At 72.1% G+C, this 44,397-nt stretch carries 37 protein-coding genes and 1 pseudogene; 16 read left to right on the forward strand and 22 right to left on the reverse strand.

The window, feature by feature from the left end:
* Positions 1–511, forward strand: a pseudogene (locus tag WDW90_RS20465) (DNA topoisomerase IB); the annotation flags it as partial.
* Between the two features lie 103 nt (positions 512–614).
* Positions 615–2,030 carry a cytochrome ubiquinol oxidase subunit I gene (locus WDW90_RS20470; protein WP_336489312.1) on the forward strand — a complete coding sequence of 472 codons (1,416 nt, stop codon included), beginning with the start codon at positions 615–617 and terminating at the stop codon, positions 2,028–2,030.
* A gap of 15 nt (positions 2,031–2,045) precedes the next feature.
* On the opposite strand, the gene WDW90_RS20475 is transcribed toward WDW90_RS20470, so the two are convergent.
* On the reverse strand, positions 2,046–2,732 hold the full coding sequence (locus tag WDW90_RS20475) for a LuxR C-terminal-related transcriptional regulator (protein ID WP_336489313.1): 687 nt from the start codon (positions 2,730–2,732) through the stop codon (positions 2,046–2,048).
* Positions 2,733–2,951: 219 nt separating this feature from the next.
* On the reverse strand, positions 2,952–3,848 hold the full coding sequence (locus tag WDW90_RS20480) for a GGDEF domain-containing response regulator (RefSeq protein WP_336489314.1): 897 nt from the start codon (positions 3,846–3,848) through the stop codon (positions 2,952–2,954).
* 105 nt (positions 3,849–3,953) lie between these two features.
* Between WDW90_RS20480 and WDW90_RS20485 the strand changes: the two genes are divergently transcribed.
* A complete protein-coding gene (locus WDW90_RS20485) occupies positions 3,954–4,367 on the forward strand; it encodes a hypothetical protein (RefSeq protein ID WP_336489315.1) in 414 nt (137 codons plus the stop codon).
* On the opposite strand, the gene WDW90_RS20490 is transcribed toward WDW90_RS20485, so the two are convergent.
* Together WDW90_RS20490 and WDW90_RS20495 are read right to left on the reverse strand one after the other, a co-directional pair.
* Positions 4,348–4,791 carry a hypothetical protein gene (locus tag WDW90_RS20490; RefSeq protein ID WP_336489316.1) on the reverse strand — a complete coding sequence of 148 codons (444 nt, stop codon included), beginning with the start codon at positions 4,789–4,791 and terminating at the stop codon, positions 4,348–4,350. The genes WDW90_RS20485 and WDW90_RS20490 overlap by 20 nt on opposite strands.
* A 178-nt stretch (positions 4,792–4,969) precedes the next feature.
* Complete coding sequence (locus WDW90_RS20495) at positions 4,970–5,221, reverse strand: hypothetical protein (protein ID WP_336489317.1); 252 nt, start codon at positions 5,219–5,221, stop codon at positions 4,970–4,972.
* Between the two features lie 388 nt (positions 5,222–5,609).
* Between WDW90_RS20495 and WDW90_RS20500 the strand changes: the two genes are divergently transcribed.
* Positions 5,610–6,461: an FTR1 family protein gene (locus WDW90_RS20500; RefSeq protein WP_336489318.1), complete on the forward strand. Its 852-nt coding sequence runs from the start codon at positions 5,610–5,612 to the stop codon at positions 6,459–6,461.
* A gap of 55 nt (positions 6,462–6,516) precedes the next feature.
* Here WDW90_RS20500 and WDW90_RS20505 read toward each other — a convergent pair whose 3' ends face one another.
* From WDW90_RS20505 to crcB, 4 genes are all read right to left on the reverse strand, one after another.
* Positions 6,517–6,705, reverse strand: coding sequence for a hypothetical protein (locus tag WDW90_RS20505; protein WP_336489319.1), 189 nt, complete (start codon positions 6,703–6,705; stop codon positions 6,517–6,519).
* A 96-nt stretch (positions 6,706–6,801) separates the two neighbouring features.
* A complete protein-coding gene (locus WDW90_RS20510; protein WP_336489320.1) occupies positions 6,802–7,131 on the reverse strand; it encodes a hypothetical protein in 330 nt (109 codons plus the stop codon).
* A 553-nt stretch (positions 7,132–7,684) separates the two neighbouring features.
* Entirely contained in the window at positions 7,685–8,122 is a 438-nt protein-coding gene (locus tag WDW90_RS20515; RefSeq protein WP_336489321.1) for an EamA family transporter, read from the reverse strand.
* A gap of 10 nt (positions 8,123–8,132) precedes the next feature.
* Positions 8,133–8,504, reverse strand: a complete 372-nt coding sequence (gene crcB, locus WDW90_RS20520) for a fluoride efflux transporter CrcB (protein ID WP_336489322.1) — start codon at positions 8,502–8,504, stop codon at positions 8,133–8,135.
* Between the two features lie 369 nt (positions 8,505–8,873).
* Between crcB and trpA the strand changes: the two genes are divergently transcribed.
* The 4 genes from trpA (at position 8,874) to WDW90_RS20540 (ending at position 13,156) form a co-directional block, all read left to right on the forward strand.
* Complete coding sequence (gene trpA / locus WDW90_RS20525) at positions 8,874–9,716, forward strand: tryptophan synthase subunit alpha (protein WP_336489323.1); 843 nt, start codon at positions 8,874–8,876, stop codon at positions 9,714–9,716.
* A gap of 74 nt (positions 9,717–9,790) precedes the next feature.
* On the forward strand, positions 9,791–10,717 hold the full coding sequence (accD, locus tag WDW90_RS20530) for an acetyl-CoA carboxylase, carboxyltransferase subunit beta (RefSeq protein WP_336489324.1): 927 nt from the start codon (positions 9,791–9,793) through the stop codon (positions 10,715–10,717).
* Positions 10,718–10,725: 8 nt separating this feature from the next.
* On the forward strand, positions 10,726–12,051 hold the full coding sequence (locus WDW90_RS20535) for a bifunctional folylpolyglutamate synthase/dihydrofolate synthase (protein WP_336489325.1): 1,326 nt from the start codon (positions 10,726–10,728) through the stop codon (positions 12,049–12,051).
* 241 nt (positions 12,052–12,292) lie between these two features.
* The gene (locus tag WDW90_RS20540; RefSeq protein ID WP_336489326.1) at positions 12,293–13,156 is read left to right on the forward strand and encodes an outer membrane protein; all 864 of its coding nucleotides are present in this window, start codon (positions 12,293–12,295) and stop codon (positions 13,154–13,156) included.
* Between the two features lie 163 nt (positions 13,157–13,319).
* Here WDW90_RS20540 and trxA read toward each other — a convergent pair whose 3' ends face one another.
* Positions 13,320–13,649 carry a thioredoxin gene (gene trxA / locus WDW90_RS20545; RefSeq protein WP_336489327.1) on the reverse strand — a complete coding sequence of 110 codons (330 nt, stop codon included), beginning with the start codon at positions 13,647–13,649 and terminating at the stop codon, positions 13,320–13,322.
* A 325-nt stretch (positions 13,650–13,974) separates the two neighbouring features.
* Between trxA and WDW90_RS20550 the strand changes: the two genes are divergently transcribed.
* Positions 13,975–15,276, forward strand: a complete 1,302-nt coding sequence (locus tag WDW90_RS20550; RefSeq protein WP_336489328.1) for a PQQ-dependent sugar dehydrogenase — start codon at positions 13,975–13,977, stop codon at positions 15,274–15,276.
* A gap of 196 nt (positions 15,277–15,472) precedes the next feature.
* Here the strand turns inward: WDW90_RS20550 and addA are convergent, their stop codons facing one another.
* The 9 genes from addA to WDW90_RS20595 form a co-directional block, all read right to left on the reverse strand.
* On the reverse strand, positions 15,473–18,931 hold the full coding sequence (gene addA, locus WDW90_RS20555) for a double-strand break repair helicase AddA (protein ID WP_336489329.1): 3,459 nt from the start codon (positions 18,929–18,931) through the stop codon (positions 15,473–15,475).
* Positions 18,931–22,062 carry a double-strand break repair protein AddB gene (addB, locus tag WDW90_RS20560; protein ID WP_336489346.1) on the reverse strand — a complete coding sequence of 1,044 codons (3,132 nt, stop codon included), beginning with the start codon at positions 22,060–22,062 and terminating at the stop codon, positions 18,931–18,933. Before addB ends, addA begins: the two co-directional genes overlap by 1 nt.
* A gap of 22 nt (positions 22,063–22,084) precedes the next feature.
* Positions 22,085–22,516, reverse strand: coding sequence for a PIN domain-containing protein (locus WDW90_RS20565; RefSeq protein WP_336489330.1), 432 nt, complete (start codon positions 22,514–22,516; stop codon positions 22,085–22,087).
* 30 nt (positions 22,517–22,546) lie between these two features.
* On the reverse strand, positions 22,547–22,825 hold the full coding sequence (locus tag WDW90_RS20570; protein WP_336489331.1) for a hypothetical protein: 279 nt from the start codon (positions 22,823–22,825) through the stop codon (positions 22,547–22,549).
* A 95-nt stretch (positions 22,826–22,920) separates the two neighbouring features.
* Positions 22,921–23,670 (reverse strand): nucleotidyltransferase family protein, encoded by a 750-nt coding sequence (locus WDW90_RS20575; RefSeq protein WP_336489332.1) that lies wholly within the window; start codon positions 23,668–23,670, stop codon positions 22,921–22,923.
* Between the two features lie 63 nt (positions 23,671–23,733).
* A complete protein-coding gene (tsaE, locus tag WDW90_RS20580; protein WP_336489347.1) occupies positions 23,734–25,245 on the reverse strand; it encodes a tRNA (adenosine(37)-N6)-threonylcarbamoyltransferase complex ATPase subunit type 1 TsaE in 1,512 nt (503 codons plus the stop codon).
* Positions 25,246–25,461: 216 nt separating this feature from the next.
* Positions 25,462–26,103 carry a FecR family protein gene (locus WDW90_RS20585; RefSeq protein WP_336489333.1) on the reverse strand — a complete coding sequence of 214 codons (642 nt, stop codon included), beginning with the start codon at positions 26,101–26,103 and terminating at the stop codon, positions 25,462–25,464.
* Between the two features lie 36 nt (positions 26,104–26,139).
* On the reverse strand, positions 26,140–27,405 hold the full coding sequence (locus WDW90_RS20590) for an EAL domain-containing protein (protein WP_336489334.1): 1,266 nt from the start codon (positions 27,403–27,405) through the stop codon (positions 26,140–26,142).
* Positions 27,406–27,647: 242 nt separating this feature from the next.
* On the reverse strand, positions 27,648–28,031 hold the full coding sequence (locus tag WDW90_RS20595; RefSeq protein WP_336489335.1) for a DUF3307 domain-containing protein: 384 nt from the start codon (positions 28,029–28,031) through the stop codon (positions 27,648–27,650).
* A gap of 195 nt (positions 28,032–28,226) precedes the next feature.
* Between WDW90_RS20595 and WDW90_RS20600 the strand changes: the two genes are divergently transcribed.
* On the forward strand, positions 28,227–28,628 hold the full coding sequence (locus WDW90_RS20600; RefSeq protein ID WP_336489336.1) for a DoxX family protein: 402 nt from the start codon (positions 28,227–28,229) through the stop codon (positions 28,626–28,628).
* 86 nt (positions 28,629–28,714) lie between these two features.
* On the opposite strand, the gene WDW90_RS20605 is transcribed toward WDW90_RS20600, so the two are convergent.
* From WDW90_RS20605 to WDW90_RS20615, 3 genes are read right to left on the reverse strand one after another with little or no spacing between them, the layout of a single operon-like run.
* Positions 28,715–30,559 carry an HAD family hydrolase gene (locus WDW90_RS20605; RefSeq protein ID WP_336489337.1) on the reverse strand — a complete coding sequence of 615 codons (1,845 nt, stop codon included), beginning with the start codon at positions 30,557–30,559 and terminating at the stop codon, positions 28,715–28,717.
* A gap of 2 nt (positions 30,560–30,561) precedes the next feature.
* Entirely contained in the window at positions 30,562–32,334 is a 1,773-nt protein-coding gene (locus WDW90_RS20610) for a glycosyltransferase family 2 protein (protein WP_336489338.1), read from the reverse strand.
* A 13-nt stretch (positions 32,335–32,347) separates the two neighbouring features.
* A complete protein-coding gene (locus WDW90_RS20615) occupies positions 32,348–33,733 on the reverse strand; it encodes a M20/M25/M40 family metallo-hydrolase (protein ID WP_336489339.1) in 1,386 nt (461 codons plus the stop codon).
* Between the two features lie 280 nt (positions 33,734–34,013).
* Here WDW90_RS20615 and WDW90_RS20620 point away from each other — a divergent pair, with 280 nt between their 5' ends.
* The 6 genes from WDW90_RS20620 to gluQRS all read left to right on the forward strand — a co-directional run bounded on the left by WDW90_RS20620 (position 34,014) and on the right by gluQRS (position 41,894).
* On the forward strand, positions 34,014–34,535 hold the full coding sequence (locus WDW90_RS20620; RefSeq protein WP_336489340.1) for a (2Fe-2S)-binding protein: 522 nt from the start codon (positions 34,014–34,016) through the stop codon (positions 34,533–34,535).
* Positions 34,532–35,545, forward strand: coding sequence for an FAD binding domain-containing protein (locus WDW90_RS20625; RefSeq protein ID WP_336489341.1), 1,014 nt, complete (start codon positions 34,532–34,534; stop codon positions 35,543–35,545). The genes WDW90_RS20620 and WDW90_RS20625 overlap by 4 nt, the downstream gene beginning before the upstream one ends.
* A gap of 11 nt (positions 35,546–35,556) precedes the next feature.
* Positions 35,557–37,812, forward strand: coding sequence for a xanthine dehydrogenase family protein molybdopterin-binding subunit (locus tag WDW90_RS20630; protein WP_336489342.1), 2,256 nt, complete (start codon positions 35,557–35,559; stop codon positions 37,810–37,812).
* 838 nt (positions 37,813–38,650) lie between these two features.
* On the forward strand, positions 38,651–40,705 hold the full coding sequence (locus tag WDW90_RS20635) for an ATP-binding protein (RefSeq protein WP_336489343.1): 2,055 nt from the start codon (positions 38,651–38,653) through the stop codon (positions 40,703–40,705).
* A 50-nt stretch (positions 40,706–40,755) separates the two neighbouring features.
* Positions 40,756–41,037 (forward strand): hypothetical protein, encoded by a 282-nt coding sequence (locus tag WDW90_RS20640; RefSeq protein WP_336489344.1) that lies wholly within the window; start codon positions 40,756–40,758, stop codon positions 41,035–41,037.
* On the forward strand, positions 41,034–41,894 hold the full coding sequence (gene gluQRS / locus WDW90_RS20645; protein ID WP_336489345.1) for a tRNA glutamyl-Q(34) synthetase GluQRS: 861 nt from the start codon (positions 41,034–41,036) through the stop codon (positions 41,892–41,894). The genes WDW90_RS20640 and gluQRS overlap by 4 nt, the downstream gene beginning before the upstream one ends.
* Positions 41,895–41,901: 7 nt before the next feature.
* On the opposite strand, the gene WDW90_RS20650 is transcribed toward gluQRS, so the two are convergent.
* On the reverse strand, positions 41,902–43,959 hold the full coding sequence (locus tag WDW90_RS20650) for a peptidoglycan DD-metalloendopeptidase family protein (protein ID WP_431311086.1): 2,058 nt from the start codon (positions 43,957–43,959) through the stop codon (positions 41,902–41,904).
* Positions 43,960–44,397: the final 438 nt, after the last annotated feature.

Genomic DNA, 44,397 nt, shown 5'->3' on the forward strand with positions numbered 1-44,397 from the left:
CGTCACCTCGGCCGACGTGAATGCCTACCTGCGCGAGATCACGGGCCAGGACATCACCGCCAAGGATTTTCGGACCTGGGCCGGCACGGTGCTGGCCGCTCTCGCCCTGCGGGAATTCGAGGCCTTCGACAGCGAGGCCAAGGCCAAGAAGAACATCCGGGCGGCGATCGAGGGGGTGGCGAGCCGGCTCGGGAACACGCCAACCATCTGCCGCAAGTGCTACATCCACCCGCAGATCCTCGACGGGTACCTCGAGGGAGATCTCCTGTCGAACCTCAAGGATGCCGTCGAGACGGAGCTCTGCGCGGATCTGAGCCGGCTCCGCCCCGAGGAGGCCGCCGTGCTGAGCCTGCTGCAGAAGCGCCTGGAGGCGGCGGAATCCGCCCCGAAGCCGGCGCGCAGGGGCCGGACGGGAGGACGGGCGCCCGGTTCCGCGCGCCCCAGGCCGTCGCCCCGCAAGGGCGCGCAAGGCCGGCCCGACCGTGGCGGGGCCTCCGCCTCGGCTCCGTGAGGTGTCGGCACGCGACCTTCCCGGGCCTTGAGTTTGGAACGGAGTTAAGAGTTAAATTCCGTCCTGACGGCCGGCAAACGGCGCAGGCTGAGGGATACGGACCATGGAAGTCGACGCGCTCCTGCTCTCGCGCATCCAGTTCGGCTTCACGATGGCCTTCCACATCATCTTCCCGGCCTTCACGATCGGGCTCGCGAGCTTCCTGGCGCGCCTTGAGGCGCAGTGGCTCTGGACCGGCGATCCGATGTACCGGAACCTGTACCGGTTCTGGGTGAAGGTCTTCGCGGTGTCCTTCGGGCTCGGCGTCGTCTCGGGCATCGTGATGAGCTACCAGCTCGGCACGAACTGGTCGCGCTACTCCGACTTCACCGGCAACGTGCTCGGGCCGCTGATCCAGTACGAGGTCATCACGGCCTTCTTCCTGGAGGCGGGCTTCCTCGGGATCATGCTGTTCGGCTGGGAGCGGGTCGGGGACCGGCTCCACTTCGTCTCGACCTGCATGGTGGCGCTGGGCACCCTGGTCTCTGCCTTCTGGATTCTGTCGGCGAATTCCTGGATGCAGACGCCCGCGGGCTTCGTGGTCGAGAACGGCCGCGCCATCGCCACCGACTGGCTGAAGGTGATCTTCAACCCGTCCTTCCCGATCCGCTACGCTCACATGGTGCTGGGCTGCTACCTCACGACCGCCTTCGCGGTGGCCGGCATGTCGGCCTGGATGATCCTGCGCGCCCGCAAGGAGCCGCCCGAGAAGGTGGCGGGCGCCCGGCTCTCCCTGTCGATGGCCCTGTGGTTCGCGGTGATCTGCACGCCGATCCAGATCTTCATCGGCGACGCGCACGGGCTCGCCGTGCTGAAGCTGCAGCCGACCAAACTCGCGGCGATCGAGGCGAACTGGGAGACACAGAAGGACATGCCGCTCCTCCTGTTCGCGATCCCGAACGAGAAGGAGGAGCGCAACGACTTCGAGATCGGCATCCCGAGGCTCGGCAGCTTCATCCTCACGCACGACTTCTCGGGCGTCGTGCCGGGGCTGAAGGACGTGAAGCCCGACGAGCGGCCCCCGGTCTGGCCGGTCTTCTACGCGTTCCGCATCATGGTGGCGATCGGCGTCGCCATGCTGGGCCTGAGCCTGTGGAGCGTTGTGCTGCGATGGCGCGGCACGCTCTTCACGAACCGCCTCTTCCTCACCTGCGCCATGCTGATGACGCCTTCCGGCTTCGGCGCCGTCCTGTTCGGCTGGTTCACGGCCGAGATCGGTCGCCAGCCCTACATCGTCTACGGGCAGCTGCGCACGGCGGACGCGCATTCACCGCTCACCGCCCAGGCCGTGACAACCTCGCTCGTCGCCTTCCTGATCGCCTACGCGATCATCTTCGGCTTCGGCAGCTACTACCTCGCCAAGCTCCTGCGCAAAGGTCCCGAACCGCTGGAGGAGGCGCTGCGGGGCGACGACATCGCCCGCAAGCCCAAGCGTCCGCTCTCGGCCGTCAACGAGGATCTCAAGCCGAATCCGGCTTGAGCCGGGGCCGGCGCCTCAATGGTGCGCGGCCCCGCTCTGCGTAGGGCGGCGGACACCCGCCTCGCTCCGGCGCGTCGGCTCGGATTCGAGGACCGGGGCGAGGCCGAGCTGGCGGGCGAGGGAGACGAGATCCTTGAGACGGCCCGTCTGGGTCTTGCGCCGCAGGTTGAGTCGGTGGGTCTCGACCGTGCGCACGCTGAGGGAGAGCCGGCGCGCGACCTCCTTGTTGCTGAAGCCGGCGCTGAGGAAGCGCAGGACCTCGGCCTCGCGCGGGGTCAGGCCGAGGCCGTCGCCGGTCTCGGTCGCCGCCGGGCCCGGATCCGGCGCGCCCGTGAGGTGGCCGGTGCCCTCCGCGAGCGCCAGGATCGCCGTGCAGATGTCGCGGGGCGCGGCCTGGCGGCCCACGAACGCATCGGCGCCGGCCGCGATGAGGCGGCGCAGGTCCGCGGCCGTCAGGGCGCCGAACGGCACGAGGATGCGCAGCGAGGGCCAGCGCTCCTTGAGCCCGGCCAGGCGCGCGACCCCGTCCTCGAGGCGCCTCTCGTCGACGAAGACCAGCGCGATCGCGCCGGCGGCCGCCTCCTGCGTCAGGCCGGTCTCGCCGATCGTCTGCAGGGCCGGCAGGTGCTCCAGCGTTGCGCGAAATGTCGGACAGAAACCCTGCGGCTCGTCCAGAACAAGTACTCCCACGGCTCGACTCATGCCGAAACACCCCTCTTGTTCTCGGCACGGAACAGACCGACCGAGCTTGCGAGAGAAGTTTCAAGAGTCGTTCCAAGGATTTAGTCGGCGTTCGGTAAGGTAAATCGCCTGAAAGCCGCCGTTGAGGCGATCTTCACCACGCCGATTGTCCCGGCCGGGGACAGGCCCGTTAACGATCGCTGTACCGATTCGCGCCAGATCGCTGCCGGCGCCCCCGGTTCAGGCGGTCCGTGCCAGGATCAGGTCGGTGGCGGCGGAGACGACGCGGTCGCGCCCCGTGGTCTTGGCCTCGTAGAGGGCGATGTCGGCGCGCTTCAGGAGGCCCTCGATCGTCTCGCCCTCCGACCACTCGCTCACGCCGAAGCTGCAGGTGAGGCGCACGGGCCCCCGCGTGCCCCGGATGCGCAGGTCCCGGGCGAGCAGGCGCAGGCGGCCGGCATGGGCCTCGGCCTCGTCGAGCGACCGGCTGGGCAGCAGGACCGCGAATTCCTCGCCGCCGAGGCGCCCGACCACGCCCTCCTGCCCCAGCATGCGCGCGACCGCCTGGATCGCCGAATCGCCGACATCGTGGCCGTGCTCGTCGTTGATGCGCTTGAAGTGATCGATGTCGACGAGGATCGCGCCCATCCGGCCGTGATTGCCGACGCGCTCCGCGGCATCCCGGGCCCGGGCGAAGAAGGCGCGGCGATTGAGGAGACCGGTGAGCGGGTCGGTCTCGGCGAGGCGGATCAGCTCCTCCTGCATGGTGGTCAGGCGCTCGGCGGCGCGCAGCCGCGCGTGCAGCTCCTCGGCGCCCGGCGGCTTCTCGATGAAGTCGTCGGCGCCGCTGTCGAGGGCCTCGGCGAGGTTGCGGGCATTGCGGGCCGAGGACATCGTGACGACGTAGAGCGGGCGGCGCGCCTCCGCGAGCAGCCGGGCCGACCAGCACAGTTCGAGCCCGCTGATCGGCCGCACCTCGAGGCTCGTGATCAGGACCCGCACCGAGGGCGTGTTGTTCAGGAAATCCAGCGCTTCCGCCGAATCCGTGAAGGCATTGATCGTGTGGCCGCGCGGTTCGAGCAGGGCCGCGATGATCTTCAGCACCACCCGGCTCGAATCGACGATCATGATATGCATGGGTCAGGCTTCCGCGCGGTCCGAACGAGTCGCGGGATGATGCGTGCGAAACCTTAATGTGTCGCGAAAGCCGGGCGGGCCGCGCCAGCAGGACAGGGTGTCGACTTGGCGGATGCTGAGAAGCCGGCCGGCCGCACGAGGGCGTCGTCGCGCGGCGGACTCTATCCGGTCACGCCGGACTGCCGCTACTTCGTGGTGCGCGGCCGGCTCTGGCGCCGGGCCGATCCCGGCCTGCCCGAGGAGCGGCGTGCCTGCTTGGTCGCCGAACTGATGGGCGCCCGCCGGGCCGTCAGGGCCGCCAAGGCGGCCGGGCGCGCGGGCCTGCCTGGGGCGGCGGCCTCGCTCGCCGCGGCGCGCGGTGTCGTCGACGCGGCCAAGGTCGCGCTCGGAGAGCGCGGGCCGGTCTGGTGGAACGACGGGGCGCCCGACTACAACCGGCGCCTCGCGCGCAGCACGCCGTACGCGGCGTGGTTCGCGAGCCTCGCCGGGGCCGATCCGGTCAGCGGCGCGGCACCGTGACCGGGATGACGCGGGCGCCGCCCGCGTAGGCGGGCCCGGAATCGAGCTGCGACCAGCGTCCGGAGGCGTCGCGCGAGAGGATGCGCGCCTTCCCGGGCTTGCGGGGGCGGGCGGCCGGGCTGTCGATCACGTAGACGGTCGGCTCGCCGATCGGCGCGCGCTGGACGCCCGAGATCGTCGGCACGCCGTAGGTGCCGTAGCCCCAGGCCGGCGGGACGATCTCGCGCGGGGAGGGGAACCGCGTCAGCGGCGCGCCGATATAGGCGCCGCTGACCGCCGCGTCGGCGAAGCCGTATCCGTAGGCCGGCCCCGGGCCGCCCGTGTAGGCGAGATCCCGGGCGAGGGTCTGCGCCCCGGCCGGCCCGGCGGCGCACAGGGTGAGCGCTATGAGGGAACTCGCGAGACGTCCGAGGCCTGGGGACATGTTGCAACGCTCCGACACGAACCGACGATCCGGTTGAACCCCGCGCGCCGCAGACTCGTTCCGCGTGCGGGGCCGCCGCCAGCCGCGCAGAGTGCGTAAGCCGCCCCGATCCGGGCTCATTCACATGAAAACCCCGCGGCGGGCGCGGGGGTGGGGCCGGGTCGGCGGCGGCCGCCGGTCAGCGGCAGGTCGTGACCCGGCGCACGATCCAGCCCTCGCCCTCCACCCAGAGGCGTCGGCGCGAGCGGCTGCAGGTGCTGGCCTCGTCCTCCCCGTCCGAGACGCCGGCGACGGCGGGCATGGCCTGCCCCGCATCGGCGACCCGGGTCGGCGCGTGCTCCGTCGCGGGTGCGGCCGAGGCGCCGGAGAGCAGGCCGATCGACAGAGAGGTCGCGACCGTGAGCGTGGCCGCAGCGGTTTTCAGCAGCATGTCAACCTGCCCGCACGCCCATCACGGACGCGTCATCGGAGTCTTGGGGATCGTACAGGGGCGTACGGCTTCGTATCTGGGTGTGTAATTCACGACACCGTGATTCGGTTGCAGGACTTTCCGGTGCTCGTTCACGCCGGTGTGATCGGGGTCGGCGGGCGCCGTGCCGGGCGGAGCGGCTCGCCGCTCCGCGTCGCGGCGCCGCGCCGCGCGCCAGGGACTTGCCGGCGGCCGGACATGATAATAGGCAGGGTCCGCAAAGCAGATCCGAGGGTCACCCCAGATCTTGCTCGGGAAAGAACCTTCTTAAGAACATTTCTAAGCTTCAATCGGACGGCGTTGATCATGCCCGCGCCTGATTTGAACGCTTCCAAACTGGAGAACCTCGATGGCGGACGGGTCGACGTTCGTCCAGGCCTTCACGATCCTGTTTCGTGAGGGCCTGGAAGCGCTTCTGGTGATCGCGGCGCTCGCCGCCTTCCTGCGCCGGGCCGGCGCGTCCGAGAAGATCACGCCGCTCTACGCGGGCGCCGCGGCCGCGGCGCTGGCGAGCCTCGGCATGGCTTGGGTGTTCGAGACCTATTTCGACGGCAACCACAACGACCTCGTGGAGGCCGCCGTGATGCTGCTCGCCGCCGCGCTGATGTTCTACATGAGCGGCTGGCTGTTCATGAAGCAGGATCCGCGGGCCTGGCAGGCCGACCTGAACCGGATGGCCGAGCGGGCGCTCGGGGCCGGAACGGTACTGTCGCTCGCGGGCATCGCCTTCCTGGCGGTCTTCCGGGAGGGCGCCGAGACGATCCTGTTCCTGCACGCGCTGGCCAAGACCGGCAACGGCTTCGACGGCTCGCTCTTCGCCGGGCTCGGCGTCGCCGTGGCGGTGTTGGCGGCGGTCTTCGTCGCGATGCAGTGGCTCGCGCTGCGCCTGCCGCTGCGGCCGATGTTCCTGATCACCTCCGCCTTCCTGTTCGTGATGGGATTGCGGCTCGTTGGCCAGGCGCTCCAGGAATTCCAGGAGCAGACGATCGTCCCCGTGCACAATGACGGCGTGCCCGACTTCGTGACCGACCTCGGCTTCAACGGCAGCTGGGAGGCGCTCGGGGTGCAGGGCGTGCTGGCGCTCGTGGCGATCGCCTGCCTCGGCCTCTACTGGCTGCGCCGCGACGACCGGAAGGCGGCCGGCGCCACCCCCAAGCCGGCCGGCACGCAGGCGGCCCGCGCCAAGGCGGCGCAGGCCTGATCCGGGCTCCGTTCCGGGATCCGGGGCGGGCTCGACCCCGGCCCGGATCGGCCCCTCAGCGCAGATGAGCGGGCAGGGCGGGGACGGGCGGCCCGTCCGCCGTCACCGACAGCATCGGCAGCGTCACGGCGACCTGCGTGACGGGCCGGTCCCGCGGCAGCGCGGAGGCCGCGAAGGCCCCGATGCCGAGCGCGAGGCCGAGGGCGAGCAGCGACGTCTCGACGCCGCGATAGAAGCCGTCCATCGCAAGAAGTCTCCCGCATGAGCGGCGCCGGGATGCGGCGCGCCGCCGATGATGGCCGGGAGACGTGAGGGAAGCGTAACCGGCGCCTGGACGGGCTCAGGCCTGGCCCGCCACCCGCATCCGGGCGAGGCGCGGCGGCACCGGCTGCAGCAGGGCGGCGGCGAGGTTCGCCTCCAGCATGATCAGGTCGCGATCCGGGTCCGGGACCCAGCCGCAGCGGCAGCCGCCCGGCCCCGCATGCGCCTGCGAGACCTGCCCGTAGAGCAGACCCACCGCCCGCGCGGCCGCCTCCAGAGCCGTCATCACGGGAAGCGGATGTCCCCCGAGGCTCTGCCAGAAGGCCCGGATCAGGGCCTGTTCCAGGGCGGCCTGGCGCCGCTCGTCCTCCAGGCCGCAATCCGGGACGTGGTCGAGCCTGTCGCTCATGCCCGGCCTCGCCGGCGGTCGGGCGCGAACTCGGGGCTCGCCGCCATGAAATCGATGAGGTCGCCGAGTCGGTGCAACCGCAGATCGAGGCAAGACCCGTCCCACCACGCGATCCGCGCGCATCCGCGGATCAGGTCGAGTGCCCGTACCATTCCGGCCTCCATCGCTTGCGGGCGGCGCATCGGCCAGGAGGCTTCATGCGCCCGCTTCCTCCAAGTGATGATCATGTTTTTATGTGTAATCAAGCTCTGCGGTAAATATTGGAAGTACTATAAATCGCGAACAATCCCCGAAATTTCGGTTCTTTTATTTCGAATGACTCCACGCATGCGTGAAAAGGCATTCCCGCGAGACGATTACCGGCTGGCGGGGCGCGCGGCTCGGCGCACGACAGGCCGGGAACCGTGTCGGGCGAACGCCGAGATCTCGGGGTGAAGCTGCCTCGTTCGTGCCGTGGGTGACGAAGCCCGCCGCCCGCGTCGCGTCCCGCCTCCCGTCGCGATTCGCCCGCTGCGCCGGGGCCAGCACGCGAGGGCGGACGCGCCCGGCATCCTCAGCCCCTGTAGGCCACCAGTACCGCGCCCGCCGCGATGAGGCCGACGCCGAGCCAGTTCGGACCGGACAGGTGCTCGCCCAGGAACACGACGCCGAAGATCGCCACCAGCACGACGCTGAGCTTGTCGAGCGGCGCGACGCGGGCGGCTTCGCCGAGGCTCAGCGCCCGGAAGTAGCAGAGCCAGGACGCGCCCGTCGCTAGCCCCGAGAGGACGAGGAAGAGGGCGCTGCGCCCGGGCACCGTCGCGAGGCCGTGCGCCTGACCCGAGGCGACGAGGATCGCGCCCGTGAGGCCGAGGATCACGAGCGTGCGCAGGAAGGTGGCGACATCCGACGGCACGTCCGAGACGCCGAGCTTGGCGAGGACCGCCGTCAGGGCCGCGAAGGCCGCCGAGAGGAGCGCCCAGAAGCGCCAGGATTGCAGGAGCGGCTCCACGGCACCCTCCTCAGAGAATGGCCCGCATCGCGAGGAGGCCGAGGAACAGGCCGGCGAGGCCGAGCACGACTGAGCCGAGGATATAGGTGAGCGCCGCGCCGGTCTCGCCCCGCTCCAGGAGGAGCACCGCCTCGAGCGAGTAGGACGAGAAGGTGGTGAAGCCGCCGAGGATGCCGGTGGCGATGAACAGGCGCGCCGCCAGCGGGGCGCCGCGCGCCGCGAACCAGCCCGTGAACACCCCCATCAGGATCGAGCCCAGGATGTTGATGCCCATGGTGCCGTAGGGAAAGCCCGACCCGAGCCGCGCAGCCGCGAGGCCGACCCCGTGACGGGCCATCCCGCCGAGACCCGCCCCGATGAACACGAGTAGAAAGCTCTGCACGCGCGATTCTCCGGCCCCGCAACGGGTCAGCATCTCCCGCGCCGTGGCGCGCTGATCAAGCCCCGCGGCCCGTCACGATCTCGCTCGGCCCGGCCCGCGGCGCCGGGCGGGCCTATGAACCCGCTCGGGGCCCTCGCCCGTCGCGCGGGCGAGTCTGAACGCGCTATCGCTTCACGCCCGCGTCCCGATGGTGTAGGCGCGACGCCTTGAGCCCCTCACGGGACGCCCGGCCGCCGGGAGCCCCCGCTCCGCGCGCCGGCGCGGCGGGCGTTTCGGGAGTGGCTCTTGATCCCCGATCGGCCGGCGAGCCGGTCGCCAGACGTCGCGCGGAGGATCCCGCGCGGCCAAGCCCGAGCCGAAGCCCGCGCCATGACCGACCGCCCGAACCGCATCGACGCCGCCTTCGCCCGCTGCCGGGCGGAGGGCCGCGCCGCCCTCGTCACCTACGTGATGGCGGGCGATCCCGACCCCGAGACCTCCCTCAAGGTTCTGCAGGCCCTGCCGGGTTCGGGCGCCGACATCGTGGAGTTCGGCCTGCCCTTCACCGACCCGATGGCGGACGGCCCGGCGATCCAGGCGGCGGGCCTGCGGGCCCTGAAGGCCGGCCAGAACGTGATCAAGACCCTCGACCTCGTGCGCCGCTTCCGGGCCGGCAACGGCGGCACGCCCGTGATCCTGATGGGCTACTACAACCCGATCCACGCCTACGGGGTCGACCGCTTCCTGGCGGACGCGGTGGAGGCCGGCATCGACGGGCTCATCGTGGTCGACCTGCCGCCGGAGGAGGACGACGAGCTCTGCCTGCCGGCGCTCGCGAAGGGCCTCGCCTTCATCCGGCTTGCCACACCCACCACCGACGAGCGCCGCCTGCCGGCCGTCCTCGCGAACACCGCGGGCTTCGTCTACTACGTGTCGATCACGGGCATCACCGGGACGGCGACGCCCGATTTCGGCAGGGTGGCGGAGGCGGTCGGGCGCATCCGGCGCCACACCGAGCTCCCCGTCGTGGTGGGCTTCGGCGTCAAGACCGGCGCGCACGCGGCCGCGATCGCGCGGGGCGCGGACGGCGTCGTGGTGGGCTCGGCCCTCGTCGACGCGCTCCACGGCAGCCTCGATCCCGAGAAGCGCGCGCAGGGCGGCACGGTCGAGGCGGTCGCCGCGCTGGTGCGCGAACTCGCCGAGGGCGTGCGCTCCGCGGGACGGGCGGCCTGAGAGCCGCCACACTGGCGGGTTAGCGCCCCGCATCAGATATCATCAGCGGTGGCTCTCGGAACGGACGGCACCCCATGAAAGTCGAACCGATGAACTGGATCTCGGAGGTCGTGCGGCCCAAGATCAAGACCCTGTTCAAGCGCGAGACCCCGGAGAATCTCTGGATCAAGTGCCCGGACACGGGCCAGATGGTGTTCCACAAGGAGGTCGAGAGCAATCACTGGGTAATTCCGGGCTCCGAGCACCATCTGAAGATGAGTGCGCAGGCGCGCCTCAGGATGATGTTCGACGAGGGCACCTGGATCGACGTGCCGCTGCCCGAGGTCGCCGCCGACCCGCTCAAGTTCCGCGACGAGAAGCGCTACGTCGACCGCCTCAAGGAGGCCCGCGCCAAGACCGGCATGGCGGACGCCTTCAAGATCGGCTTCGGGCGGGTCGGCGGCCTGCCGATGACGATCGCCGCGCAGGAATTCGGCTTCATGGCGGGCTCGCTCGGCATGGCGGCGGGCGAGGCCTTCATCCGCGGCGCCGAGACGGCGCTCGACAAGCGCACCCCCTTCATCCTGTTCTCGGCCTCGGGCGGCGCCCGCATGCAGGAGGGCATCCTCTCGCTGATGCAGATGCCGCGCACGACCGTGGCGGTGCGCCGCCTCAACGCGGCGAAGCTCCCCTACATCGTCGTGCTGACGAACCCGACGACGGGCGGCGTCACCGCCTCCTACGCCATGCTCGGCGACGTGCATCTGGCCGAGCCCGGCGCGCTGATCTGCTTCGCGGGCCCCCGCGTCATCGAGCAGACCATCCGCGAGAAGCTGCCCGACGGCTTCCAGCGGGCCGAATACCTGCGCGAGCACGGCATGGTCGATCAGGTGGTGCACCGGCACGCGCTGAAGGAGACGGTCGCGCGGCTGTGCGGCCTCCTGATGAACGTCAAGCCCGATGCCCGCGCGGCCGCGCCCGCCGCGGCACCCGCATCCGCCCCCGTGCCCGAACCCGCCTGACGCCGCTCATGGATTCCTCCGACGCGCTGATGGCGCGCTTCCTCGCCCTGCATCCGCGCACGATCGACCTGTCGCTCGGGCGCATCGAGAGCCTGCTCGCCAAGCTGAACCATCCCGAACGCCGCCTGCCCCCGGTGATCCACGTGGCGGGCACCAACGGCAAGGGCTCCACCATCGCCTTCATGCGGGCGATCCTGGAGGCGGGAGGGCTGTCGGCGCACGTCTACACCTCGCCCCACCTCGTGCGCTTCCACGAGCGGATCCGCCTCGGCGCGATCGGGGGCGGGCAGTTCGTGCCGGAGGACCGCCTCGCCGACGCCTTCGCGCGCTGCGAGGCGGCCAATGGCGGCGATCCGATCACGGTGTTCGAGATCACCACGGCGGCGGCGCTCCTGCTGTTCTCGGAGGTGCCCGCGGACGTTCTCCTGCTGGAGGTGGGCCTCGGCGGCCGGGTCGACGCCACGAACGTGATCGACCAGCCGGCCGCCTCCGTCGTCACGCCGATCGGGCGCGACCATGCCGAGTATCTCGGGGACACCGTCGCGGCGGTGGCGGGCGAGAAGGCCGGCATCTTCAAGCGCGGCTGCCCGGCCGTGATCGCCGCGCAGGACTACCAGGAGGCCGACACGGTCCTGTGCCGGCACGCGCAAGCCGTCGGCGCCACGCCGATCCGCGTCGGCAACCAGGATTTCTCCGTGCACGAGGAGCGCGGGCGCCTCGTCTACCAGGACGAGACCGACCTGTTCGACCTGCCCAAGCCCCGCTTGAGCGGGCGCCACCAGTTCACGAACGCGGGCACCGCCATCGCGGCCCTGCGGGCGGCGGGCTTCGGCGACATCGGCACGGCCGCGTTCGAGGCCGGCCTGCGCAACGTCGACTGGCCGGGCCGCCTGCAGCGGCTGAGCCGCGGCCGCCTCGCCGAGCAGATGCCGGCCGGCGGCGAGCTCTGGCTCGACGGCGGCCACAACATCGACGGCGGCCGCATCCTCGCGGCGGCGGTAGCCGATCTCGGCGAGCGCAGCGACGTGCCCCTGGTGCTGATCGTCGGGCTCCTCGGCACCAAGGACGCCGAGGGCTTCCTGCGCAACTTCGTCGGGCTCGCCCGCGCGCTCGTGGCGGTGCCGATCGCGGGCCAGATGGCGGCGCGCCCGGCCGAGGAGGTCGCGCGGATCGCCGAGAGCGTCGGCCTCAGCGCCCGCGTCGCTTCGAGCGTGGAGGCGGCGCTCACACTCGTCGGCGACATCGCCTTCGAGCAGCCGCCGCGGATCCTGATCTGCGGCTCCCTCTACCTCGCCGGCGCGGTGCTGACCGCCAACGGCACGCCGCCGGTCTGAGAGGGATCGGCGCGGGGCTCGCGGCGACGGGTCCCGGCAGGCCGGTGCCGCATGCGCGCGTCGCGCCGGGCGGCAGAGGCCGCCGCCGCCAAAATGCGGCCTTCCACCGAACTCCCCGCTTTCCACCGGAAGGTGCAGCAGCGCGTAGAGCCCGCGCCTGTGTGTCCTCAGCGCTACATCTTAACTGTGGAAAATCCCTTAGTTTCGCCCTCGATCGGGCACAATGCTGGGGATCATAAAAGTGAAGAAGCTTCTCACCTCGTTTGCGGCCTTTACGGCCCTCACCGCGGCCGCCACGGCCGCCGACCTGCCGCGCCGTGCCGCGCCGCCGGTCTTCACGCCGGTTCCGGTCTTCACCTGGACGGGCTTCTACGCCGGTTTCAACGCTGGCTACGGCTTCGACGTCAGCCCGCGCACGAACGGCGCCACGATCGTGAACCTGCCGGCCGGCAGCCCGCTCGTCGTCGGCCCCCTCGCCCCGTCGCAGGCCGTGTTCGGCGGCAGCCGCTCGCTCGACGGCTTCTCGGGTGGTGGCCAGATCGGCTACAACTACCAGTTCACCCCGGGCGCCGGCCTGGTGATCGGCATCGAGGCTGACGCCCAGTACGTCGACTTCGGCCGCAACCGGAACCGCTTCCTGCTGACGCCCGGCTTCGCGCCGGCCGCCAACATCGCCTTCGTGAACCCGAACGGCCTGTCGAGCCTCGACTTCTTCGGCACCGTCCGCGGCCGCATCGGCTACGCCTTCGATCGCGTCCTGTTCTACGGCACCGGCGGCTTCGCCTACGGCTCGGGCGGCGGCCGTCAGTTCGGCCTGCCGAACAACTCCACGGACGATTTCCGCACGGGCTATGCCGCTGGCGGTGGCGTCGAGTACGCGCTCCCGACCGACTCGTTCCTGAACTTCTTCCGCTCCTCGGCGGTGACGTTCAAGGTCGAAGGCCTGTACGTGAACCTCGACCGCAACAACCGCAACAACGGCCTGTTCGCGTTCAACGCCGCCACCGGCGCGTCCTTCTTCGCGCCGGGCTTCGTCGGCCGCCGCAACGACACCGAGTTCGCGGTCGTCCGCGCCGGTCTGAACTACAAGTTCGGCACCTACTAAGCCGACATATCGGTCTCGAAACCGGAAGGCCTGGCTCCCCGGAGCCAGGCCTTTTCTCGTTTCGGGATGCTTGCGCCGGCGAGACGATGCGGCCGCCAAGAAAAAGCCCGCCTCCGGAGAGGCGGGCTTGTCAGCATCGAAGCGCAGGGTCGCGCCAGGTGTCTCAGGCGTTCGCCGTCTGCGCGGTGATCCAGCGCGAGAGGTCGCCCTTCGGCGCGGCGCCGACCTTCTGGTCCACGCGCTGACCGCCCTTGAACAGGAGGAGCGTCGGGATCGACCGGATGCCGTATTGCGAGGCGATGCCGGGATTCTCGTCGACGTTGACCTTGGCGATCTTCACCCGGCCCTGCAGGTCCGCGGAGATCTCCTCGAGCGCCGGGCCGATCTGCCGGCAGGGACCGCACCATTCCGCCCAGAAATCCACGACCACGGGCTCGGCGGATTGCAACACATCCTGCTCGAAGCTCGCGTCGGTCACTTTCACCGTCGCCATCTTGGTCCCTTTCCGGTTTCGCGGGTGGATCATGAAGGAGTGCCGCCCCGCGATTGCGGCAGAATTGGCGACGCCGCGGCACGGGGTCAAGGCGCCGTGCGGCCGGCGCAGCGCAGCATCGCCGCCGCGGCATGAGCCGCGCCGAAACGCCACTTCGCGAAGCGGGGCCTCGCCGCGGGCCCCATCGCGCCCCATCTCCGGGCCGTCCCTGTCGAACGAGTCCGCGCCGTTGCCCGCGCCGGCTTGCCGGCGCCCCAGGGGCCGGGTCGCAGGCCGAATCCGCCGGATAGGCTCGCGACCCGGACCGCAAGGAGGAGTTTCGCACGTGACACGCATCCACCGCCTTCTGCTCGCCAGCGTGGCCGGCCTGAGCCTCGGCCTTCCGGTTCTCTCGCCGGCCCTCGCGCAGAACGCGGCAAGCCCCGAGCCGAGGGCCCCCCGGGTCGAGGGCGACGCCTTCACCGCCCCCTCCGCCAACACGGGTGCCGGGCCCGCCGAGACCGAGGCGCCGAACACGACCTACAAGCCGCTCCTGCCGAACCAGACGCGGGCGCCCAAGCCCGCGCAGGCGACCGACGTCGACGTCGCGACCGTGGCCAAGGGTCTCGTCAGCCCCTGGGCGATGGAGTTCCTGCCGGACGGGCGCATGATCGTGACCGAGAAGGCCGGCAAGATCCGCATCGTCGCCAAGGACGGCACGCCGGGGCAGCCGGTCGCGGGCGTCCCCAAGGTCGACTCGCGCGACCAGGGCGGCCTCCTCGACATTGCCCTGAGCCCGAGCTTCGCCTCCGACCGGACGGTCTACTTCAGCTATGCCGAGCCCCGCGACAAGGGCAACGGCACGACCGTGGCCAAGGCCAAGCTGACGGAGAGCGGCGGCTCGGGCAAGCTGGAAGAGCTCAAGGTGATCTTTCGGCAGATGCCGACCTACGACGGCGGCAAGCATTTCGGCTCGCGCCTCGTCTTCGCGCCGGACGGCAAGCTGTTCGTCACGGTCGGCGAGCGCTCCGACAAGCAGACCCGCGGCCAGGCGCAGGACCTCGCGAGCGGCCTCGGCAAGGTCTTCCGAATCGACACGGACGGCAACGCGCCCAAGGACAATCCCTTCTCGGGCAGCGACAAGGCCCGCCACGAGATCTGGTCCTATGGGCACCGCAACGTGCAGGGCGCGGCCCTCGACGGCCAGGGACGGCTCTGGACGGTGGAGCACGGGCCGCGCGGCGGCGACGAGCTCAACCGGCTGCGGCCCGGTCTGAACTACGGCTGGCCGCTGGTGAGCTACGGCCTCGAATATTCGGGCGAGAAGATCGGCGAGGGCATCACCCAGGCGGGCGGCACCGTGCAGCCGGTCTATTACTGGGACCCGGTGATCGGCCCGTCGAGCCTCGCCCTCTACACCGGCCCCCTGTTCCCGGCCTGGAAGGACGCCTTCCTGATCGGCGGCCTCGTCAGCAACGGCCTCGTCGCGCTCAAGCTCGACGGCGACAAGGTCGTGACCGAGGAGCGCATCCCGCTCCACGCGCGCATCCGCGACGTGAAGGTGGGCCCGGACGGAGCGGTCTACGCCGTCACCGACGAGCAGGACGGGAAGATCCTGAAGCTGACCCCGAAGGACAAGCAGGGCTAGAGCATGCTGCGAGAAAGTGGCAGCGGCTGTTCGCTCAAAGCAGGCTCTAACTTATTGAGGCGATCATGTTTTCGGCGTTTTGGCCGATGCGATCAAAACGCAGCATGATCTGGCGAGCCCTGCCGACCGGCCGGGCCGATCGTCTGTCCCACAGGGTCGAGAGGGCGCGTCGCGCTCAAGGCGACGCGCAGGGCGGTCAGCCGAGCCCCGCCAGGGCCGCGGCGACCTCCGCCTCGCTCAGTCGCCGGATCACCGGGCCCGAAGTCCAGACCAGCATCGGCACGACGCGGCGGCCGGGATAGATCCGGGCGAGGAGCGTCGCGTAGAGGGCGATCTGGCTCGCCGCGGCCTCCGGCAGGGGGGCGCCGTCCGCGGGCGGGCGGCCGGTCTTGAAGTCGGCGATCAGCACCGTGTCGCCCTCGACCGCGAGGCGGTCGACCCGTCCGAAGACCGGGCGCTCGACGCCCTCGACCGCGACGCGCCCGGAGAGCGTCACCTCGGCGCGCGCCGCGCGCGAGAACAGGGGCGCGAGGTCCGGCGCGCCGAGGAGGCGCAGGGCCGCCGCCACGATGGCGCTTCGCGTGTGGTCGGCCAGGCCCGGCGCCCGGGCGCGCACGAACGCGGTGGCGGCCGCCTCCCGCCGGGCAGGCTCGAGGCGTGGCAGGTGCTCCAGCAGGGCGTGGATCAGCACGCCGCGCCGGCGCGCCTCGGCATCCGCGTCGCGGCGCTCGGGAACGCGCTGCCCGTCCGCCGCCCGCAGCGCGCCAGAGGGACTCAGGGGCGGCGCGGCGTCGACCTCGCGCGGCACGGGCGCCCGCAGCCAGGCCGGCGGCGGCGCGGCGGCGGCGGGCGCGTCCGCGGCGTCGAGCCCGGCATAGGCGGATTCGCCCTCCGGCCAGAGCGTGACCGGGCCGTAGGCCGTCTCGATGCTCTCGCCGGGCCCGAAGGCGCGCGTGAGGCCATGGCGAATCATCTCGCACCACGACGCCTCGGTCTCGCGGTCGCGCCCGCGATAGGGGGCGATGACGAGCCGGTCGGCCGCCCGCGTCATCGCGACGTAGAGGAGGCGGTTGTGCTCCTCGCGGGCGCGGGCCTGCCAGTCGGCGCGGGCCGAGGCGATCGCCGCGCAATCGTAGCTCTTGGCGCTCGACCAGACGGGCGGCAGCGCGGCCTCCTCCGTCCCTCGCATCGGCAGCAGCGGCGGGTCGTTGCGCCCGAGGGGCTCGCAGCCGTCGATGACGACGACGACAGGCGCCTCCAGGCCCTTGGCGCCGTGCACCGTCATCACCCGCACCTCGTCGCGGCCCGATTCGAGATCGCGCTTGACCGTGTGGCCGCCCTCGCCGCGCCCCGCCGAGCCGGCATAGCGGGCGAGGAAGCCGCCGAGGGAGGGCGCGTCGCCACCCTGCTCGGCCTGCGCGGCGGCGGCTAGGAACACGTCGATCGCGTCGCCCGCCTCGCCGCCGAGGCGCGCCACCAGCCGGGCGCGGCCCTCCTGCGGCCCGAGCAGGGCCGCGTAGAAGCCGAACGGGCCCTGCGCGCCCGCGAGCGCGATCCAGCCCCGCAGCGCCTCGAGGCCGCGGATCGCGGCCGGGTCCTCGGCCGCGGCGTGGCGGTGGAGCGCGTCCTCGAGCGTCTCCGCAAGCGGACGCCGGGCGGTGATCCGCACGAGGTCGTCGTCGGTCAGTCCGACGAGCGGCGTCTTGAGGGCGGTGGCGAGCGTCAGGTCGTCGGCGGGCAGGAGCCCGGCACGGCCGACCGCCACGAGGTCGTTGACGGCGATGTGGGCGGCGACATCCAGCCGGTCCTGGCCGGCCACCGGCACGCCGAGCCCCTTGAGCGCGCGGATCACCTCCTCGAAGGCGGCGCCGCGCTTGCGCACCAGGATCAGGATCTCGCCCGGGCGCCGGCGATGGCCGCGCGCGTCGCCGGTGGTGATCCAGGCCTTGACCGCGCGGGCGATGCGCCGCGCCGTGCGGATCGCGGGGGCGTTCGCCTCGGGAGCGTCGACGGGCGCCGTCCAGGCATCGGGCTCGACCTCGTCGGCGGGTTCCTCGATGCACCAGAGCTCGACCGCGCCCGGCGCCTCGCCCCGGGCGGTGGAGTGGACGGTGCCCGTCGCCGCGTCGTCGAAGGAGAGGCCGCGATAGTGATCGGCCACCGCGAAGGTGGCGTCGACCGCCCGCAGCACGCCGCGGCTCGATCGGAACGACAGGCTGAGCCTGACATCCGCGAAGGGGAGTTCCGCCGCGCTCGCGTCGTTCGCCCAGGCGCGGCGGGTCACCTCGAACTCGCGGGGCTCCGCGCCCTGGAAGCTGTAGATCGACTGCTTGGGGTCGCCCACCGCGAAGCGCGTGCGGGCGACGCTGCGCGCGCCCTCGCCGGCCGCGAACTCGGCCGTGATCCGGCGCAGGATCTCCCACTGGTGCGGGTTCGTGTCCTGTGCCTCGTCGATGAGGACGTGGTCGACGCCGCGGTCGAGCTTGTACAGGACCCAGCCCGCCCCGAGCCGCGAGAGCAGGTCGAGGGTCTTGTGGATCAGGTCGTCGAAGTCCAGCGCCCCGAGGCGCGCCTTCTGCGCCTCGACGCGGCGGTGGATCTCGGCGGCGAGCGTGAACAGGGCCTGCGTGCGGGACTGCGCCCGGGCCGCGCGCAGGGCGTCGAACAGGGGCTCCAGCCGGTCGCGCTCGGCGAGCAGCGCCTCGCGCAAGGCGTCGGGTACCGCCTTGGTGCCGAGGCCCTTGGCCGATTTCGGCTCGTCCTTCTGGGTGAAGAAGACGGAGCGGTAGGCGTCGAGCGCGCCCGCCCGGTCGCCGGCCTCCCGCGCCGCCGCGGCCTCCGCGAGGGCGTCGGCCAGGGTCTCGTCGGTGGATTTGCCGGTGCGCAGGGCATCCACGGCGCCGGCCCAGTCGCCGAGGCGCTCGAGGATGCGCGCCTCGATCGTCTCTACCCGCTCCTCGGCGCCGAGCCCCAGCGCCCGCGACAGCGCCTCGAATTGCGGCCCGAGGCCCCGCCGGTGGCCGAGCACCGGCCGAGCCTGGATCGCCGCCCGGATCGCCTTGCGCAGGGCGTCGCCCGCGGCCTCCGGCGCCACGATGGCGTGCGCCTGCGTGAGCTCGGGATGGCCGCCCGCGACGGCGTCGGCGAGCACGTTGTCGGTCTCGATCGCGAAGGCCTCGCGCGACTGGTTCTCGTCGAGCACGACGAAGCGGGCCGGCACGTTCGCCTCGAAGGGGAACATGTGCAGGAGCCGCTCGCAGAGGGCGTGCAGGGTCTCGATCTTGAGGCCGCCTGGCGTCTCGACGGCGCGCGCGAAGAGGCGGCGCGCCGCCTCGAGGGTCCGGCGGCCGGGCGGCTCGCCCGTGAGCCCCTCGATCTCGGCCGCGAGCGCCGCGTCGTCGAGCGTCACCCAGCGGCCGAGGCGCTGGAAGACGCGGATCGACATGTTGGCGGCGGCTGCCTTGGTGAAGGTGAGGCAGAGGATGCGGCCCGGCGCCGCCCCGTCGAGCAGCAGGCGCACCACGCGGTCGGTGAGCACCTTGGTCTTGCCCGCTCCCGCGTTGGCCGAGACCCAGGCCGAGGCGCGCGGGTCGGCGGCCCGGCGCTGGGCGGCCTCCGTGAGGGCATCGACGACGAAGCGTTCGCGAGCTGCCATCAATCCTCTCCCTCGCCGCCGAGCGACCATTCGAGGACGCGGGCGAGATGGTCGTAATCGCCGTAGGCGCGGGCGTATTTCGGGTAGGGGCGCGAGACGTAGGCCGCCTCGCCCGTGAGGAAGCGGGCGACGAGCCCGCGCAGGCGCTCCGCGTGCTCCCGGACGATCGCCTCCACCGGGCGGGCGTCGCCGCGCGGCGGTTTCACCGAAAGCGGCGTCAGCGGCTTCCGGCCGCCAGAGGCGTAGAGGTAGAGCAGATCCGGGCTCGCGCTCGCGGCGGGCACGCCCTCGAAGGCGCCTGCCATCAGCATGGCGGCCTCCAGCGTCAGCTGCGGCGAGAAGCCGGCATAGACCTCGCGGTTGCTCGGCGGCGCCCCGGTCTTGAAGTCGACGATGCAGGCGCCGCCGTCGCGCCGCCGCTCGATCCGGTCGGCGCGGGCCCGCAGCGTGAAGCTCTCGGATCCCATCGGGATCACCCACTTGCCGGAGATCTCCGGGTGGACGCGGGCGAGATCGGGCCGCCGGCCGGCCTCCCAGGGGAGATAGGCAGCCGCCAGGCGCTCGTAGCGCGGCCACCACTCGGCGTAGAGTTCGGGATAGGTGTCCTGGATCGGCCCGAACGCGTCGAGGGCGAGCGCGAACAGGCGTTGCTCCGCCAGCGCCGGGTCGGGAAGCGCCTCGGGATGGTCCTGGGCGAACCGGCCGAGGACGTGGTGGATCAGGGTGCCGCGCTCGCTGGCGCCCGGCAGCGCCGCCACCGGCTCGAGCGGGTCGAGGCCGAGGACGTGGCGGGCGAAGATGGCGTAGGGATCGCGCACCAGGGTCTCGATCTCGGTGACGCTGAGCGTTCGGGGGAACAGGGCCGGGTCCCCCTTCGGCTTCGGCCGGGTCAGGCGGGGCTGCGGCGGGGCCGTGTCGAGGGCGGCCGCGTAGGCCGCGAGGCGCGCGCCGGCCCCGAGCGCGCCCTGCCAGGCCTCCTCGCCCACGAAGGCGCGCATCCGCTGGAGGAAGCGCGAGGGCACGGTGGGCGAGCCCTCGCGCTTGGCCGAGCGGGTGATCACGGCATCGCGTGTGCCGAGCGCCTGCACGAAGTCGTGCGCGCTCTGGCCGATCCGGCGCTCGGGCGGGTTGAGGCCGATGCGCTCGCGCATGGGCCGGTTGAGGAAGGCGTCGGTGGTCGTCTTCATCGGCCAGACGCCCTCGTCGAGGCCGCCGAGCACGACTCGGTCGACGCTGAGGAGGCGCGCCTCGAGGAGGCCGAGGATGCGCAGGCGCGGATGCGGCGGCGCGCCCGCGCAGGGCACCACCCGCTCGCGGGCGAGCGCCGCGAAGAAGGCCGGGTAGTCGCCGAAGCGGCCGGGCAGCAGGCCGGGCTCGGCCAGGCCGAGCTCGTCGAACAGGCTGTCGAGGCAGCCGAGCGAGGCGTCGGCCGGCGGCTCCTCGTCGCCGTCCGGGCCGGCGACCAGCCAGTCGCAGACCGCGCGGTGGCGGCCCGCCATCTCGACGAGGTTGCCGACCCCGCGCTCGTCGGCATCGGGGAAGCCCGCGAAGGCGAGGTCGAGCCGGCCCACCAGGGTCTCGGCCAGATCCCAGTCGATCTCCTTCAGCCGCCTTTTGGCGCGGGGACGGCGCTCGCCGTCCCGCGGGCTGCGGGCCTCCCGAAGGGCGCGACGCAGGCCCTCGAACCCCCCGACCGGGGCGGGGCCGCGCAGCAGGCCGATCTCGAGGGCCGCCGCCCCCCGCACCACGTCGGAGCGCGGCAGCCCCAGGCGCACCAGGGGGTGGGCCAGCAGGGTGATGAGGCGGGCCGGGTGCATATCGGCGGCGAGCTCGGCCGCGAGGCGCGCAAGGCGTCCGGCCGGGCTGCGGGCGAGCGCCAGGCCCGCCGAATCCTCGGCCACGATGCCCCAGCGGGCAAGCTCGGCCGCAACCCGGGTGGCGAGGCCGCGGTCCGGCGTGACGAGGGCCGCGCTGGCGCCGGGCGTCTCGAGGGTCTCGCGAAGCGCGATCGCGGCGATCAGCGCCTCCTCCCGCTCGTCTGCGGCCTCGGCCACCGCGAGCCCGGCGAGGCCCCGCGCCGCGATGTCCGCCCGGAGCGCGGGCTCGATCCGCGCCCAGGCATCGGTGGTCTCGGCCGGGCGCAAGGCCTCGGACATGAGCGTGGTTCGGGCGGTGGCATTCGCGTCGGGCGCGCCGAGCGTCGCCACCGCGTCGCGCGGCAGGTCGAGGCAGTCCGCGCCGAGAAGCCGGTGCAGCACGGCCTGCGGGTGGCCGTGGGCGATCTCGCGCGAGAAACCCGCGCCGGTCTCGATCGCGTCCCAGCCGGCCGCGTCGAGGCCGAGATCGAGGCCCGGCAGCACCACGGCGCCGCGGGGCAGCCCCGCCACCGCGGCGATCAGCCGGGCGGTGGCCGGGACCGAGCCCGTCGAGCCCGCGACGATGACGGGCTCGGCCGGCCGCTCGCGCCCGAGCCGCCCGGCCTCGGCGAGCACCAGCCTGCGGGCGCGCGAGACCGGGTCGCTCATGCCGCGCTCGGCCAGGATCCCGGGCCAGTTCTCGGCGGCGATGCGCACGAAATCGAGGGTGAGGCCGAAATACTGCGAGTACTCGGCCTCGACCGCGTTGCCGATCTCCGACCAGGGCAGGCCCTCGACGGTGAGCGCGTCCATGAGCCGCTCGAGGTCGGCCGCGAGGCCGACCGCGTCCGAGGGCGAGGAGGGCACCAGAAAGGGCACGTCGTCGTCGAGCGGCAGGAGCTTGCGGTCGACGGTCTCGGCCCAGGCCTGGACGAGGCGGGCGAGGATGAGGCGCCGCTCCAGCGGCGGCATCGAGGGGGCGAGCGCGTCCGGCCCGTTCTCCAGGAGCGGGTTGGCGGCGAGGTCGAGCTCCGCCTCGTCGGCCTCGCCGAGCGGGATCATGCGCGGCAGGAGCGCGGCCTCGCCGAGCCGCTCGGCGAGCACCGCCGCCAGCGCCCGGGCCGCGCGCCGCGTCGGCAGGTAGATGGTCACGCCGGCGAGCGCCAGCGGATCGGATCCGAGATCGCCGACGAGGCGCCCCCCGATCAGCGCGTTGGCCAGGGCGGGGAGGAAGGGCGCGCCGGGCGGGATCGTGAAGACGCGCGATTCCGGCATCGACACCGCGCCGTTCTCGCATTCAGCCGAGCAGACGTTCGCGTTCATGCGTGAAGTTGACCACCTTGTGTCCGGCCGTCGCCGCGGTGAGGTACAGATCGAGATCGTCGGTCATCAGCGTCACGTCCCGTTCCTGTGCCGCGAGCACGGTCACATCGTTCAGGCCGAGACGGTCGAACTCTGGAGCCGCTGCCGCCGTCGCGCTCGGAACGTAGCGTTCCGACGCGAGGGTGGCGTAGCGCCGGAAGGCATCGATAAGCGGGCCGAGGCGGGACCGGTCGCAGTGCCGGATCAGATTCGAGGTCTCCGCCAGAACGTTCGGTGTCGTTACGTGAGCTGCACGGGCGACGAGCCGTCCGAGCAGCGTGAAATCATCGGGCATGTAGGCGCGTGTGCGCCGATGGATGCCGACGAGGCCCGGCGATGCCGATCCGACGAGGAACAGCACCAGCAAGTTCGTGTCGATGAGGACACGGCCGTTCATTCACTGCTCGACCGTCCGGTCGGTCAGCGAGACGACCTTCCCGTCGTCATCCTTCACATGGACGACCTTGTAGGTTCGGTTCAGGTCGATGTCGCCGCCGAGCGCCGTCGTAAAGGGTTTCGGCCTGTTCCAAGACCGGGAAAATCCGACGGTGATCAGCCAAAGGTCCTGGCGGTCGTCGAAACGGATCTCCTCCAAGCCGATATTACTCGGGCTCTCATCGTCGAAGATCTCGGCGACATAGGTCTTGGCCCGGGACACCGCTTCCTTGACGTTCATCCGGACCTCCACGGCGCCCTTCGTCGCGGCCGTTATGGCCGCGTTCAGATGTAGCTGTTCCGTGTCCGTTCCTCAATTGCCGGGAGGCCGCAGCCTCACGGCAGCCGCGCACTCAGGCGCACCCGCTCCTCGGCGGCCGCGATCGCCTCGGGCGTGCCGACATGCAGCCACTGCCCGTCGAGGCGCAGGCCGAACAGGCGCCCGCGCGCGATGGCGCGGTCGAACAGGAGGTTGAGCGAGAAGGCGCTCTCGGGCGTGTCGGCGAAGAGCTCGGGCTTCAGGATTGCCACGCCCGCGTAGATGAAGGGCGCCACCTCGCGCTCGCCGCGCCGCTCCAGGCGCCCGTCCGGGTCCATCACGAAGTCGCCGGCGCCCTCGTAGCCGAGGCTGGTGGCGGTGGGGGCCACGAGGAGCAGGACGTCCATCGCGGCCGGGTCCCATTCGGCGATCAGGCGCGCGAGGTTCGGTGTCGGGCCTTCGAGCCAGAAGGAATCGGAGTTGAACACCAGGAAGGGCTCGGCGCCGACGAGAGGGAGCGCCTTCTTGACGCCGCCGCCCGTCTCGAGGAGGGCCGCGCGCTCGTCCGAGATCAAGATCTCGGGCGCCTGCGCGCGGCGGGCGAGATGGCCCTCGATCAGGTCGGGGAGGTAGTGCACGTTGACCACCGCCCGCGCGATGCCGCCCTCGGCCGCCCGGTCGAGGGCGTGGTCGAGGAGCGCCTTGCCGGCGACCTCCACGAGGGGCTTCGGCACGGTCGCGGTCACGGGCCGCATGCGCTTGCCGAGGCCCGCCGCGAGGATGAAGGCGCAGGTGATGGCCGGCGGGGTCGGTTCGGGCGCGCTCATGTCGGGCTCGCGGGTCTGATGGGTCGGGGGAGGGGGTGACGCGGCGTTGCCCGGGCGGCCCGGTCAAGCCTCGGGCGCTGCGGCCGCCAAGCCCGGCAGGTGCTCCTCGTGCCACAGGCGGAGCCGGGCGAGCGCCGGATGCGCGAGGTTGCGCGCGAGGTAGCCCTCGATGCGCGGCAGATGGGCGAGGTAGCCGGGCTTGCCGTCGCGCCGGTCGAGCCGGGCGAAGATGCCGAGGATCTTGGTGGCGCGCTGCGCGGCCAGCAGCGCGTAGGCGCGGGCGAAGCCCTGGACGTCGAAATCGGGCTCGCGGGCGCGCCGCTCGCGGGCGTAGAGGCCGAGCAGCCGCAGCTCGAACTCGGCGCTCGTGTCGACGCGCGCATCCTGCAGCAGCGAGGCGACGTCGTAGGCCGGGTGGCCGAGCACCGCGTCCTGGAAGTCGATGAGGCCGACCCGCTCCAGGCCCTCGCGCTCGGGCAGCCAGATCAGGTTCGGCGAGTGGTAGTCGCGCAGCGTCCAGGTCGGACGATCGGGGATGGCGCCGCGCAGGGCCTCGGCCCAGAGGGCGACGAACGCGGCGCGCGCCTCCTCCGACAGGGTGACGCCGCGGATGGCGGGCGCGTACCATTCGGGCATCAGCTCGGCCTCGAACAGCAGCGCCTCCCCGTCGTAGGGCGGCAGCACGTGCTCGATTCCCTGCGCCACCGGCAGGGCGCCGGGCAGCTCCATGGCGTGGAGCTTGGCGAGAAGCCGCGTCGCCTCGGCATAGCGCTCGGGGCGCGCGCCGCCGGCGTCGACGACGGGCTCGGATCCCAGATCCTCGAGAATCAGGAGGCCGTGGGCGAGGTCCTCGCCGTAGATGCGGGGGGCCGAGAAGCCGAGGGCGCGCAAGGCCCGATCCATGGCCACGAAGGCGTGGACGCTCTCGGCGAGCTTGACGATGGCGCTGTAGGGCTTGCCGTCGCGCACCGGCGGCCCGTCGGGGCGGGGCGGCGAGACCGCGAGGATGGCGGTGCTGCCGTCGGGCCGGCGCAGGCGCTCGTAGGCCCGGGTCGAGGCGTCGCCCTGCATCGGGATGCGCTCGGCCTCGTCCCAGCCGCTGCGCGCCAGGAGAGCCCGGATCGCCCGCGCCCGGTCGAGGCGGGCGCGCATGCCGCCGGTGCCGTCGATGCGGGCGAAGCGCGAGCCCTCGCCGAATTCGGGCCGCAGCGCGAGATCGACCGAGAGGGTCGGCCCGTCCCGGGGCGGCAGACGCTCGGGCCACTCGACGAGGGTGATGGCGCTCTCGGTCATCTCGTCGAAGCCGAGCTCGACGAGCTCGTCGGGGCTGCGCAGGCGGTAGAGGTCCGCGTGCACGATCGCGCGCCCCCGGCGGTCCTCGTAGGGCTGGACCAGCGTGAAGGTCGGGCTCGGCACGTCGAGGTCGGGCGCGCCGGCGAGCTCCCGGATCAGCGCGCGGGCGAGCGTGGTCTTGCCGCCGCCGAGGCCGCCCGAGAGCGCCACGAGATCGCCAGGCACGAGGAGCTCGGCGAGGAAGCGCCCGAGATCCTCCGTCGCGCCCTCCTCGGGCAGCACGATCTCCCAGGCCGGGGGCTGGCCCGCCTCAGGCGCGTGCGGATCCGCGTGCGTCTCCGCCTGGGCATCCCGACGGGGGGTCTCCGGGCCGTCCTCGCTCACCGCCAGCTCCTCCGAGCCCCGAGCCCGCCCATCCGGGGCGCGCGCGGGGAAACGCGCATGCGACCGTTCTTAGCGGAGGATCCTTAACCAAAATCGCCCGGAGCTTTAAGGGTTTCAGCGGCCGGTGCCGAAGCTGATCGTGGCGACCGCCCGCTTGGTGCGGTCCTCGGGCCAGGGCGCGGCGGCCTGCGGAGCCCGGCCGGCATAGACCATGGTGCCCTGGCCCTTGCGCATGGTGACGCTGCCGCGGCGCGTCCGCAGCGTCACCAGGCCGTCGAGCACGAGGACCCCGTAGCCGCCGTCGATCTGCCCGCCCCAGACGGTGGTGCCGCGCACGCCGAGCGTCCCGACCGCGGTCTTGATCGCGACGTTGCCGCCGGTCGGCCCCTCGATCTTGCCGCCGACGAACAGGAAGGCGCCCCGCACCACGTTGAGGCCGAGCCGTCCGCCCGGGCGGCCGGGCCGGTAGACGAACTCGTCGATCAGGATCTTGGCATGCTCGCCGAGCGTCACCTTGGTGCCGTCGGCGAGCTGCGATTCGAGGCGCGACTCGCCGCCCGTGCGGATCATGTCGCTGAAATAGACGAGCCCGCCCGCGCCCAAGTCGCGGGCCGATCCCTCGACGACGGCGACCGCCTGGCGCTCGACCTTGTCGACGCGCCCGACCTGCTGGGGGGCTGCCGCGGCGGGTGCGCCGGCCGCGAGGCCGAGACCGGCGGCCAGCAGGGTTAGGGTTAACGGAGTGGTCCGCGGCATGGTGAGAGTCCGTCGTGCATGCGGGTAAGAGGCAGGTCAGGCGGCCGAGGCGCTCCGCGCCGGCGCCTGTGAGGCGTTCCAGGCGCGGATCAGCGCGAGCGTCTCGGCGAGGGGGGCGGGGCGGCCGAAATGGTAGCCCTGGCCGTAGGCGCAGCCCATCCGGGCAAGCGCCTCGGCCTCGGCGCTCTCCTCGATGCCCTCGGCCACGACCGGGATGCCGATCTCGTCGGCGAGCCGCAGGATCGTCTGGATGATCTTGCGGTCGCGCGGCTCGGTCAGCATGGCGCGCACGAAGGCCCGGTCGACCTTGAGGGTCGTGATCGGCAGGGTGCTGAGATAGCTGAGGCTCGAGTAGCCGGTGCCGAAATCGTCGATGGCGATGCCCATGCCGCTCTCCCGGCAGAGGTTGAGCGCGTCGGCCGCGCTCGCGGGGTCGCGCATCAGGGTGCTCTCGGTGATCTCGAGCTTGAGGTGCTCGGGGGCGATGCCGGTCCGGCGCAGCATCTCGCCGATCATGCCCGGGAAGGAGGCGTTGGCCAGGTCGTGGCCCGAGATGTTCACGCTGAGGAACATCGGTTCCCCGGCGGCCCGGGGGTTCTGCAGCCCCGCCAGCATGATCTCAGGCAGCACGCGCCCGACCTCGGACAGGACCCAAGCGGTGATCTCGACGACGAGGCCGCTCTCCTCGGCCACGGGGATGAAGACGCCTGGCGCCACGACCCCGCGCTCGGGATGGCGCCAGCGGATCAGTGCCTCGAAACCGGCGAGCGTGTCGGGGCCGAGACGGACGATGGGCTGGAAGAACAGCTCGAACTCGCCGCGGTCGAGGGCGCGGCGCAGCTCGCGCTCCACCACCACCGCCGCGATGGCGGCGTCGAAATCGGCCCGCGCCGCCGGCGAGGCGGATGTGGCCGGGGCCCGAGCCGGGCTCGGGGCCGGCGCGCGGCCCGTCAGGCGCGCCACCGTCTCGCGGTAGCGCGCCATCACGACGCCGAGGCACAGTCGCAGGACCGGGTCGGTCTCCGAGAGCCGGTGCCGGATCTGCGCCTCGCTGACGGGGACGAGCACGCAATCCTCGAGCGCCCGCGCCGAGGCCGAGCGCGGGTCGGAATCGAGGATCGCCATCTCGCCGAAGATCTCGCCGGGCCCGCGCACGGCGAGCACGGTCCGGCTCTCGCCCCGGCCCAGGAAGATCTCGATCCGCCCGCTGGTGATCAGGTAGGCGAAATCCCCGGGCTCGCCCTCCTCGAACAGCATGGTGCCCGCCGGAGCCGTGATGTGGGCGTAAGGATCGTGCGTCATGCCGGCTGCGCCTCGTGTCGCCGCGCGGGCGACCGAATCCGTGATGCCAGACGCAAGTTAAATGAATCTCAAGGCAGAACCGTCCAACAAGATCCCGTACATTACACGGGCGCGCGCCGGCATTGCTCGCTCAAATTCTCTTCACATCAAGAATACAACTAGAAAACGATAAGCCGTTGCTGCGGCGCAGGCACCAAGTCTCTCGGTCCGGACGTCCGCCCCTCACCTGGCCGGACACGGCCTCAGAGGCTCAGGAAGGCCGCCACGAGGCCGATATCGGTCAGCGCATGCAGCATCTGGTCGAAGCCGAGCAGCCACCAGAACTGGGCCTGGGCCGGCGTCCAGCGGCCCCGGCGCGCCACGACGCTCTTGACGCGGTCGATGCAGAAATGGATCGCGAAGTCGACGAGGGCGAGCCACCACAGGCGCGGCGCGATCACCAGGGCGACGCCCAGCGTCGCGAGGGCATGGCAGGCCACGTGCGCGCAGAGGGGCAGCAACCAGCCGCGCTCCTGCTCCTTGCCGCGCGCCATCCAGTCGGTCTGGAGCACGAAATCGGCGACGTAGTGCTTGACGATCATGGTGCCGGCAAGCACCGCCATCGTCCAGACAGGGACCAGCGCCATCGTTTCCCGCCTCCCCTCGCGCCACGGCTTCGCGTTCTAGAGTAAACGCGTTCGCGCTTCGTTAACTGCATTGCGCGCAATCGGACGGCGCCCGCGGGGGTGTGCGCCCGCACGACCCGCGGCCGGGCCGACTTGACAGGACGCCCCTTCGCGGGCGGCGATGACTCTCCCGACGATCCCGGAGATGGTCCCGAAATGGCTGCCCTGTCCACCCGCCTGAACGGCTACGCCCCCTACGCGCTCGCCCTGCTGCGGATCATGGCCGGGCTGCTGTTCCTGGCGCACGGATCGCAGAAGCTCCTCGGCCTGCCGCCGCGCACCGGCCCGGCCCCGGAACTGACCTCGCTGTTCGGCATCGGCGGCGTGATGGAACTCGTCGGCGGCGCGCTGATCGTGCTCGGCCTGTTCACCCGGCCGGTCGCCTTCCTGCTCTGCGGCGAGATGGCCTTCGCCTACTTCATGGTCCACGCCCCGAAGAATTTCTTTCCGGCGCTGAACGGGGGCGACTCCGCGATCCTGTTCTGCTTCGTCTTCCTCTACCTCGCGGCGGCCGGGCCGGGCGCGTTCAGCCTCGATGCGGGCCGCCGCCGGGCCTGATCCGGGCGCCTCAGCCCGCATCCGGGTCGACGTCTTCGGGGCGGCCGAATCGAGGCTACGCTGAAGTGCCGCGCGGGCTCGTCGTCTCAAGGCGGGCCGCCCTTCAGGGCCCGCATTCCGGCGGGCCACGAATCGCCCCGCGCCGCGCCGGCCGGGTCGCGCGCCGCGGCGTAGCTTCTGAAGAGCCGGCTGCTCCCCCAGCTATCGAAATTGTGGATCGCTCCGATCGTCCCGGCCTCCTCCGCCGTGGGCTCGCGGGCGAGCCGGAGCATCGGCGCTACCAGGGCTGGGACCGGGAGCGCCACGGGCAGCGCGGCGACGAGGCCCCGCAGCGTTGCCACGCCCTCCCGGATGCCGGCATCGATCTCGGCGGCGATCTCGGGCAGGCGGGGATCAGCGCCCCGGCCCGGATCCTCCGTGAAGGCGACGCGCCCGTCCGGATCGAGCCGGGCGCCGGTGATCGAGGCGTGCGGGGCGGAGAACAGGAGCTCGGCCACGACCCGGTTGGCGTAGAGGTCGCGCCGCACCGCCCCGCGATGCGTGCGCCCAGAGATCAACGCCGCCATGTCGAGGCCGGGCCGGGCATCGGCGTGCAGGCAGAGGTAGTAGCCCGTCACCCGCACGTCGAAGAAGGCGTGGGCGAACGCCTCGAACGCGGCCTGGGTGCTGCCCTTCCAGCCGACATCGACGAGGCCGACCCGCAGGCCGTCGCGCAGGCCCGCCTCGAGGCAGTAGGCATGGAGGGCGCGCCGGCACTCGCGGCAGACCTGCAGGATGCGCCAGCGCATCGCCCGCATCAGCGTCGCGAAGGCAGCGTGGCGCTTGCGCCGGTAGAGGGTGTCGGCCGTGAAGCCGAGATCCCGCAGCACGCCCTCGTCGGGCAGCGCGACGCCGATGCGCTCGAAGATGTCGGCGACGCTCGCCGCCCCCGACAGCAGGAAGGGGATATGCGCCTCGAAATTCCGGTCGGTGATCGAGGCCAGGACGAGGAGGACGCGCGAGCACCGGAAGTAGAGGCTCGGGGCGCCGTCGCCGGGCCAGAGCCGATGGGCCGTGAATCCGTCGCGGGAGAGGAACAGCAGGAGGTCGATCCGGTCCTCGCGCGTGCGCTCGCGCAGCCACTCGATGAGGGCATACGTCGCGGGGGCGCCGCAGCCGAAGCCGTAGCGCCACCAGGGCGAGCGGCCGGGCTGGTAGGCCTGGAAGCGCGCCACGCCCGCCACGACCGCATGCGCGATGTCCGGCGTCGGGAGCCTCGGCCCGAGGTCGGGCGCGTAGCGGAAGGTCGCGAGCCCGGCCTCGCTGCCGCGGCCGATATCGGAGGCCGGGTTATCGCCGATATGAAGTATTTTTGTCGGCAAAACACCGAGGTCCCGCGCGGCGAGCCGGAACAGGGCGGCATCGTCCCGCTTCGTCGCCTGGGCCTCGCAGGAGATGAAGAGGCGGTCGACCCGGATGCCGGCCCGGGCGCAGAGCGCTTCGAAGAAGGCGCCCGGCAGGTACATGTCCGAGGTGAGGATGCAGGGTTTGCCCTGCGCCTGCGCGAGGCGCAGGACCTCGTGCATCTCGGGGTTCGGCCGCAGCACCGCGAGCTCGAACTCCCACTCGGCCCGCTTCAGGACCTCGGCCGGCACGCCGAGATCGGGCAGGCAGGCGTAGATCCCGTCGAGGTCGATCTCGCGGCGGCCCGCCTCGCGCATGACCCGGAAGGCGCGCGCCTGCGCGGCGATCCGGCGGCGGCGGAAATCCGGCAGCCCGAAGCGCGCCCCGACGAGGTCGAACACGTCCTCGGGCGCCGCGACGAGGCGCACGAACAGGGTGTCGAACACGTCGAAGGAGACGATTTCGGCCGCCGCGATCGGACCGCGCAGGCGGTCGAGCAGGCTCGGGGCTGCCGCCGCAGGCGGTGCCGTCGGGGGAAGCGGCTCCATGCTCAGACCGTGAGGGCCTGGAACAGCCCGCTGTTCGGATGCAGGTTGCGGTTGTGGAAAGGGTCGTGGCCGAGATAGCGCGGGTGGAGCGCGTAGAGCCGGCGCCGGTCCCGCTCCAGCCGCTCCTGCTTGTCCCGGCTCGCCCGGTCCTGGCCCCGGCTCACGGATTCGTGGTGGGTCAGGCGCGCCTCCTGGCAGACGACGTTGAAGTAGCCGGCCTCGACCAGGCGGAAGCACAGCTCGACGTCGTTGTAGGCCACCGGCAGCGTCTCGTCGAAGCCGCCGACCGCGTCGAACTTGCGCCGCTCTATGGCGAGGCAGGCGCCGGTCACGGCGATCCAGTCGTATTCGAGGAGGTTGCGGCCGAAATCGGCAACCCTGTCGCCGTCCTGCCGGTAGAAGGCGTGTCCGGGCCCGTCGAGGAGGTTCACGACGCCGCAATGCTGGATCGTGCTGTCGGGGAAGTGGAGGCGGGCGCCCACCGCGCCGACATGGTCGCGCTGGGCGTAGCCGATCAGGCGCTCCAGCCAGTCGGGCGTGAGCGCCTCGGTGTCGTCGTTGAGGAACAGCAGCACCTCGCCCGTGGCGAAGCGCGCGCCGAGATTGTTGAGCGCTGAGTAGTTGAAGGGCCGCGGGTCCGACACGATCCGGACCCGGGGGTCGGCGCCGATCTCGTCGAGATAGGCGAGCGTCGGCCCCTCGCTGCTGCCGTTGTCGAGGATGACGATCTCCAGGTTCGGGTAGGTGCTCCGCTCGAGGATCGAGCGGATGCAGGCCCTGAGAACCGCGTGGTTGTCCTTCGACGGGATGATGACCGAGACCCGGGGCTCGCCCTCGGGCAGGTAGGCGACGCGGAACTGCCCGGGCATCGCCGGCACCGGCTCGACCCGGCCCGGCCAGCCGCGGCGGGCGAGCGCCTCCTCCTTGAGCCGGCGCACGGACTCGACCGCGTAGGGCTTGGCCGCCATGTCGGCGGCGATCGAGCTCGGCAGGCTGCGCCAGTGGTAGAGCACCTTCGGCACGTGCGCGATGCGGGCCGCCCGCTCGCTCGCCCGCAGGGCCAGGTCGTAATCCTGCGCGCCCTCGAAGCCGGGGCGCAAGCCCCCGCATTCCTCGACGAGGCTGCGGCGCAGGCAGGTGACGTGGCAGGTGTACATGATGCTCATCAGCGCGTCGGGCGACCAGTCGGGCTTGTGGAACGGGCCCGAGAACAGGCCGTCCGGGTCGATCTTGTCCTCGTCGCTGTAGAGGAAGTCGGCCCCGGTCCGGTCGATGCCGAGGGCGAGCTCGTAGAGGCAGTCGGGGGTGAGCGCGTCGTCGTGGTCGAGGAAGACGACGTAATCGCCGGCGGCCTCCGCCAGCGCCGCGTTGGTGGTCTCGGCGATGCCCCGGTTCTCGGGCCTGAACCGAACCTTGATCTGCGGATGCGCGATCGCCTCGAGCGCCGCGCGGGTCTCGGCCCGCGGGCTCGCGTCGTCCACGAGGATCAGCTCCCAGTGCGGGTACCATTGCTCCGTGACCGAGGCGATGGCGGCCTCGAGGAAGCGCGGCGCGACGGCGTAGACCGGCGTCAGGATCGAGAAGAGCGGGCGGGCGGAGAGGCGCGCGAGCCTCGCCTCGAGATCCGGCGGCCGGCGCGGCGGCAGGTAGCAGTAGCCGCGCGCCCGCCTCTCGAAGCGGTAGCGGGGCGGCCCCGCCCCCTCCGCCCGGAAGGACAGGCCGCTGCCGGGCCTCCGCCCGCCGAGCAGGCCCGACACGAGACGCAGCAGCGACACGATCGACCGCCCCTCAGACCCCGCCGAGGGCGGCGAGGATGCGCGCCCAGGAGCGCGTGCCCTTGTGGAAGCTCTGCAGGTCGTACTTCTCGTTCGGCGAGTGGATGCGGTCGTCGTCGAGGCCGAAGCCGATCAGCAGGGTGTTGCGGTCGAGGATGCGCTTGAAGTCGCCGACGATCGGGATCGAGCCGCCCGCGCCCACCGTGACCGGGGGCACGCCCCACTCGGCCTCGAGCGCGGCCCTGGCGGTCTCGAGCTGGGGCATGTCGAAGGGGAGGCTGATCGCCCGCGAGCCCTTGTAGCAGATCACCTCGACAGAGCAGTCGGCGGGGATGCGCTCCCGCACGAAGGCCTCGAAGGTCGCCGCCAGCACCTCCGGGTCCTGGTCGTCGACGAGGCGGAAGGAAACCTTGGCGCTGGCCTGGGCGGCGATCACCGTCTTGGTGCCCTCGCCCGTGTAGCCGCCGATGATGCCGTTGACGTCGCAGGCCGGCCGCGACTGGATCATCTCGATCAGCATGCGCCCGCGCTCCCCGGCCGGCTCCTTCAGCCCGATGGGGCCGAGGAATGTCTCCGGGCTGAGGTCGAGGCCGCGCCACTGCTCCAGCACCGCCTGCGGCGTCTCGCGCACGCCCTCGTAGAAGCCCGGCAGCGCCACCCGCCCCTCGGCATCGTGGAGATCGGCGATGATGCGGGCGAGCACGTGGACCGGGTTGCGGGCGGCGCCCCCGAAGAAGCCCGAATGCAGGTCGCGGTCGGCGCAGGTCACCTTCACCTCGAAATAGGCAAGCCCCCGCAGCGAGGTGGTGATGGCGGGCGTGCGCCGGTCCCACATCGATGTGTCGCAGACGAGCACGATGTCGGCCCCGAGCCTGTCGCGGTTCTGCGCGACCCATTCGGGCAGGCCCTGCGAGCCGTTCTCCTCCGCGCCCTCGATCAGGATGGTGACGCCGCAGGGCAACGCGCCGGCCATCGCCTTCCAGGCCCGGCAGGCCTCGATGAAGGTCATCACCTGCCCCTTGTCGTCCGAGGCGCCGCGCCCGACGATGCGCTTCGCGCCGGACGCGTCCTCGGCGAGGCGCGGCTCGAAGGGCGGCGTCTCCCACAGGTCCAGCGGGTCCACCGGCTGCACGTCGTAATGCCCGTAGAACAGGACGTGCGGCGCCCCCGGCTTCGGAGCCTGCGCCAGCACGACCGGGTGCAGCGAGGTCTCGCCGAGCGTGGTCTCGAAGCCGAGCGCCGTGAGCGTGCCCTCGAGCCAGCGCGCGGCCTCGCGGCAATGGTTCGCGTAGGCCGGATCGGTCGAGATCGACGGGATGCGCAGGAACGCGAACAGGCGCTCCAGCGCGTTGTCGAGGTCGCGGTCGATATCGTTGAGGATCGGGTCGAGCGCAGCCATCGCGTCTGTCCTTCGTGACGAGCGGGTCCCGCGCAGCGTTAGCCGAGACGCGCGCGAAACGGAAACGGCGCGGTCGCGGCTCGGTGCGGAAGAATCCGCGGACAACCGTTGCGGGAACAGCCGCACCTTGGAACGGTTATCGAGTGGGCTCGGCCCGAGCGTGCGCCGCACGCCGTCAGGCCGCGCCCGCCGCGACCCCCGCCCGAAGATGCGCGCAGGGGCCGATTCCGTATCCGGCCGGCCCCCGCGGGCCGGGCCTCCAAGCCCAGTGGAACGCCCCATGCGCATCGACAGCGGTTCGCCCGTCCCGGCGGACACCCGGATCGGCATCAGCCTGACGATCAACGGCGAGGCCCGCGAGCTGCAGGTGGCGCCCTGGACCACGCTCCTCGACCTCCTGCGCGAGCGCCTCGACCTGACCGGCACCAAGAAGGGCTGCGACCACGGCCAGTGCGGCGCCTGCACGGTGCTGGTGAACGGGGTGCGGGTGAATTCCTGCCTGACGCTGGCGGTGATGAAGGACGGGGCCGAGATCACCACGGTCGAGGGGCTCGCGGGCCTCGCGGATCGCGGCCCGAACGGCCTGCACCCGATCCAGGAGGCCTTCATCGAGCACGACGCCTTCCAGTGCGGCTACTGCACCTCGGGCCAGCTCTGCTCCTCGGTCGGGATGATGAACGAGGGCCACGCCAAGTCGCGCGAGGAGATCCGCGAGGCGATGAGCGGCAATCTCTGCCGCTGCGGCGCCTACACCAACATCGTCGACGCCATCGAGGACGTGATGCAGGGAGGCGCCCGATGAACCGCTTCGAGTATGTCCGCGCCGGCACCGTCGCGGAGGCCGTGCAGGCGCTCGGCGCCGACCCGAGCGCGCGTCTCATCGCGGGCGGCACCAACCTCATCGACCTGATGAAGTACAACGTCGAGCGGCCCGGCCGCCTCGTCGACATCACGCGGCTGCCGCTCGACGGCATCGAGGAGCACGCGGGGGGGCTGCGCCTCGGCGCGCTCGCGACGAACGCGAAGGTCGCCTACGACGAGCGGGTCCGCGACCGCTACCCCCTCCTGTCGAGCGCGATCCTGGCCGGCGCCTCGGCGCAGCTGCGCAACGCCGCCTCCACGGGCGGCAACCTCCTGCAGCGCACCCGCTGCTACTACTTCTACGACGAGGGCACGCCCTGCAACAAGCGGGTGCCGGGCTCGGGCTGCCCCGCCATCGGGGGCGTCAACCGCATCCACGCGATCTTCGGCACGAGCGAGCACTGCATCGCCACGCACCCCTCCGACATGTGCGTGGCGCTGGCCGCCCTCGAGGCAAGCGTGCAGGTCGGCGGGCCGCAGGGCGAGCGCGCGATCGCCTTCCGCGACTTCCACCGGCTGCCCGGGGACGCGCCGGAGCGCGACACCAACCTTCAGCCCGGCGAGATTGTGCTGAGCGTCGATTTGCCGGCAAATGATTATGGCCGGCACGTCACCTATCTCAAGCTGCGCGACCGGCTCTCCTACGCCTTCGCCCTCGTCTCGGTCGCCGCCGCGCTGGAGCTCGACGGCGACACGGTCCGGACCGCGCGCCTGGCGCTGGGGGGCGTCGCCCACAAGCCCTGGCGCAACGAGGAGGCGGAGGCGCTGCTCCAGGGCAAGCCCGCCACCCGCGAGAGCTTCCAGGCGGCCGCCGACCTGATCGTGCGCGAGGCCAGGCCCCAGTCCGAGAACGGCTTCAAGGTCGAGCTCGCCCGGCGCGCCATCGTGCGCGGCCTCGAACAGGCCGCCGCCGGCACGCCGCAATCGATCACCGACAAGCGCATCGCCTGAGAGAGGCCCAGATGGTCGCCACCTTCAGCTCCACCGGCCGCGACACCTTCGTCGGCAGCCCGCGCAGCCGCGTCGACGGCCCCGCCAAGGTCACGGGCCTCGCCAAGTACGCCGGCGAGTTCGCCGCCCCCGACCTCGCCCACGGCACCGTAGTCTCGAGCGACATCGCCAAGGGCCGCATCCGGGCGATCGACACCGCCGACGCGGAGGCCGTGCCCGGCGTGATCAAGGTGTTCACCCACGAGAATCGGCCCCGCACCGCCTGGCTCAACTACAATTACCAGGACGCGGTGGCGCCGCCCGGCTCGCCCTTCCGGCCGCTCTACGACGACCGGATCCTCTACAGCGGGCAACCCGTCGCCCTGGTCGTGGCAGAGGATTTCGAGACCGCGCGCTTCGCCGCCACGCTGGTGAAGCTCGATTACGAGGCCGAGGAGCCCGCCACCGACACGGAGGCCGTGCGCGACCTCGCCTACCGGCCCCCGATGAACCGCAATGGCATCAAGCCGCCGCCGAAGCCCTGGGGCGACGCGGACGGCGCCTTCGACAAGGCGCCCGTGAAGGTGCGCCAGGATTACCGGCTGGCGATCGAGCACCACAACCCGATGGAGCCGCACGCTTCGACCGTCGTCTACGAGGGCGACGGCACCTATACGGTCTACGACAAGATCCAGGGCGTCTCGAACAGCCAGGGCTATCTCGCCAGCGTCTTCGGCCTGAAGAAGGACGACGTGCGGGTGATGAACCCGTATCTCGGCGGCGGCTTCGGTTCGGGCCTGCGCCCGCAATACCAGCTCTTCCTGGCAATGCTGGCCGCCCGCGACCTCGAGCGCTCGGTGCGGGTGGTGCTGACCCGCGACCAGATGTGGACCTTCAGCTACCGCCCGGACGCGCTGCAGACGGTCACGCTCGGCGCGGGCCCGGACGGCAGGCTGCAGGCCCTGCGCCACGATTGCATCGAGGGCACCTCGCAGTTCGAGGATTACCAGGAAGTCGTCGTCAACTGGGCGGCAATCCTATACCGCTGCGACAATGTCGAGCTGACCTATAGGCTCGCCAAGCTCGACACGTTCACGCCCGCCGACATGCGGGCGCCCGGCGCGGTGACGGGCGTCTTCGCCATCGAGACCGCGATGGACGAGCTCGCCTGCGCCACCGGCCAGGACCCGATCGAGCTGCGGCTGAGGAACTTCACCGAGCGCGACCGGACGCAGGGCGACAAGCCCTTCGGCTCGAAGGCGCTGAAGGCCTGCTTCGCGCAAGGCGCGGCCCGTTTCGGCTGGGACAAGCGCAACCCCGAGCCCCGCTCCATGCGGGAGGGCCGGGAGCTCGTCGGCTGGGGCATGGCCACGGGCGTGTGGGAATCCATGATGATGAAGTCGGGCGCCCACGCGATCCTGACCGCCGACGGCAAGCTCGAGGTCGGCAACTCGACGGGCGATCTGGGCACCGGCACCTACACGATCCTGACCCAGATCGCGGCCGACACGCTCGGCCTGACCATGGAGGACGTGACGACGAAGCTCGGCGACACGCGGCTCCCCGAGGCTCCCGTCGCCGGCGGCTCGTGGACGGCCGCCTCCTCCGGCACCGCCGTGATGAAGGCCTGCCGCGACGTCGGCGAGCAGGTCTTCAAGCTCGCCCGCAAAATGGAGAACTCGCCGCTCGCCAATGTCGATTTCGCGCGCGTCGCCTTCACGAACGGGCGCATCGAGGTGGCGGGCGAGCCCGCGCGCGGCGTCTCGCTGGTCGATGCGATGCGTTCGGCCGGGGTCGAGCGGCTCGAGGCGACCGCCGAGGGCGCCCCCGACAAGGACTTCGACGACGCCTACGAGGCCTATACCCACTCGGCCGTCTTCGCGGAGGTGAAGGTCGACGAGGAACTGGGCCAGGTCCGGCTCACCCGGATCGTCTCGGCGATCGCGGCCGGCAAGATCCTCAACCCGAAGACGGCCCGCAGCCAGATCCTCGGCGGCGTCGTGATGGGGATCGGCTCGGCGCTGGAGGAGGAATCGATGCTCGATCACCGCCTCGGGCGCTTCATGAACCACAATCTCGGCGAGTATCACGTGCCGGTGAACGCCGACATCCACGACATCGAGGTGATCTTCGTGGACGAGGAGGACAAGGCGAACCCGCTCGGCGTGAAGGGACTCGGCGAGATCGGCGTCGTCGGCGTCGCCGCCGCCATCGCCAACGCGGTCCACCACGCCACCGGCAAGCGCATCCGCCACCTGCCGATCACGGTCGACAAGATCCTCGGGTAGGCGGGACGCCGCCCCGCCGCGCCCGCTCGGGATCGGCGGTTCAGGGATCGCGGCGGCGCTCAGCCACGGAAACGGGGCGCGATTCCCCTCTCCATCCGGATCGGGCCTGCCCGGTCCGGGCTGGCAAGGGCAGATCTCGGGCAAGCCCGGGATCTGCGGGGAGGAGAGGCGCGTGGAGAGGCGCGGATGTGCGAACCCTCGCGGGAGAATCCGCTCTCTCGGCTCACAAAATCCTTGACATAATTCCTAAACTGTGCTTCCTATCCGTCGTCGGCCGCCCGGTGTTCGGGAGGCCCGCGCGGCGGACCGGCCGTGCGGGTCCGGGGTGGCCGGGCGGCGTCCCGCGTCGGTGGCCCAGGTCACCACCGCCCCGGGCGCCGGCTGCGACGCAGGGCGGCCCTCGAGGCCGCCTCCAGAGCCCCGATCCCGGCCCACTACGAGGCCGGCGCGGCTTGGACAGGACCGCTACAGGCAGGGGCCGCCGAGTCGGGCGCTCCGGCTGGACGCTCGGGGTCGCAACCGGTGGGAAAGAGCCGCGACGCGAAAAGAACGGCCGGCGGGCTCGCACGAGCCCGGCGGCCGCGGGACGCCGGGGAACCGGTTCCTCTTCCAACATCAGGGTTCCGCGGCGTCCCGCGTCTCCCCCCGGCCCCAACCCCGGCGCGACGGCGTCCGGGGCCGAACGCGCAGGAGGCCGGAATACGGGCGAAACCGCGCAAATCCGGGAACGGATTCTTAAGCGCCTTTCGCAAGCCCTCCTTCAACCTCCCCTGCGATCCTGACGGCATCGGCCACCGGGCATCCGCGCCCGCGCGAGGATCGAGATGGGCGGAGCGTCATGGACCTGAAGGACATCGCCCTCGTCCTCGCGCTGCTCGCGGCCGCCTTCAGCCTGGCAGCCCTGCTCTGGCGCCGCACTGGCGCCCGGCCGGAGGACGCGGCCGTCGAGGACCTGCACGACCGGATCTGGCGCATCTCCGAGAGCGAGGAGCGCTACCGGGCCCTCGTCGAGGCCACCATGCAGGTGATCGTGCAGCGCGACGGGCTCGGGCGCATCACCTTCGCCAACGAGGGCTTCGCGGGCCTCCTCGGGCGCACGCCCCTCGACCTCGTCGGGGCGACGGCAGACCTCGAGATCCTGGAGGACCGGGGCGTGACGCGCGACCCCGACGGGGTCCGCCGGGTCGAAGCGCGCATCCGGCCCGCGGCGGGCGAGCCGCGCTGGTTCTCCTTCGTGGAGATGCCGGTGACCCGAGAGGGCGGACCGACCCAGTGGCTGCGCGCCGGCATCGACATCACGGCCCGGATCGAGGCGGCCCGTTCCCTCGACGAGGCGCTGGCCCGGGCCGAGGCCGCGAGCGTCGCGAAATCCCGCTTCCTCGCCACCGTCAGCCACGAGTTCCGCACGCCGCTCAACGGCATCCTGGGCATGGCCGACCTCGTGCTCCAGACCGGCCTCGACCCGGAGCAGCGCACCTATGTCGAGGCGGTGCGCACGAGCGGCAAGGCCCTGCTGTCGCTCATCGACGGCATTCTGGACTTCTCGCGCATCGAGGCCGGGCGCCTCGACCTCGCGGCCGAGCCCTTCGACCTGGCGGCCGTCGCCGAGGCGGTCGTCGAGCTGCTCGCCCCTCGCGCCCAGGACAAGGGAATCGAGATAGCCCTCGACGTGGCGGACGACCTCAGCCCCCGCGTGGTCGGCGACGCCGAGCGCGTGCGCCAGATCCTCGTCAACCTCGCGGGCAACGCCATCAAGTTCACGCGGGCGGGCGGCGTCGGCGTGACGCTGAGCCGGCACCGCGACGGCATCGCGCTGGCGATCTCGGATACCGGGCCGGGCATCCCGGAGGACAGGCTGCCGAGCCTGTTCGAGGAGTTCGAGCGGGGCGACGCCAGCGCGAGCAGTCCCCACGAAGGGACGGGGCTCGGCCTCGCCATCACCCGCCGCCTCGTCGCCCGCATGGGCGGGCGGATCGAGGCGGAGTCGAGGCATGGGCGCGGCTCGACCTTCCGGGTGGTCCTGCCGCTGCCGAAGGCGGAGGCGCAGGGCGAGCCCGCGGCCCGCGTCTGGCTCGATGCCCGCCGCGTCCTGATCGTGGCCGACTCGCCCTTCCAGGCGCCCTACCTCGCCCGGCGCCTGTCGCGCTCCGGCGCCGCCGCCGTGGTGGTGCCGACCCTGGAAGCCGGGCTCGCGGCCCTGCCGGCGGCCTCCTTCGACGCGCTGATCGCCGACCGGGCCCTCGGCGACGCGGCCGTGCGGCAGCTCGCCGACGCGGCGCGCGCCGGCGGGGTGCGCTGCAGCCTCGTCCTACTCTCGCCCTTCGACCGGCGCGAGTTCGGAGCGCCGGCGGCGGCCGGCTTCGACAGCTACCTGATCAAGCCCGTGCGCGCCCGCTCCCTGTTCGACCGCCTCCTCGCCCCGGCCCAGCCGGTCGAGACCACGTCGGAGCCTCCGGCGCACCGGATCGCCGAGGCCCCGGCCGCGACGGCCGCCCCCGGCGAATCCGGGCCGGTGGTGCTGCTCGCCGAGGACAACCCGATCAACGCGCTCCTCGCCGGCAAGGCGCTCGAGCGGCTCGGCGCGCGCGTGGTGCTGGCCCGCGACGGGTTCGAGGCGCTCGCGCGGCTCGACGAGGACGGTGCGGCCTTCGACCTCGCCCTGATCGACATCCGCATGCCGGGCCTCGACGGGCTCGAGACCGCCCGCCGCATCCGTGCCGGCGAGGAGCGGACGGGCGGGCCCCGCCTCCGGCTCGTCGCGCTCACCGCCAATACCGGCCGCGAGGACGAGCAGGCCGCCCGCGCGGCCGGGTTCGACGCCTTCCTGGCCAAGCCGCTCAACCTCAAGGCGCTCCCGGCCCTCCTCGGCCGGCACGCCGCGCGCGCCGCCTGATGGGGTCGGCGCGTTGACAGGGTGGTCCCCGCCGCGCCAACACGGAACCCATGGCCGCTGAGACACCCTCCGCTCCGAAACCGCCCGCCCGGGACGGCCTTGTCGCCGCTGGCATCGCCGCTCTCGTCGCCGCCACGGTGCTGATCGGCGCGCTGGCGCCGGGCGGTGGCCCGCACGGCGCGGCGTCCGACCCGCGCGAGGATACGGCCTGCCTCGAGTGGAGCGACGGCTGCCGCGTCTGCCAGCGCCAGGCCGAGGGGTCGGCCTGCTCGCTGCCCGGCATCGCCTGCACGCCCTCGGCGGAGCGCTGCCTGCGCCATTCGGGCGGTTGAGCGCGCCGCGCCCGACCTTGCGCTTCGCGCCGAGCCCGAACGGCCGGCTGCATCTCGGGCACGCCTACTCGGCGCTCCTCAACGCCGAGATCGCCCGCCGGATGGACGGGCGCCTCCTCCTGCGCATCGAGGACATCGACCCCGTGCGCTCGCGCCCCGACCTCGTCGCGGCGATCTTCGAGGACCTCGCCTGGCTCGGCCTGCGCTTTCCGACGCCCGCGCGGCGCCAGTCCGAGCACCTGGGCGCCCATCGCGCATCCCTCCACGGCCTCGCGGCCCGCGGCCTCGCCTATCCCTGCTTCTGCTCGCGCGGCACCATCGCGGCAGCGGCCTCGGTCACGCCGGTGCCTCGCGACCCGGACGGCTCGCCCCTCTACCCGGGCACCTGCCGAGCCCTGGCCGCCGAATCCGTCGCCCGCATCGCGGCGGGCGAGCCCCATACCTGGCGCCTCGACATGGCCCGGGCGCTGGCGGCCGAGCCCGGGCCGCACGGCTACCTGGCCTTCGCTCCGGACGGGACCGAGCACGCCGTCGCGGCGGCTCCCGGCCGTTGGGGCGACGCGGTGATCGGCCGCCGCGACGTCCCGACGAGCTACCATCTCGCCGTCGTCCACGACGACGCCGCCGAGGGGGTGACCCACGTGGTGCGGGGCCGGGACCTGGAGGCGGCGACCGACCTGCACGTTCTGCTGCAGCGGCATCTCGGCCTGCCGACGCCGCGCTATCACCACCACGACCTGATCCGGGACGCGGCGGGCGCCAAGCTCGCGAAGTCGCGAGGCTCGCGATCGCTCGCCGACCTGCGGGCGGCGGGCGTGACGGCGGAGGCGGTCCGGGCGAGCCTCGGGTTCGGCTGAAGCGGCGTCAGCGCATCGTGTCGCGCTGCGCCATCGCGGTGGCGCTCTTCGACTTCTGCATCACGCCGTCGATCTGCTCGCGCTGGCGCTTGAACTCGCTCAGCAGCCGCCCGTCGAGCTCCCGCCCGCGCGGCACGCGGATCTTCATCGGGTCGACGAAGTGGCCGTTGATGATCACCTCGTAGTGCAGGTGCGCGCCGGTGGACAGCCCGGTCGAGCCGACATAGCCGATCACCTGGCCCTGCCGGACCTTCGCGCCCGCCGAGACGCCCCGCCCGAACCGCGACATATGGTTGTAGGTGGTGACGTAGCCGTTGATGTGCTGGATCTCGACGCGCCGGCCGTAGCCCGAATCCCACTCCGCCTTGATCACCGTGCCGTTGCCCGCCGCCACGATCGGCGTGCCGATCGGGTTCGCCCAGTCGACGCCGGTGTGGAGCTTGGCGTAGCCGAGGATCGGGTGGCGCCGGTAGCCGAAGCCCGAGCGCATGATGCCGTCCGCGATGGGTTTCCGGATCAGGAACTTCTTGAGCGAGCGGCCCTGCTCGTCGAGATAGTCGATCGAGCCGTCGTCGGGCGACTGGAACCGGTAGATCTTGCGGCTCTCGCCCCCGAGATTGAGCGAGGCGTAGAGGAGATCGGGCCGCTCCGCCGCGTTCTGGCCGGCATCCTCGTCGTAGGTGTAGAACACGTCGAGGCTGTCGCCGCTGGAGATGCGGCGCTGGAAGTCGATGTCGTAGCTGAACACCCGGACGATGTCCTCGACGGTCGAACGGGGCAGGTCGTGGCGGGCCGCGGTCTCGTAGAGGCTCTGGTAGAGCCGCGGGCCGGAACCGCCGCCCTCCTCGTCCTCCTCACCACTCTCGGCCGCGGCGGGCGCCTTGCGTGCGGGCGCATCCTCCGTCGGCGGCGCCACCGAGACGAAGGCGCCCCGGTCGTTCATCGCCGCGATGCCCTCGATGCCGTTCTCGCCGTAGAGGATCACCCGGGTCACCTGCCGCGGGTCGCCGGGCTTCACGCCGGGGGCGATCTGCACGCGGAACTGCTGGCCCTCGACGAGGGCCCCGGTGCGCGCCTTGCCGCCGAGCGCGCCGACGATGGCCCGGATCTGATCGTCCGAGCTGTGGCCGGTGGCCTTCAGCACCGATTCGAGCGTGTCGCCCCGCTTGAGCGCCAGGTCGCGCTCCTCGACGAGCGGCGTGTCGCTCGGGCGCATCTCGACCTTGGCGAGCCTCGTGACGTTCTCGGGGACGACCAGGACCTCGATCGCCTTGAAGGGGCTCGCATCCCTCGGCATCGCGTTGGCGGTGTCGAAATCGGGGCCGGACGGCGCCTGCTGCAGGGTGCGCGACAGCATGATCTGCGGCGCGAGCGGCAGCGCCGTGCGTCGTCCGGCCTCGGCCGCGATGCGCCGCTCCTCCTCGACCTGCGCGGTGACGTCATCGTCGCCGAGCGCCGGTGCGGTCGCCTCGACCGCGACCTCCGCGAGGTCGCGCTTGACCACCGATACCTCGGCGCCCGGCGCGTCGGCTCCGTTGGCCTCGGCGGAGCGTTCCAGCGGCTCGTCCGAGACGAACTTCATCGGATCGAAGCGCGGGATGTCGGTGGCGAAGACGCCCGTCGACATGGACAGGGCGGTCGAGACCCGCACGAAGGGCCGCACCTTGATGATCTCGCGCTCGCCGAGCCGCACGGTTACCGGCGAGCGGAAGCTCTGCTTGGCCGAGGCGATCATCAGGTTGCGCACGAGACGGTCGCCCTTGCGGGCGAGGTTGGTACCGCCTTCGCTGGGCTGCGGGCGCGCCGCGACCGCGACCCGCTCGGGGATCGCCGCGAAGGAGACGTCGCCCTGAAGCGAGACGTGCAGGGCCGCCCCGATCAGGCCGGCGCCGGTGAGGCCGGTCAATGCGCTGGCGCAGAGCCAGCGGAGGTTCACCTCGCGCCGGTCGATCCGGGTCGCGTCGGCGCCGAGCAGATCGAGGGGCGGCACGGCGCCGATGGCAGGGCCGGGCACCGCCCGGCCGGCCGGACTCGCATCCTCGATCTTGAGACGGCCGCGCTTCACGGACTTTCCTTCATGCAGAGACCGCCGTTTCGCGGTCCCGTCGTCGGGGGAGCGGGCAAACCTCCGGCCGGACGCGCCGGCCTGCCCCGAGAGAAAGCATGTCCGGGCGCAGCGTGTCGAGATTGAGGCGCGCCCGATCCGATCACGCGCCCGCCGCGCCGTGGCGGCCGGCCCGTCGCGGGCGCCCCTCATCGATCTCAGGATCCGAAAATTGACATTTGACAGGCCGGATGGGGTGACCTATACGGCTGCCCATCGACGGGGCGGCCGGAACGGCGGCCTCGCCGGTCTCTCTAGACAGTCTACCGGCAGGATCTGGCAGGAGCCAGATGTTGCTGATCTGTCGTCTTCGGGGTGGTTCCGGCGGGTGTCGGGGCCGTTGTTCTTTGACAACTGAATCTGAGGAAGAGAAGCGTGGACGGCTGTTGTCCTTGCGGC

Source organism: Methylobacterium nigriterrae (assembly GCF_037106235.1).
GTDB classification, from domain to species: domain Bacteria; phylum Pseudomonadota; class Alphaproteobacteria; order Rhizobiales; family Beijerinckiaceae; genus Methylobacterium; species Methylobacterium nigriterrae.

Excerpts from the sequence above, each read along its gene's own strand:
- WDW90_RS20470 (WP_336489312.1), top strand. The coding sequence starts at position 615 with ATGGAAGTCGACGCGCTCCTGCTCTCGCGCATCCAGTTCGGCTTCACG.
- WDW90_RS20475 (WP_336489313.1), bottom strand. The coding sequence starts at position 2,732 with ATGAGTCGAGCCGTGGGAGTACTTGTTCTGGACGAGCCGCAGGGTTTC.
- WDW90_RS20480 (WP_336489314.1), bottom strand. The coding sequence starts at position 3,848 with ATGCATATCATGATCGTCGATTCGAGCCGGGTGGTGCTGAAGATCATC.
- WDW90_RS20490 (WP_336489316.1), bottom strand. The coding sequence starts at position 4,791 with ATGTCCCCAGGCCTCGGACGTCTCGCGAGTTCCCTCATAGCGCTCACC.
- WDW90_RS20495 (WP_336489317.1), bottom strand. The coding sequence starts at position 5,221 with ATGCTGCTGAAAACCGCTGCGGCCACGCTCACGGTCGCGACCTCTCTG.
- WDW90_RS20500 (WP_336489318.1), top strand. The coding sequence starts at position 5,610 with ATGGCGGACGGGTCGACGTTCGTCCAGGCCTTCACGATCCTGTTTCGT.
- WDW90_RS20505 (WP_336489319.1), bottom strand. The coding sequence starts at position 6,705 with ATGGACGGCTTCTATCGCGGCGTCGAGACGTCGCTGCTCGCCCTCGGC.
- WDW90_RS20510 (WP_336489320.1), bottom strand. The coding sequence starts at position 7,131 with ATGAGCGACAGGCTCGACCACGTCCCGGATTGCGGCCTGGAGGACGAG.
- trpA (WP_336489323.1), top strand. The coding sequence starts at position 8,874 with ATGACCGACCGCCCGAACCGCATCGACGCCGCCTTCGCCCGCTGCCGG.
- accD (WP_336489324.1), top strand. The coding sequence starts at position 9,791 with ATGAAAGTCGAACCGATGAACTGGATCTCGGAGGTCGTGCGGCCCAAG.
- WDW90_RS20535 (WP_336489325.1), top strand. The coding sequence starts at position 10,726 with ATGGATTCCTCCGACGCGCTGATGGCGCGCTTCCTCGCCCTGCATCCG.
- trxA (WP_336489327.1), bottom strand. The coding sequence starts at position 13,649 with ATGGCGACGGTGAAAGTGACCGACGCGAGCTTCGAGCAGGATGTGTTG.
- addA (WP_336489329.1), bottom strand. The coding sequence starts at position 18,931 with ATGGCAGCTCGCGAACGCTTCGTCGTCGATGCCCTCACGGAGGCCGCC.
- addB (WP_336489346.1), bottom strand. The coding sequence starts at position 22,062 with ATGCCGGAATCGCGCGTCTTCACGATCCCGCCCGGCGCGCCCTTCCTC.
- WDW90_RS20570 (WP_336489331.1), bottom strand. The coding sequence starts at position 22,825 with ATGAACGTCAAGGAAGCGGTGTCCCGGGCCAAGACCTATGTCGCCGAG.
- WDW90_RS20575 (WP_336489332.1), bottom strand. The coding sequence starts at position 23,670 with ATGAGCGCGCCCGAACCGACCCCGCCGGCCATCACCTGCGCCTTCATC.
- WDW90_RS20585 (WP_336489333.1), bottom strand. The coding sequence starts at position 26,103 with ATGCCGCGGACCACTCCGTTAACCCTAACCCTGCTGGCCGCCGGTCTC.
- WDW90_RS20590 (WP_336489334.1), bottom strand. The coding sequence starts at position 27,405 with ATGACGCACGATCCTTACGCCCACATCACGGCTCCGGCGGGCACCATG.
- WDW90_RS20595 (WP_336489335.1), bottom strand. The coding sequence starts at position 28,031 with ATGGCGCTGGTCCCTGTCTGGACGATGGCGGTGCTTGCCGGCACCATG.
- WDW90_RS20600 (WP_336489336.1), top strand. The coding sequence starts at position 28,227 with ATGGCTGCCCTGTCCACCCGCCTGAACGGCTACGCCCCCTACGCGCTC.
- WDW90_RS20605 (WP_336489337.1), bottom strand. The coding sequence starts at position 30,559 with ATGGAGCCGCTTCCCCCGACGGCACCGCCTGCGGCGGCAGCCCCGAGC.
- WDW90_RS20615 (WP_336489339.1), bottom strand. The coding sequence starts at position 33,733 with ATGGCTGCGCTCGACCCGATCCTCAACGATATCGACCGCGACCTCGAC.
- WDW90_RS20620 (WP_336489340.1), top strand. The coding sequence starts at position 34,014 with ATGCGCATCGACAGCGGTTCGCCCGTCCCGGCGGACACCCGGATCGGC.
- WDW90_RS20625 (WP_336489341.1), top strand. The coding sequence starts at position 34,532 with ATGAACCGCTTCGAGTATGTCCGCGCCGGCACCGTCGCGGAGGCCGTG.
- WDW90_RS20630 (WP_336489342.1), top strand. The coding sequence starts at position 35,557 with ATGGTCGCCACCTTCAGCTCCACCGGCCGCGACACCTTCGTCGGCAGC.
- WDW90_RS20635 (WP_336489343.1), top strand. The coding sequence starts at position 38,651 with ATGGACCTGAAGGACATCGCCCTCGTCCTCGCGCTGCTCGCGGCCGCC.
- WDW90_RS20640 (WP_336489344.1), top strand. The coding sequence starts at position 40,756 with ATGGCCGCTGAGACACCCTCCGCTCCGAAACCGCCCGCCCGGGACGGC.